The sequence below is a fragment of the Bacteroides sp. 3_1_23 genome (assembly GCF_000162555.1).
GTDB lineage: Bacteria > Bacteroidota > Bacteroidia > Bacteroidales > Bacteroidaceae > Bacteroides > Bacteroides ovatus.
This window is the reverse complement of the sequence record NZ_GG774950.1, coordinates 294383-343197: the sequence shown is the minus strand read 5'-3', so window position 1 is coordinate 343197 and position 48815 is coordinate 294383. Positions and strand designations below refer to the sequence as shown.

The window sequence follows — 48815 nt, the reverse complement described above, 5'->3', positions numbered from 1 at the left end:
GATAAATCATTCCAGAAAGTTTTATTTACGTCGAATTCATTCAACAAGAGTAATTATTCAATCTATTTGATTTTTAATATCTTAAAATGTTGCTAGTTTTTATGTCATAAAAGAAATTACATGGATAAATGAAAAGAGAGAGAGGAAAAATATTCATTTTTTCAGATTAGTCCATTTCTCATCTTAGACTACCACTACATTTATCCATTAACTTTTTATTTATTAAAAGTCTGCTCATAAGTTAGAATTTTGTACTTTATTTAATAGCCATAACAACACAAAGACAATACAGAGCAAAGATAATCATCTGTATTTCAAACAATTGATAAATGGCAGTTTAGTCTGGACAGGACCCGGAAAACCAACTTTGCACAGATGACTTCGCCGGACATTGGGCACACAATGCCAATCTTTCTGTAAAAGCTATCATGGGAGTGGCCGGATACAGCGAAATGGCTCGGATGCTCGGATTGAATGATGTAGCTGAAAAATATGCTGTTATAACTAAGAAAATGGCAGTGAAATGGGAAAAAATGGCGAATGAGGGTGATCATTACCGTTTGGCTTTTGACAGAAAGAACACTTGGAGTCAAAAATATAACATGGTTTGGGATAAGTTATGGAACCTGAATTTATTTCCTAACAATGTAATCGGAAAAGAAATAAACTATTACTTGACAAAGCAGAATCCTTACGGGCTTCCTCTGGACTCTCGTAAAGAATACACAAAATCCGACTGGATCATGTGGACGGCGGCTATGTCATCAGATAAGGAAACTTTCCAGAAATTCTCTGATCCTGTCTATAAATATATCAATGAAACAGTCTCTCGTGTACCTATCAGCGACTGGCACCATACAGACAGCGGTAGATGGGTAGGCTTCAGAGCCCGTTCGGTGATCGGAGGATACTGGATGAAGGTGTTAATGGATAAAGTTCAAAATAATCAATAAAATTACTATGACGTTAACTTAAAAATTGTACATATGAAGTTCTTAAAGAAAATGTTGTTGGTTGGGCTACTTCCTGGCTATTTGATATGCCAGGCACAAAATGTCCAAAACAAAGAAGATGTACCCTTGGATTTAGGATATCGTGTACTCCCTATGGGAGATTATAACGGTTCAGCCTACACAATCTCGGGTAAACAGTTACGCAATCTACCTGTTACAAATCTTTCGGCAGTATTAGCCGGACTGGTACCTGGTTATTTTGCCCGACAAGTGCAAGGTGGTGGATTAGTGAATGAACAGAATTCATTCTGGATAAGAGGACAAAGAAGTAATTCGCCCGATGTATTAGTATTGGTTGATGGACAGGAACGGGATTTTGCTGTTTTGTCATCACACGAAGTAGAATCAATTACCGTATTGAAAGATGCTGCAGCAACAGCCTTATATGGAATGCGTGCAGGCAGTGGAGCTATTCTGGTTACAACTCGTAAGGGAGCAAAGGGAAAACCGCAGGTTGAATTGACAGCTCAAATTATAGCTCAACAACCACTTAAAGAATTAAATTCATTAAACGCAGCCGATTATGCAAGACAGCACAACATAGCCCGTCATAATGACAATATGGATCCCCTGTATTCGAACTATGATATAATGAATTATGCTAAGAATGATCCTAATTCCATATTATATCCCAATGTAGATTGGGCTGATAAATATTTAAAGGATATCCGATGGAGCCAACGCTATAATCTTAATATCCAAGGAGGAACAGAAAAAAGTACATATTTCGTGAATGCAATGTATACTCGTAACAATGGCTACTTCAATACAGATGATTCACATGATTATAATACCAATCACTCTGCCGAACGGTTTAATATCCGTTCCAATATCGATTTTGCCGTAACTCGCACTACCCAACTGGATGTAAATCTGTATGGCTGGTATCAAAGTCAGAATGGCCCTGGCAGCGGAGCCGAAAATATCTATAAAAATCTAGTCACATTACCGCAAGGAATCTTCCCAGAATGGTACAATGACCAAGGATATACAGATCAATACGGCAATGTTATCAATGCAGAAGATGGGAAAATTGTAGCAGGAAATGCATTCCGTGAAAATCCATGGGCAATGCTAAATCGCTCCGGCTACTTCCAGGACAAACAATTGTATGGTTCTTTCCGCACAAAACTCTCACAGGATCTTTCCTTCATAACAGAGGGATTAAAAGCTTCTGTTGCTCTATCCATGGATTCACGCACAATTTCTTCTATCAGACGTACAATAACTTTCGCATATTACGAAAAGGATGCGACGAATGAGAATGTTCTCCGCCGGACCCGCGAAGATGACTCGATGATAAACAAGGTAGATAATACCAGTTCTTTCCGCCGGACCGGTATCGTGGCTCAATTAGATTATAACCGTACCTTTGGAAAACATGGAGTTTCGGCTTTAGCTTTCTATGAACAATATGAAAGCAATGATGAAATGGTATTGCCAACCCGATTCCAAAGCGCAAATGGTTGGTTCGGCTATAATTATGATAAAAGATATGGCATCGATGTTATCGGAGCTTATCAGGGATCTCACAAATTTGGTCCAGGACACAAATTCGGTTTCTTCCCTACAGTATCTGCCGGATGGACTGTTTCTAACGAATCTTTCTGGAAAGATGCAAAAAAAATAGTGCCCTACCTGAAGCTAAAAGCATCTTATGGACAAGTCGGCAACTCATCCGGCGTAGACGCCTTTTATTACAGGGGACGTATGTGGCCGCAAAACGAAGTCTATATCACAGGGGTAAACATGGGAACAAAGCTTGGAGGATACATTCAGGATATACTTCCAAATCCCGGATTGACTTGGGAGAAAGCTAGAATTCTGAATATCGGAATAGATACCCGACTATTTTCAGACCGGTTATCTGTTACGGCAGAATTTTTTAAAGACAACCGTCATGATATGTATGTAGTAAATAACAAAATCAGTTCTCTTGTCGGCAATGTAAAGGAATTTAAGCAGAATATAGGCAAAATCAATAGCCATGGAGTAGACTTATCTGCCATGTGGAATTCAAATATTGCAGACTGGAGCTATTTCATAGGTGGTACATTCTCTTATTCTACGAATGAACTGATTGCAAACGGTGAAGTAGATCAGCCATACGAATGGTTGAAGAATCAGGGACGGCCTTTAGGAGAAAATCGAGGATACATTGCAAAAGGCTTTTTCAATTCTTGGGAAGAAATAGCAGCCTCCCCTGTACAAACATTCTCTGATGTCCAACCAGGTGATGTACGTTATGAAGATATAAACAAAGACGGACAGATTGATGTAAACGATATGGTACCTATCGGTTACGGAGACATTCCCAGAATCATGTATGGTATTAACTTAGGAGTCGGCTACAAAGGATTTTCGATCACCGCATTATTTCAGGGAGCCGCAAAAGTCTCTCGTCAATATTCGGACATTGTGATGAATCCTTTCACAGATAACGGAACCATATTTGAGCATCAACTTGATTACTGGACACCCGAACACCAGAATGCAACATTCCCACGTTTAACAACACTGGACAATGCCAATCTTAATAACAGGCAGATAAGTACATTAAATGTGAAAGATGCTGATTTCTTAAGATTAAAAACACTGGAAGTTGCCTATGACTTTCCTACAAAAATGATACAGAAAATCCATCTTAAGGGATTGAGGCTTTTCCTTAGCGGAACGAATCTGATTACCTGGACAAAATATAAATGGGTTGATCCTGAAGCTCCTTCACTGGCAGCTCCTTTGACGAGAAACATGAGTATAGGTTGTTCCTTAAAATTCTGATAGCATGAAAAAATCGATAATTTATTTGGCAATAAGCGCAACACTAACATTTTCCGGTTGTGATTATCTGGATGATATGCCCTATGACTGGGCCCAGCCTGATGATATTTTTACGAATGAACAGAACTATCTGAAACCGATTAATCAGGTGTATGCATATATTCCCGAAGGCTTCAACCACGTAGGAAATGCCTTTTTAGATGCAGCCACCAATGATGGAATAAGTACAATCATAGATTCGGATATTCATAAGTTGTCTCGTGGGTATGTCACTTCTTCAAATCCGATTGAAGAATGTTGGAATAAGTCATACAAGGGAATTCAACAAGCCATTTTTGCCCGCAAGTATTTGCGTGAGGCTGACTTGGTGTTACAAAATAAGACAGAAGAAGACATCCAGGCATTTAAAGATACCTATTGTGCGGAAACTGAATGTTTACAAGCCTTATTTGAGTTTAACCTGTTAAGACACTACGGAGGCTTTCCTATTGTCGATCGTATTTACAAAGTCGACGATCCTGAACTGCAGACAAAGGCAAGAGACTCTTTCAAAGACTGCGTCAATCACATCGTACAGTTATGTGAGAGTGCTGCCGCTGTATTGAAAGTTGATCCGGAAGGTGGAAATGGTTCTTATGGCCGTATGACTAGAGGAATGGCACTTGCTATTAAAGCCAAGACATTACTCTATGCTGCAAGCCCACTCTACAACAGAACAGATAATAACGATCCACTACTAGGCTATACTGACGGCTCGGATGTGACGGAACGTTGGAAACTTGCAGCCAAAGCTTGTGCAGATGTAATCAATCTAAATGCAGACGGAACAATATCTCCGAATGGAAATAAAAAATATAATCTGATAGCTCTTACTGCTGCTAAAACGTACGACAAGATCTTTATCAATGCCAATCCTAATCCGGAATATATCCTATTCTATACAGCTGCTAAGGACAATGGTCTGGAAAACAGACATTATCCCCCTACAATCTCAAAAGATCAGGGAGGAGGTACAGTACCTTCACAGCAATTGATCGATGCATTTACCATGAAAGATGGAAGCGATTATACCCATTCTTCTGACGGTGCAAGCATGTATACTAACAGAGACCCGCGTTTGGCAGCAATTATCGGATATGACGGTTCGGTTTATGGAAAGAATACCATTTATACGCGAATTAGTGATAACACAACCATAGACGGACTCAACCAAGTGAAGAACCGTTCGACCAATACGGGATATTACTTAGCTAAATTCCTGGACAAAACACTGAACTTCGGACAGGCCAATGTGGGTACCGTTTTCCACTTATTCCCGATGATTCGCTTATCTGATATCCTACTTTCCTACGCAGAAGCCATGCACCACGCTTACGGTATGAGTGCGGATCCAGAAGGCTATGGTTTGACAGCAATAGAAGCCGTACAAAAAATACGTACCAGAGCCGGATTCGGAACAAATGATAAATTTCTTAATGGGGTGACAGATAACAACTTTATGGAAAAAGTGAAGCAAGAACGCCGTATCGAACTCTGTTTTGAAGAACATCGTTACTTCGATTTGCGACGTTGGATGGATGACAATCAACTTAAAGAACCTATTATCGGAATGAAAGTAGAAGAAAATGCTTCCGGGCTTCATTATACACGCATTACAGTAGATGAAGCACGCAATTTTAAAGATTACATGTATTATCATCCTATTCCTCTGAAAGTAATCAAGGAAAGCCCTTCCATCCAACAGAATCCAGGTTGGTAACGGGCATCAAAACTATTTAATAGATAGAAAACATGAAAAAGATAATAATATTATTCATATGCTTAACCAGCTCCATCTGGCATGTCTGTGCACAAACCAAAGTTAGCGGAATTGTTAAAGATGCCCAAGGAATGGAGATGATTGGCGCTACTGTCCTTCAGAAAGGGACTAATAATGGAATAGTGACTGGTTTGGATGGCAAATTTACTCTTACATTGTCCAACGAAGCAGAGCAAACACTTCTTATCTCAATGATCGGCTTTATAGAACAATCTATTGCCATAAAAAAGAATCATCCTTTTATCAATGTCACCTTGGAAGAAGACATTGCACAATTAGATGAAGTTGTTGTGGTGGGATATGGAACACAGAAAAAAGTATCTCTGACCGGTTCAATTTCTAATGTCGGAACTGAAGACTTGAAAAGCATGCCTGTATCAAGTGTCACAAACGCTTTAGGTGGCCGCATCCCGGGACTAGTAACCCGACAAGAGAGCGGACGTCCCGGCGGTGATCAGGCTACGATGTTTGTTCGTGGTCGTGCTTCATTGAACGACTCTAGCCCCTTAGTACTGATTGACGGGGTAGAACGACCTATGGCGCAAATCGACCCTGATGATATTGAAACTATCTCCGTGTTAAAGGATGCTTCTGCAACAGCCGTATACGGTGTACGAGGAGCCAATGGTGTGATATTGGTAACTACCCGGAGAGGTCGTGAAGGAGAAACTCAAATTTCTTTCTCATCTGAATTTGGTGTTACTTCCTTCAATCGCATATCCCAAACCCTAAATTCAGAATCCGTTTCAAGATTCATGCGTGAGGGTGCTATCAATGATGGCTTTGACCCTTCCGATACCGGTAATACTCGCGGCCTTTTCCTGTCAGAATATGACAACTATCTATATCGTACCCAGAAAAGTCCGTTTACACACCCGGACAATGACTTTGTAGATATGTTTACGAAAAATGGTCTCCAACAGAAATACAATGTAAACCTATCGGGCGGAAATAAAACAGTACGTTACTTCGTCTCTGTGGGATACTTCACTCAAACCGGTATGTTTGAGACAGACGTAGACAAAATTAAAGAGCATGAGACAATACAAACTCTTTTAGCAGCCTCGCCCGATGTAGCAAAAGGCTTATACAAAGAAGGTTATAATTCGGAATATAAGTACAGTAGGCTCACCACTCGTTCGAATATCGATATCAACCTAACTGAAGATTTCAAGGTATCCGTGAATCTTGCTTATCGTTTCGGAAGTCAGAACCGCCCCTATGGCTATGATGCTGACGGACAGGAAGCACTGCGTCTGTTCGGCATGTTCTACCGCAATTCTCCTCAAGCATTCCCAATCTTAAATGCGAATGGAACTTATGCCGCCGCCGATGGTATATGGAGACAGAATCCACTCGTGACATTATGCTATTCAGGATTTTTTCTTAATTTCAATAACAAACTTGAGACAGATTTTGCTTTTAAATATAACCTAAGAAAACTGTTAAAAGGATTAAGTATAGACGGAAAATTCTCTTACGATGCAGGCTGGAGCAATAACCGAAGCATACAGCAGCGTCCCAATATCTATCAATATAATCCTGTAAACGGGACTTATAAACAAGGACTTGAAATGGTGTTGCCAACAAAAGCCACCAATAAAACGGCAGCTACACATCGGAAGTATGCTGAAGCGGCAGTTCGTTATAAGCAATCCTTCTCCAGACATAATATATCTGGATTGGTACTTTATAATATGAGTTATACTTCCACTCCCGGTGGACGCTATTCTTATGTACCTCATATCTATCAGGCTTTAGTAGGACGTGTTAACTATGATTATGAGAATCGCTATCTATTCGAAGTTAACGCAGGCTATAACGGCTCAAACCGTTTCGCGGAAGGACACCGTTATCAGCTCTTTCCTGCAGCATCAGTGGGATGGGTACTGACTAACGAACCTTTCTTTAAAGAAAACCCTATCTTAAGTTTTACTAAACTACGCTTCTCTTATGGTGAAGTTGGTAATGACAAGCTGGGAGGTTTCTCTTACTATTATCGTTCAGGATACGATGAAGGACTAGGCTACACTTTTGGAGAGACACATAATCCTGCGATTAAAGGTCTGATTCAAGGAAAAAGCGCCAATGAAAATATCACATGGGAAGTTGCACGGAAATATAACTTAGGACTTGAGACCAAATGGCTGAAAGATAAAATATCTGCCAGTATCGACTTTTTTAAAGAACGTCGTAGTAATATCCTATGTGAACCGGAAAGATATTCTCAAGCAGCCGGTTCAAACGGATTGGCTCCCATAAACTATGGTGTCGTAACAAATCAGGGATATGATTTGGAAATAGGCTATCAAGATCAAAAAGGAGATTTCGGATATTCTATAAAAGGGATTTATGGATATGCACACAATGAAATTGTAGAGAAAAGTGAATCTGTAAAACCCTATGCTTATATGTCACAAACGGGAAATCCCATCGGGCAGTTTATCGGCTATATTTCCGACGGTTTCTTTAGCTCTTATGAAGACGTAGCAAGTTCTCCCGTTCAATTCGGACAAGTAAGCCGACCTGGAGATATTAAATATAAAGACTTGAATCATGATGGAGTGATCGATTCTAACGACCAAGCTCCTATCGGCTATAATCCGGTCCCTGAAATGACTTTCTCTCTTGCTGCCGGTTTGAACTGGAAAGGAATTGATTTTAGTATATTGCTTCAGGGAGCTGCCCGTTCATCCATCTATCTGCAACAGGATATTGCATGGGATAATTTCTGGGGTAATTATTACGAAGAGCATATCGGAAGATGGACACCGGAAACAGCAGCAACAGCAACGTACCCACGTTTCACTAAGGCAGCTACTGCCGCGCATCCTAATTATTATAAATCTGACTATTGGTTGAAAGACTCCAAATACTTGCGTCTGAAAAACATTCAGTTAGGTTACACTATACCTCGCAAACTATTGAAAAAATTCGGAGTACGTTCACTTAGAGTATATGCGAATGCCTACAATCTCTTTACATGGGATAACGTAAAGAAGGTAGATCCTGAATCATCGAACAATAGTAATGGACAATTCTATCCACAACAAAAAGTAATAAATTTTGGTATCAACCTGAATTTCTAATGTTTGAAATGAATAATTTATGAGAAAACTATTTATATCCTTTGTAACGGCTGTTCTGCTTGCCAGTTGTAGTGCAGATAGCCTGATGAAAGAAACCGAACTGGATCTTACGGATACAGAGAAAGTTTATTCGGACATCACATTGACCCGCAAAGTTGCATACGACTTGTATGCACGTATGCGCATGGGAAGAGACCGCCTTGGCAGTTTTGGTTTTTTGGCAAACATTGGTGGTTCACCTTGCATGCTTGACAACGCAACAGACGATGGAGCCGGAAATACAACCCGTGCCGGAGGGGCAGTTATTCCCGAACTCGAGAAATTTATCAAAGGGGGAATTGATGCTTCCAAAGGTTTGATTGGCGGTGACCATCCATGGACATTTTACTATAAAGCCATCCGTTCTGCAAACACATTCCTGAACAACGTAGATCGTTCACCATTGGAGGATGCAGAGAAGATTTCCCTGAAAAACCAAGTACGCTTTCTGCGTGCATTGTATCACCACGAACTGTTTCGTTTCTACGGAGCATTAGTAATCGGAGACAAAGAACTCGATCCGTTACTTTATGACGAAATCAAACGTGAATCGTTAGAAACCACAGTCCGTTGGATTGCTAATGAATTCAAAGAACTTGCAGAGCCGGGAGTATTGCCCGACAAATACGATGCAGCAGATTACGGAAGAGCTACCCGGGGAGCAGCCCTAGGCTATCTGGCACGCACATTACTTTATGCAGCAAGTCCCTTACACAATGCGTCCGGAGTAACTTGGAGAGAAGCGGCTGATGCTGCCTACGATATGATTGAATATGCTGACAATGGAGATTTCTATCGTTTATATGAAGATCCGACCACTCCCGAAAAGAGCTACACACGATTATTCAATACCCGTGCCAATGGTGAGGTAATCATGGGATTTCTCCGTGCACCGGCAAATGACCTTTACGGAATGATGCCTGCCTTTGACCCCTGGAACGTAAATAAAGAACTACTGACTTGTCCGAACCAATGGCTGGTAGACTGTTATGATATGCTCGACGGCTCACAGCCCATTCTCGGTTATGAATCAAATACGAAAGCCATCATCAACCCAAACTCCGGTTACAATGTAAATTCTCCTTATGCTAACAGGGATCCTCGTTTGGCGCAGAGTATTCTATGTGATGGTGCTACCTGGCCTTTAGTCAACGGTAAGCCAGCTGCAATAGACCTGTCAAAATCATATAGATGGGGAAGCGGATACTTCCTGACAAAGTTCCTGGATGACCGTATCGATCATCGAAAAGGTGGTACCACTTACATGGACTTTCCAATGATGAGATATGCAGAAATCCTGCTCGATTATGCAGAAGCCGAGAATGAGGCTGAAGATACGAATACAGCCAGAGAAAAAGCAATAGCCCAGCTTAACAGGATACGTCGTCGTGCCGGTATCACGACAGACTTACTGGCCGCAGATTATAATCAGGCAACCCTTCGGGAACGCATACGTAAAGAACGCCGTGTAGAACTTTGTTTTGAAGATCATCGATTCTTTGATATAAGAAGATGGCTGATAGCAAAAAATGTAATGAGATTACCGGCTGTCGGAATAAAGAAAATTAACGGTGAATATCAACGGGTAACTTTAGATACACGAAACTATAACGAGCGCATGAACTTGGCTCCAATACCACAGGATGAAGTTAATAACTGCCCGAATATCTACCAGAATCCAGGATACTAATCTAAATAGAATGTTTACTTAAAAAAATAAAGTCATGAAAACAAATAGTATAATTGCATTAATTCTGTCAATCAGTTTATTTGGATTATTCGGTTGTGCAGATAAATATGAAGTTGATTATGAAGCACCTGTCAAAATCGAATTTGCGGGTGTCGATCAGAATAATAGAGTATCACTAACGAAAGGGATTGCTGAATACACGGCAACCGTCAAAGTACAGGGAGAAATCATGAGTTTTGAAATTTATCAGGCAGACTCCAAAACCGGAATGCAGGGAAGTCTGATAGAAGAAACTGCCCAGTCATTTGCAGACGGAACGACTAATTACGAAACAACTTACAAGTTTACTTCTTTAAAAGAGAATGCCTGTATTACAGTAGTCGTTCTAGGTACCGACGGCCATACGTACCAACGTAACTTATTGGTAGAGATTACTCCTTCTGTTTTATTCTCCGATCCGGATTACGGAAAAGATGGAGAAATAGTAGAGACAGCTTCAGCTTATTATGGTTGTTATTATGCAACATGGCTTCTTGGACGCACCTATATGGCTGCTGATGCCATGAAATATACAAACGAAGTCGATTTCTCACTCGGAGATATTATCTTGCCTTCAGGAAGCGAAGCTGTACCAGCTCTTGTTTCACCTGCTAAAAGAAGTGATTATGGCTTGATGACAATTACTGGTTTACAACACACATTATTTGCTGAAACCTCTTTATCACAAGCAGAATTTAATGCAATCTCCCAGGTAGATGCAACTCCGATAGAAAATCTGGCAGATCCAACCTCCGAAGTCTTAGCTATTCAGGCAGATAAAGTTTACCTGTTCAAAACTGCCAATGGAAAGAAAGGATTGATTTGCATACAAAAAATAACAGCAAAAACTGGTACTATCGAAGTCTCACCGGATAATTGGGTAGAAAACACTAAATACTCATGGGTACAATTACTGACTAAAACCGTGGCGAAGTAAAGCTCCCATGCAAGATACTTTCTCCAATGATCGTATCATAGAATAATTAGAAGAATAGAGAAGTTTTCGGTTTCTACGAGCTTCTCTATTCCTGTTTTCCCAATAGAAGAAAGAAGAAATCTATCATTCTACCATTTTTTTTCCTTTATTGATTAGTATTTTTCCTTCCTTCTCTGATATCTTCCCTACTTTTGCGAAAAGTCATCATGAAAAACTGAAGTTAATTAAATCACAATAATTATGAATCTGAAAAAACATCTACCCTGGCTGGGAGCCCTGCTCCCCATTGCTAACACACAAGCAGAAACAAAACCTAATGTAGTAATTATTTATATCGATGATATGGGTATCGGTGACATAGGTTGTTATGGAGGTAAATTCGTTCCTACTCCCAATATTGACAAGTTGGCACAAGACGGACTATTATTCAACCAATATTACTCTTCTGCGCCGGTTAGCTCTCCATCCCGCTGTGGATTAACCACAGGTCTCTTTCCTCTTGAAGTGGGAATCAACACTTTCCTGAACGACAAAGCTGCTAATAAGAGATGCGAACAACGTAATTTCCTGGATGATAAGTTGCCTTCCATGGCGCGTGCCTTCCAAAATGCAGGTTACTCAACAGGACACATCGGAAAATGGCACATGGGAGGCGGACGTGACGTACATAACGCTCCTTCTATTAAAAATTACGGTTTTGACGAATACATATCAACCTATGAAAGTCCGGATCCGGAACCAGCAATCACTGCAACCAAGTGGATATGGTCGGATAAAGACAGTGTAAAACGTTGGAGACGTACCGAATACTTTGTAGATAAAAGTATTGAGTTTGTAAAAAAGCACAAAGACGAACCCTTCTTCCTAAACCTATGGCCGGATGATATGCATACCCCTTGGGTACCGGAATTCAAACAAAAGGAAAGAAAAAGCTGGGAAACACAAGAAGCATTTGCTCCTGTACTTGCAGAAATGGACAAACAACTCGGACGTTTCATCAAAACCCTGGATGAGCTGGGAGTGGGAGAAAATACAATCATTATTTTCACTAGCGACAATGGTCCTGCACCCAGCTTTAAATCTGTACGTTCCGCTTATTTGAGAGGAACTAAAAATAGTCTTTATGAAGGTGGTATTCGTATGCCTTTCATCATCAGATACCCCAAGAAAATTAAAGCCGGACAGGTAAATAACGAGTCTGTATTATGCGCAGTAGATTTATATCCGACTTTGTGTTCTATAGCCGGAATCAAAACAGAAAAAGGTTACAAAGGCGATGGGCAGAACTACTCAAAAGTTCTTCTCGGTAAATCGGAAGCCAAACGCAAGACCGATTTAATGTGGGACTTCGGACGAAACAAACATTTTGGCTTTCCAGGAAACCCTTATGACAGAAGCCCCCATTTAGCTATACGCAGTGGAAAATGGAAATTATTAGTGAACGGTGACGGAAGCGATGCGCAATTATATGATATGGAAAAGGATAAGTTCGAAAAGAATAATATCGCAAATGAGCATCCTGATTTGGTTGCCAAGTTGAGCAAGAAAGTATGTAAATGGTATGAGGAAAACAAAGACAAAGGAAAAGAGTAATACAGTGAAAAACAAATTATAAACCAACATTAAACTTATGAATTCTAAATTTTTACTATTACCAACCGCCTTGATGGTTGCTGGACATTCTGCAGCAGAGGCCAAAGGAAAAAAGTCCGATCAAAGACCCAATATCCTGGTAATTCTTGCAGATGACCTAGGCTATTCCGACCTGGGATGCTACGGTAGTGAAATCCACACACCTAATCTGGACAAACTGGCAAAACAAGGAGTACGTTTCAATCATTTCTATAACACCAGCCGGAGTTGTCCGACGCGTGCTTCCCTGTTGACAGGACTTTATCAACATCAGGCGGGAATCGGACGTATGACCTTCGATGACCACCTGCCGGGTTACCGGGGAACACTCTCACGCAATGCCGTTACCATCGCAGAGGTATTGAAAGAATCAGGATATGCTACCAGCATGGTAGGTAAATGGCACATCGCAGAAACTCCACTACGCAAAGACCAACGCGAATGGCTCGCACATCACGTATACCACGAAACCTATTCTGATCTTTGTCATTATCCGGTGAATCGCGGATTTGATAACCACTATGGTACTATCTACGGAGTAGTAGACTATTTTGACCCATTCAGTCTGGTAGAAGGTGAAGTACCCGTGAAAGAAGTACCCGACGGATATTACATCACACAGGCGCTTTCAGACCGTGCAGTGAAAGAAGTGAAAGAGTATGCCAAAGACGATAAACCATTCTTTATGTACCTGGCTTACACAGCACCACACTGGCCGTTGCATGCACTGCCGGAAGATATTGAAAAATATAAGGATACCTATAAAGTAGGCTGGGAAGCTATCCGTAACGCCCGTTACGAACGTCAGAAACAACTGGGTATATTCCCTAACATGGATAATTTCCTGTCTGATAGACAGTTCAAAGATAAATGGGAAGATAACCCACATGCTGAATGGGATGCTCGTGCCATGGCTGTTCATGCTGCCATGATCGACCGTATGGACCAGGGAATAGGACAAGTAATCGATGCTCTGGAAAAGACAGGACAACTTGAAAATACACTGATTTTATTCCTTTCCGACAATGGATGCAGCAATGAAGATTGTCAGAACTACTCTCCCGGAGAAAATGACCGTCCTGATATGACACGTAAAGGGGAGAAAATGGTTTATCCTCATAACAAAGAAGTGCTGCCTGGCCCGGAAACAACTTATGCTTCACTGGGAGCACGCTGGGCAAACGTAGCCAACACACCGTTCCGTTTTTGGAAAGCCAAATCTTATGAAGGAGGAATCTGTACTCCAATGATTGCCCACTGGCCAAAAGGTATCAAGAAGAATGTCGGCAAAACGACTCCCGAAATCGGACATGTGATGGACATCATGGCTACTTGTATCGATATGGCAGGCGCCACTTATCCTACCAAATATAAAGGAAATGACATCATCCCATTGGAGGGTAAAAGCCTGGTTCCTATCTTCAAGACCGGACATCGTGAAGGACATGACTACCTTGGATTTGAGCATTTCAATGAACGTGCATTCCTTTCTAAGGATGGTTGGAAGCTAGTTCGTCCGGGAGAAAACGCTAAATGGGAATTATACAACCTGAATGAGGACCGGAGCGAAATGCATAATCTGGCAGCACAATACCCTGAAAAAGTAGCTGAAATGACAAAGGCTTACGAAGCATGGGCTAAACGTTGCATGGTAGAACCTTACCCGGGACAGAAAAAGAAATAAAGCCTACTCAATTAATTAGAAAGAGTACTCGATTAATTATTTTATATTTGACTCCTGTCGGAAAATATCCAATGATATTGTACGACAGGAGTTTTTTTATATGCTTTTATCCCTTCTTTATCAAGCCTCACCTGAAATCGGAGGCTGACCTGTATATTCCTTAGGCAGTACACCATATTGCGCTTTAAAACATTTCGCAAAATAAGAAGAAGAAGTAAATCCTACCTGCGCTGCCACTTCAGAAATCCGGGTACCGCTCACAATCAGTTCAGCAGCTCTATTCATACGAAGTGTCTTCAAATAATCATTAGGAGACATTCCGGACAAAGCCTTTATCTTCCGATAGAAATTAGAACGGCTCATATTCATCTGTTCCGCCAAAGTATCTATCGAGAAGTTCTCATCCGCCAACTGTTCGGCTATTACTCCCTGTATCTTAGCTATAAACTCACAATCCTTTTGAGACATCGCAAAATCCGTTGTCGAAACAGCAACCGTATCTCCTGCCAAGCTCACCATCAATTTATGGAAAGACTGCCTCAACTTCAACAGATTCTCGATCTGCATACGGAGCTGTTTAACAGAGAATGGTTTCTCAACATATACATCCGCTCCACATTCAAGTCCTTCGACTTTAGACTCCAAAGTGGTTTTCGCCGTCAACAAAATAACCGGAATATGTGAATAAGAGATTTCAGACTTCACCTTGCTGCAAAGTTCCAGCCCATCCATCTCCGGCATCATTACGTCACTCACTATCACATCCACATTTTCCTTCGCAAGCACTTCAAGTGCTTCACGACCGTTGGAAGCCCTCAACACACGGAACCATTCCGCCAATGACTCACGAGTCAGATTCAGCAAATCAACATTATCCTCAACCAACAGAACTGTGAACTTCTTTCCTGAATACTCCGAAGAGACCGTTTCAGAAGCATCCGCATGCTCCGGGGATATTTCTACAATATCGCTCATTTTTTCCGTCTCCCACTCTTTGAACGGAAGAGACAGTATAAACGAAGAACCACCTCCAATATTATCTTCCAGACGCAAATCTCCCTGATGAGCTTCTGCCAAAGACTTCGCAAAAGCCAATCCGATGCCAGTGCCTACTGCTGTGGCCACCTTATCGTCAGGCAGTTGATAGAAAGCCTCAAATATCTTTTGTTTCTGTTCATTTGGTATTCCGGGACCATCATCGTTCACTTGTATCTCATATCCCCCATCAGTAACAAGCAGCCTCAAGTCAATATGCGCATGCGCATATTTGATGGCATTTCCCATCAGATTGACAAGAATCTTACTTAATTTGTCACTATCCACCGTAGACACCAGCTCTTGTTCAGGCACAGTCAGTTGCAAATCAATTCCTTTTAATTCAGCAGGGCTTGTAAACTGATTATAAACGTCACTGACAAGTTCTTTAATATCACTCTTTTTCAAATTCAGATGCAGCGTACCACTCTCCATTTTCTGAAAATCAAGCAATTCATTAGTAATCCCCAACAGATAATTTACATTCTTATCTATCACAGACAAATACTTGAGTTCTTTTCCTTCACGCTCTTTCTCTAATAATTTTTCCAAAGGAAGCCGTATCAAACTAAGCGGAGTACGTATCTCATGTACCAGATTGATGAAAAAGCTAATCTTCGACTTATAAACTTCCTGTTCCTTGGCAGTCTGGTATTTTTCCATCCGCCGTTTATATTTGCGTTTAACACGGAGGTTCCATCGCCAAGCCATCCAACCGATCCATCCCAACAGCATGAGGACATAAATGACGTAAGCAAAGGTACTACGCCACCAGGGAGGAGTAATCACCACTTTTAAAGTGGTAGTGTTCTCGTTCCACTGACGATCATTATTAGAGCCTCTGACTTCGAACAAATACTCACCAGGAGGCAAATTGGTGTAAGAAGCCATATTGTTATCGGTATTCAGAATCCATTCCTTGTCCACTCCGCGAAGTATGTAAGAATACCGGTTCTTCCCCGGATCTTCAAAACTAAGAGCGACAAAACGGATGGAGAAACTATTGTTCTCATAAGATAAAGTCACCTTATCAGCCATATAAAGCGGCTTATCCAACTGAAGCAGTTTCTTCACCTCCTGCTCATCGGTTTGATAAGGTAACCGGATATCGGTCACATAAACCGGAGGAATATATTTGTTATCTACAAACTGTTCCGGCTGGAATACATTAAAGCCATTGATCCCACCAAAATACAATTTTCCTTCGGATGATTTCAATGAAGATCGAGCTATAAACTGATTCCCTTGCAAGCCGTCATTAATCGTGAACTGGCGGAAATAATCTTTGGTAACAGGATTAATCTTAAAAATTCCGGCATTGCTGGATACCCAGAAATCACCTCCCTGATCTTGCTCAATCGCATAAATAACCTTGTTAAGTAATAAAGTATTATGCGGATCAAACTCAATGAATCTTTTCTCTTTAGCATCAAAAGAACACAGTCCTCCCCCATTCGTTCCAAACCACATGGTCCCTTTCGCATCTTCAAATAAAGTAATGACCGAATTACTGGTGATCGTAGTCGAATCTTCCCGTTCATGCTGATAATGTTTCCAATGAGCATTCATTGTATTGTAAGAAAACACACCACTATTGGAAGTCGCAATCCAGAGATGATTGTACATATCCTCATAGATATCAACAACAGAAACCATTGAACCGACACTTGTGATGGTCATAAAGTTATCTCGAGCAGCGTCATAACGACACAATCCCCAACTCGTTCCTACATAAATTTCTCCTTTCCGTCCTTTATAAATACACAACACATCGTTGCTACAAATCGTATTGGGGATTCCACGAGAATGAGTATAGGCTTTCACTGCCCCTGTGCGTAAATTGATAACCCGTATTCCGCCGGCATAAGTTCCAATCCATAAATAGTCACCATCCAGCATTAAAGAACGAATGTCATACTTTTGATTTTTAGCTCCTCCTATTGCATAAGGAGAAAGTTCCCGGGTAACAGCATTGAAAAAATACAAACCGCTTTGAGTTCCAATCCAGATATTCCCATCTTTATTCTCACAGAAAGGAGCAACAACCTCCCCCGCTCCCGGCACTCCGGACAGATAGGCAGGCGAATAATAATCAAAACGTTTAGTCTGCTTGGACATATAGTTGATTCCACCCAAATTGGTCAACACCCAAAGAGCCCCTTCGGCATCCCACATCATTCCATTGATAGTCTGATCGCTCAAACTTCTCGGATCGGCGGGATTATCCGCCCGCTGAAATGTGTTTGTATTTTGATCGAATAGATAAAGCCCGTTATCCGTTCCTACCAACAGCTCTTTATCCGTATACTTCAACAAACAATGAACAGCTCCGAAATTAAACGCCGAACCACTGTAATTGTCTATAGCTTCAGTTCGTTCATCCAAACGGCTCAATAGATTACTTCCCGCACCAATCCAAATATCTCCATCGATATTCTGAATACAGTTCACTTTATAACTATCGGAAGCATTTATATCTAATGAGATTTCATACGTCCGGAGAAACTTGCCGTTTTCGTCAAAGCACAAAAGTCCTTCCTGTAAGGAAGATATATAGACCCTCTTCCGATCAGCACTCTGACAGAGGTCCCATACAAAAGATGTCTGAACACTATTTTGAGTCAACACCTCTGTTTTCGGATCATAAATAAAAAATCCCTGTCCCAAAGTCGCAATCCAGATAAGACCATTTTCCGTCTTGATAATCTTTTTAATCTCACTGCTGATATACACATTATACTGTGTCGTTTTATCAAAGTAAGAGAAACGATCGGTATCCCGGTCATAAATATAAAGTCCGGAGTTTGTTCCAACCCAGAGATTCTTGTCCACCTCTATCAAGGCTTCTACAAAATTGTTTTCTAATGAGAACTTTTCGTTGAGAACATTCCGATACACTTTATTGCCCCGCCCGTCATAACGATTCAGTCCGTCACTGGTACCCAACCAGATAAAGCCATAACTATCTTGAAGGGCGCACCACACGGTATTATGAGACAATCCATCTTCTACCTGATATTTCTTGAACGAAAAATAAGGAGACGCGGATAGTGTTCCAGTCCAGAAGATCAGCAAGCATATTAGTATTTTAGTTAACTTCATTCTACGTGTTTTTTATTCAATTATCGGTTCAGCCAAGGTTCAGGATTCAACTTTTCTTTCTCCCTACGCAACTGGAAGTGCAATACCGTCCGTCCATTATCCGTACCGTCAGAAAAGACCTGACCGATGGATTGCTTCGTCTTCACCGTATCACCGGCTTTGACGGATGCAGAAGAAAGATTGCAATAAACAGAAATATAATTGCCATGACGAATGAGGACATTAAATAATCCGTTCAATTGGAACACAGCCGCCACCTTCCCATCAAAAATGGCACGCGCCTGTGCACCCGGTTTTCCCTGAATATCAATACCCTTGTTATCCAGTTTCACATTGCGCAACCCCTCTACGGCATATTGTCCGTAACGGCTGGTGATAATATAAGCGCCTGATATAGGCATTGGCAATTTCCCGCGATTCGCGGCAAAGTTACCTGATAATTCCCGATCCGCCTTACTCATGGTATAAGCCTCAAGAGGTTTCGATTTGGCGGCCGTTTCCGTTGCGGCGGATTTTCCCTCCTTGCTTTCCTCTTTCTTACGGGCAGCCGCTTCACGACGAGCTTCTTCCTGCGCACGCTTGCGGGCACGCTCTATTTCTTCTGCAATTAATTTATCGATGCGGGCATTCAGCTGATTGGCTTCCCTGCGTTTTTTATTTATCTCATTCTGCAATCCTTTCTGCTTCTTTTGCAGATTAGTCACTAGCGTGCGTTTCTCTTTTTCCTGCTCTTCCAACTTCACCTTTTCGCTCTCACGTTCTTGCAGCAGGTTCTCTTTGGCGGCTTTCACTTGCTGACGTTCCGCTTTCTTCTTGCGTATCTGCTCCTGTTTCTTTAGGATTTCTTCCCCTTGCAGACGTTGATAAGTGGCATATTCACGAACATATCGCATACGCCGATAAGTCTGCCCCAGATTCTTTGCCGAAAAAATAAACATGAGCTTCTCCTCTATCGACTTATTCTTATACAAGTACTGGACAGAAGCTTCATATTTCTTCTTTTTATCTTTCAAATCCTTCTCCAAGCCTCTCAACTGGCGCTCCAACGAAGCCAACTCACGCTGGATAGCCTCCACATCATTGTTGATAGCCATGATATAGCGTTTCCGCTCTTCAATCTGTCCGGTCAACACAGCCAGACTATTCAACTGGCTTCCCACATCTTTCTTTGTATCCTTCAATATAGATTCCGATTCGGCAATCTGTTTTTGCAGCGCACCGCGTTTACTTTCCAGCTCACGAATCAACTTGTTCGATTGAGCGAAAAGAGGAACTGCCAACCAAAGGCAACTGATTAGAATAACAAAGAAACGTTTCATCATAATAAAGCTACCAGCATTTTTACTAATTCTTCCAAGGGAATCTGGTTGTATTTGGACGTCAGTTCCGTCGGAGTTATCGAAAACTCTTGTGTGGAGAACTCATAAAGTTGGACTTTTGCCTTTTCTAATGAAGGAATTCCTATATCTTTTCCTGTCAGCTCTGTCTTTCCACCAGGAAGAGAGGCATCCATCAATATCTTTTCCAAACGGGAAAACTCCACATTCTTCGACAATACATTTTTCAATTCAGCTTTAGTGGCACGAACAAAGCGTTTATTCATCCTGTCTACCAATAAAACTTCGTCGGGAGTAACTTCTATACGTGCCACTTCTGTACGCAGAATAGGCATCAATAAGGAGATTTGTACCCGCTCATGAGTTTTCATCTTCATGGTTCCCCCTACAGACATGCTTCCCTTCTTGCCGGGAATAGTCAACTGAAGCTTGGAAGCCAGGTAACTGGATGTCGGAGCCTTTGTCGAAGTCTTAGTTTCCGAAGTTGCCAAGTGCTTCGAACTCTTACAGCCGGCCAACACCACTACCACCAACAACAGTAGATAAATGATTCTTTTCATTCCGCAATATATTTCTTCTTCTCTATTTTCTGTTTCAACGTTTTCGACTCGCTACCCATTTCCAGTGCCTTCTTCCAATATTTCAACGCACCTTCCGCATCGCCGGTCATAAAATAAATATCTCCGCAATGCTCCACAATCACATCGCTCTTCTCGCCGTCGTTCTTCATTGCATTGTCAATATAGATACGGGCTTCGGCATAGTTTCCCTTTTCAAAAAGAATCCATGCATAAGTATCGAGATAGGTCGAATTATTAGGTTCGGCTTTCACCGTTTTATAACTCATCTCCTCCGCCTTGTCCAAGTCACGACGTTCCACAGACAGATAATAAGCATAATTGTTCAATGCGCCAATATTGGAAGGATTGTACACCAAAGACGAATCGTAAGCAGCGTAAGCCTCCGCCATCTGTTTCTTGGTATGATAAATGTCTCCCATAATTGAATAGAAATCCGAAACGACTTCTTTTCTGGTATCGGCAGTTACATGTTCCAATGCTCTGCTGCAAACACTCAATACACTATCCGTCTGTTCTGCCTGATGATAAGCGATAGCCAGATAATAATAAAGTTCCAACGCATCCGGAGTAGCTTCAATGCCCGGTTCGCAGACCTTGATAATTTGCTTGTAATCTTCCTTTTTCACCGCCGCGCTAACCAGCATCAGACGGGCAGCCTTATTGGTAGGATCCAGATCAACCACCTGCTCCAATACCGGCACAGCCTCCTGTTCCATATTCTTCGACAACAGGTATTGAGAATAAAGCATCGGTATCTGCGGATCATCCATATCCTGCTTCATCATCCGGTCAAACAAGGCAATCACCTGAGTGCTATCTTTAGCGGACGACTGTTCATTTTCCGCAATCACCTGTCTCATGACACTGATTTTAGTATCAGAAGTCACCTTTTTGTTCAATAACAACGTATCCAGTTGCTGTTGATACAATTCTTTCTGCCCGGTCTGTTCATAGTAAGAAGCCATCGAGAAGAGAGCCATCGGATTATCAGGCTCTACAGCCAGTACCTTCTGGTATGCATCATAAGCTTCCTGCTTTTTCCCGTTCTGAAGATATACATCTCCCAGTATCACCTGATAACGCATATCCATCGGATATTCCTGTACCAGACTTTCTATTTCCTGAAATGCCTTCTTATCATCTTTCATCTGAAGATAAATACGGAATTTCTCCATAGAAAGCTGCTCATTCTTACCCAAGCGTTTCTCTAAACGATTCAATGTAGAAATGACATCATTATACTTCTCCTGGCGACTGTAAATATCAAGAAGGCTGAACAAAGGGTCCTGTTTCGACGGGAAACGGGTCACCATCTTCTCAAGCAAAGCCGCAGCCTTATCCAATTCATTTTGTTGCTGGTACAAACTGACCAATCCCTGACTATACCAATAGTTATCAGGCGCAAAAGCCACTGCCTGCTCCAAAGCAACCTGACCTTGCGGCACCTGGCGAAGGAACATATAATATTGCGATATTTCATAAAGCGCAGAAGAAGCAGTGGGGTTGATATCCAGACAATGCTGTAGCAATCCAAATGCCGCATCATACTCATTCTTTCCTTTCATCCGCATGGCTTCCAAGAAGAAGTAGTCATATTTACGCTGTTGTTCAGCAGAAAGCAATGTTTCCTTCATTAAAGAAGCTCCATCTGCTTTCGCTGTTGTTTTTGCTGTACGCACAGACCGGATTCCCCCACATGAAGTGAGCATCAATACCGTCACGAACAGCCATCCTATTTTTATCTTCATTCTATTTTCTCCATTAAGCATTCATCATACTCCGGTATGTCCGAAACCACCGGCTCCCCGTTCTGTTTCATCCAGCACCTCTACTTCCTGCCATGCAGGCTGTTCGTGCTTCGCTATCACCATCTGCGCGATACGTTCACCGTCTTCAATCACAAACGTTTCAGAGGAGAGATTGACTAAAATGATACAAACTTCCCCACGATAATCCGCATCAATCGTACCCGGAGAATTGAGCACCGTAATTCCTTTCTTGATCGCCAGTCCGCTACGTGGACGAACTTGTGCCTCAAATCCCTTCGGCAAGGCGATATATAGTCCTGTCGGCACCAGACAACGTTGCAACGGTTCCAATGTGATAGGTTCAGAAAGATTAGCACGGATATCCATTCCTGCAGACAATTCAGTGGCATAAGCCGGAAGCGGATGCTTCGATTTATTGATAACTTGAATATTCATAAATGCATGTTTACTATTTAACGGGCGAAAATACACATTTTGAACTGAAAAATAGTTAAGTTTGCAGTTAAATAATGTACCTGTAGCCAATTTGCGAATGGTAAACACTAAAATTATAGATAAAATGATGAATTGGAACCAATTAATATCAGCGAAACGTTTCGGAATGGAAGAATTCCATGAGGAACGACAGGAAAACCGATCCGAATTCCAACGGGACTATGACCGTCTTATTTTTTCGGCTCCTTTCCGCAGATTACAGAACAAAACGCAAGTATTCCCTCTACCGGGCAGCGTTTTTGTACACAACCGACTTACGCACAGTCTCGAAGTCGCCAGCGTTGGCCGTTCACTCGGGGACGATGTTGCCAAAGCACTTCTGGAACGTCATCCGGAACTTCAGGATTCTTTCCTGCCGGAGATCGGTTCTATCGTTTCGGCTGCTTGCCTGGCACACGATTTGGGTAATCCGCCTTTCGGTCATTCAGGCGAAAAGGCCATTTCCACTTTTTTCTCTGAAGGGAAAGGAGTTCGCCTGAAAGAGAAACAGCCCAACGGAGAGCAACTTTCTCCGATGGAATGGGAAGATTTAATACATTTTGAAGGAAATGCAAATGCCTTCCGAATACTTACACATCAGTTCGAGGGACGTCGCAAAGGCGGATTCGTTCTAACATACACCACTCTGGCTTCTATCGTAAAATACCCCTTTTCATCGAGCCTTGCAGGAACAAAATCCAAGTTTGGCTTTTTCGTCAGCGAAGAAGAAAGCTTCCGCAAAATTGCAACAGAATTAGGACTGATATTGCTCAACGAACATCCTTTAAAGTATGCACGCCACCCGTTAGTTTATTTGGTTGAAGCGGCAGACGACATTTGCTATCAGATGATGGATATTGAGGATGCATATAAACTGAAGATTCTCACCACAGAAGAGACTAAAGAGCTATTAATGGCCTATTTCAGCGAAGAGCGGCAGGAACATCTCCGAAAAACATTCCTGATTGTTAACGATGTCAACGAGCAAATCGCTTACCTGCGCTCTTCCGTCATCGGTTTATTGATCCGGGAGTGTACCCGTGTCTTTTTAGATCATGAACAAGAAATCCTGTCCGGCACGTTCGAAGGATCACTAATCAAGCGCATAGCCGAGCGTCCGGCAGCAGCCTATAAACACAGCGTCGAAGTATCTATCAATAAAATCTACCGTTCACGGGACGTACTGGATGTTGAACTGGCGGGATTCCGCATCATCAGCACCCTGCTCGAATTGATGATAGATGCCGTAACCTCACCCGAAAAGACTTATTCCAAACTCCTGATCGACCGGGTTTCCAGTCAATACAATATAAAAGCGCCCGTACTCTATGAAAGAATACAGGCGGTACTTGACTATATATCGGGAATGACCGACGTCTTTGCTCTTGATCTTTATCGTAAAATTAACGGGAACAGTTTGCCTGCGGTGTAACCACTTTAGGAGTAAACACCTCTTCCCCTTCACAAGAAGACAATCTCAACGCATCCGGATGGCTTTCAATAAACGTCTGGATGTGTCGAATCCGCTTATCTTCGAGAATTTCGTCTACAGCAATCAGAATACCGGTTTCTTCCACATCACCGAATTCATAATTGATAGCTGTTCCGAACATACGCATAGTAGGGCTTAGGCTCATATATGCATTTACCAACGGAGGAATATTATATCCCAGTTTACGAATTTCACAATTCAATATTTTATAGTCTTCCTTGAAGGAATGCTTGCAAAACAAAGCACTCAGCTCGTCTTCGGAAGTCTCAAGTTTCAGAGGCTCGATCGGAGTGACAAGTTTCTCTTTGTCATAAAAATGTTTCTTAAGGAAATGAAGAATCATATCACGGCCACGACGGTGATAGCTTGGATACATGGTCACTTTGCCAAAGAAATATTTCACATTCGGCATAACAACAGTCAACGCTCCCAATCCATCCCACAGATTATCTAAAGCGAACAATCCTTTACTTCCGGCACGGGTAGACTGATATTCAAGCGTAACGAACGAACGCCCCAACTCAATTGTCTGTGGCAAATATTCTTTAATAAAGGCATCAGAGAAATGAAACATATGGGAAGTAGCCAGAATCGGAGCACCTTTTTCATCAAAACGCACGTCCGTACCAAGCAAATACCGGTAACCACCCAGAATTTCTTCCGCTTCCGGATTCCATACGATCAACTGCTTGTAGGGGTGCTCCATCGTGTCGTATTCATCAATATCCATTGACAGACCTGTACCTCCACCAGCAGCACGGAAAGCTATTTCACGCAAACGACCAATTTCTCTCATCACATTAGGAGCATTCTGATGAGTAATAATATAAATCTGATTATTACTCTTATTCGTCATTCGTAAGCGTCTGTCTTCCGTCAATTCTGCTTTTAGCAGTTCTTTGCTTACCGGTTTAATAATCTCTTCCATATTCCTTGTTATAGTTGTTCTATCAGTTACAGTTTATAAACAATATCCTTTACGTATTCAGCCCACTGCGCAGGAGTTTTCGATTTATCAAAAGTCTGCCAGGGTATAGGTTTGCCAAAAGTGACAGTAAAAGTTTTGTGGCGATTCTTAAACATTTCATCCGCAAGATACAACATAGCAATGTTAAACTTAATGCCCAGTGCCTTGCAAACATTTGCCAGATTGTAAAAGAAGTCAGAATTCCTGCCCCCAAAATGCACGGGTATTACATCACGTTTTGCTTGTATGCTCTTTACTACAAATGTCTTTTTCCATTCCAGGTCGCGAATCACTCCATTCTGACGGCGCGAACACAGTCCGGCAGGAAACATAATCAGCTGATCGTCGGACTGGAATCCGGCTTCCACCATCTTCGGAAAGTCCTTTGCCTGCTTGCCGGTTTTATTAATAGGTATGCAAAGGGGAGCCAACCCGCGTAGATTCATCAATAGATCATTCACCAGGTATTTCACCTTCCCCTCATAGTGCTTTCCTAACACATAACCAAGCGCAACACCATCCTGTCCGCCTAACGGATGATTGGAAACAAAAGTGTACAGACCATCCTTTGGCAAATTCTCAATGCCTTTTACGTCCACTTTCGCATCCAAAAAGCCCATACATGCCTCCAGAAAGTCCACTCCCAGTTTATCCTTCGACTCATTCAGGAATACATTAATTTCATCCTGATGAACAATTTTCTTCAGATAAGAAATCACGAACTTAGGGATGTACTTGTAATGCTTCGGAGTCTTCGTCCGAAGTATCTTATCGACATCGATCAAAAATAAAGAGTCATCAGTCATTCTTTTCAAATAAAAATGATGGCACAAAATTAACGGTTCTTTTTTATTAATCGCAATAATTTGGTAGAAAATGCAGGATTTAAGTTCAGAACACAAAAAAACACCACCCAAAAACTATCAAAAATGACCTAAAAACTATCCGCGGATAGTTTTCGGATAAAAAAACGTCAGTTTTTCCCCTACCGGGTTTCAAAAATTCATGTAAACTTGCAACATCGAAAATAACAAACGAATATTCACCTTTAAAAAGCAACACATTATGAAAAGTTTAAGCTTCAGAAAAGACTTAGTAGGAGTACAAGATGAATTACTACGCTTCGCTTATAAACTGACAACTGACCGTGAAGAAGCAAACGATTTGTTGCAGGAGACATCATTAAAAGCATTAGATAATGAAGATAAATATACCCCTGATACAAATTTCAAAGGATGGATGTATACCATCATGCGCAATATATTCATAAACAACTACCGCAAGGTAGTCCGCGACCAGACATTCATCGACCAGACTGATAATCTTTATCATCTGAATTTGCCACAGGATGGAAGTTCTGAAAATACAGAAAGAGCATACGACCTGAAAGAGATGCACCGTGTAGTTAACAAACTCCCCAAAGAATACAGAGTTCCGTTTGCGATGCACGTTTCAGGATTCAAATACCGTGAAATTGCGGAAAAACTGAACCTCCCGTTGGGTACAGTGAAAAGCCGTATTTTCTTCACGCGCCAGAAATTACAGGAAGAGTTGAAAGACTTCCGCTAAACCTTAACTATATAAAACTTAGTGATTTTGAATCACATATTTCTTTAATGCAGATTTTTAGTTTTGATAATGATTAAAAGGCAGAAATACTCCGGTATATTCTGCCTTTTCTTTTATTGCGAAGATTAGTTGTCCGACACCCGGGTGTCAGATAAACCTCTATTGCATGAAAAAGAATCTCCCCCACCACATTATTTAAATTTTACCTATACAGACATTTTTTTCGTTCTGCGCCCACGGGCTCCCCACCAGTAAAGCATTCTCGGAGGCACATCATTTTCAAGCAAATAGACATTTAACATTCTGTTGAAAACTTCTCTGAAAGTTTTTTATGGAAAGTTGTGGGGAATTGTGGGGAATTTCATACTTTTACGGTCGCTTATTATAATAAGGTAATGATACGTTTTTTAGGAAATATTGAAGCCAGGGCGGACGCCAAAGGAAGGGTGTTCATACCCGCCACCTTCAGGAAGCAATTACAAGCCGCTTCCGAAGAGAGGCTTATTATGCGTAAAGACGTATTTCAAGACTGTTTAACCCTATACCCCGAGAGCGTGTGGAACGAGGAGTTGAACGAGCTACGTAGTAGACTTAACAAATGGAATAGCAAACACCAACTTATTTTCAGGCAATTCGTGAGCGACGTTGAAATAGTGACACCTGATAGCAACGGGCGCATATTAATTCCGAAACGGTATTTACAGATTTGCAGTATCCATGGGGATATTCGCTTTATCGGCATCGATAACAAGATAGAGATCTGGGCGAAAGAACGGGCAGAACAGCCTTTCATGTCACCCGAAGAGTTCGGTGCAGCATTAGAAGAAATTATGAACGATGATAATAGACAAGATGGAGAAAGATGAATTGACATATCACGTACCTGTATTGCTGAAAGAAAGCGTTGACGGTATGAATATCCAACCGGATGGAACGTATGTAGACGTTACATTCGGAGGAGCGGGACATTCGCGCGAGATCCTTTCACGGCTCGGAGAAGGCGGACGCCTGCTGGGATTCGACCAGGACGAGGATGCTGAACGGAACATTGTCAACGATACTCATTTCATCTTCGTGCGCAGTAACTTCCGCTATCTGCACAACTTCCTGCGTTATCACGACATCGAACAGGTAGACGCGATCCTGGCCGACCTCGGCGTATCTTCTCATCATTTCGATGATAGCGAACGTGGCTTCTCCTTCCGTTTTGACGGGGCACTGGATATGCGTATGAACAAGCGTGCCGGTATGACAGCAGCAGATATCGTGAATACTTATGATGAAGAACGTCTTGCAAACATCCTCTACCTGTACGGGGAACTAAAGAATAGCCGCAAACTGGCTTCTGTCATCGTTAAAGCCAGAAGCGGACAGAATATCCGGACCATCGGTGAGTTTTTGGAAATCATCAAACCGCTTTTCGGTCGTGAACGTGAAAAGAAAGAGCTGGCAAAGGTGTTCCAGGCACTGCGAATTGAAGTAAACCAAGAGATGGAAGCGTTGAAGGAGATGTTGCTGGCTGCTACGGAGGCATTAAAGCCGGGCGGCAGACTGGTGGTTATCACCTATCATTCGCTGGAAGACCGCATGGTGAAAAACATCATGAAGACAGGCAATGTAGAAGGAAAAGCGGAAACCGACTTCTTCGGCAATCTGCAAACGCCTTTCCGCCTTGTTAACAATAAGGTAATCGTCCCCGACGAGGCAGAAATAGAACGAAACCCGCGGTCGAGAAGTGCCAAATTACGAATTGCAGAAAAGAAATAAAAAGATATGGAAGAAGAAGTAGTAAACAAGAAAGCAGAAGAGGACAAGAAGAAAAAACGTACCTCACTGAAGAGTATTCTGGGTGGAGACATTCTGGCTACCGATTTTTTCCGCCGTCAAACGAAGTTGCTGGTACTTATCATGGTATTCATCATCTTCTACATTCACAATCGTTATGCCAGTCAACAACAACAGATCGAAATAGACCGGCTGAAACAAGAATTGATAGACATTAAATATGACGCGCTGACACGCAGCTCGGAACTGATGGAAAAGAGCCGCCAGTCGCGCATTGAAGATTATATATCGAGTAAAGAAAGCGATTTGCAGACATCGACAAATCCTCCCTACCTTATTAAATAGGTGAGAGTGGAGAGTTGATAAATGATAGTTAAGAGTTTTAAAGGACAAATGCTGTGGCAGTTAATAAAAAGAACATAATGACCCGTTACTTCTTCGTCATCCTGTTGATGGCGTTGATAGGAGTAGCTATTGTTGTAAAAGCAGGCATCACCATGTTTGCCGAACGACAATACTGGCAGGATGTGGCTGACCGTTTCGTAAAAGAGAATGTGACGGTAAAACCTAATCGTGGAAACATTATTTCTTCTGACGGTAAACTGATGGCCAGCTCTCTGCCCGAGTACAGAATATATATGGACTTTATGTCCGGTGAAAAGGATGAAAAACGCAGGCAGAAAGATCAGGCACGCCGGGATTCCATCCTCAATGCCAATATGGATTCAATCTGTATCGGACTTCACAAGATATTCCCGGACAAGAGTGCGGCTCAATTCAAGGCACACCTCAAGAAAGGACGCCAGGCAAAAAGCCGCAATTATCTGATTTATCCGAAACGTATCTCCTATATACAATATAAAGAGGTAAAGAGACTGCCTGTATTCTGCTTGAACCGGTATAAAGGCGGATTCAAGGAACAAGCTTACAATCAGCGTAAGAAACCGTTCGGTTCACTGGCTGCCCGTACACTGGGAGATGTGTATGCAGACACAGCCAAAGGAGCGAGAAATGGTATCGAACTTGCTTTCGACACCATCCTGAAAGGGCGGGACGGATTGACACACCGTCAGAAGGTGATGAACAAATACCTGAACATTGTCGATGTGCCACCAGTTGATGGTTGCGATCTGATTAGTACTATCGATGTAGGTATGCAGGATATTTGCGAGAAGGCGTTGGTGGATAAGCTGAAAGAGCTGAATGCGAGCGTGGGTGTGGTGGTATTGATGGAGGTAAGTACCGGAGAAGTGAAAGCCATCGTCAACATGATGCAAGGCAAAGACGGTGAGTACTACGAAATGCGCAACAATGCTATTAGTGATATGCTCGAGCCGGGGTCTACTTTCAAAACGGCCTCTATCATGGTAGCTCTTGAAGACGGAAAGATCACGCCGGACTATGTGGTAGATACCGGCAACGGCCAGATGCCGATGTATGGACGTGTCATGAAAGACCATAACTGGCATCGCGGAGGATATGGAAAGCTGACTGTTACGGAAATTCTAGGGGTTTCGTCCAATGTGGGTACCTCTTATATTATAGACCATTTCTACGGCAGCAACCCGCAGAAATTTGTAGACGGGTTGAAACGGATGAGCATCGACCAGCCGTTACACCTGCAGATTGCGGGAGAAGGAAAACCGAATATACGCGGCCCGAAAGAACGTTATTTTGCAAAGACAACATTGCCGTGGATGAGTATCGGCTACGAGACACAGGTTCCACCGATCAATATTCTCACATTCTATAATGGGATAGCCAACAACGGAGTCACCGTGCGTCCGAAGTTTGTCAAAGCTGCCATGAAGGACGGGGAAGTAGTGAAAGAATATCCGACAGAGGTAATCAATCCCAAGATTTGTTCGGATAAGACTTTGGCACAGATCCGTGAGATTCTCCGAAAAGTGGTTGGTGAAGGACTTGCCAAACCTGCGGGAAGCAAGCAGTTCCACGTTTCAGGAAAAACAGGAACGGCGCAGATTTCACAGGGAGCAGCCGGATACAAAACGGGAAGAACAAATTATCTGGTTAGTTTCTGCGGGTATTTCCCGTCAGAAGCACCTAAATATAGCATGATTGTCTCTATCCAGAAACCGGGATTACCGGCTTCGGGAGGTTTAATGGCAGGTAGTGTGTTCAGCAAGATTGCAGAAAGGGTGTATGCCAAAGACTTGCGGTTACCGCTGACCAATGCGATTGATACTAATTCCGTAGTCATTCCGAATGTAAAAGCCGGAGAGATGCGCGAAGCGCAACGAGTATTGGAAGAGCTGCAGATTAACGTACAAGGCAAAATCGCTGATTCGGGCAAAGAGGTTTGGGGAAATACCCATTCTGCCCCACAAGCTGTGGTTCTTGAGAGCCGGAGCAATATGCAGAATTTTGTACCGAGTGTGATAGGTATGGGAGCGAAAGACGCTGTGTACTTGTTGGAAAGCAAAGGATTGAAAGTCAATCTGGTCGGCGTAGGCAAAGTAAAAAGCCAGTCGATAGCCAACGGAACGATTGTTAAGAAGGGACAGACAGTGACGCTTACGCTTAATTAAAAATTAAAGATTAAAAATTGAATAGAGTGATGTTATTAAATGAGTTACTGAAAGCAATCCAACCGGTAGAGGTAGCCGGAGATTCAAACATAGAAATCACCGGTGTCAACATAGACTCCCGTCTAGTGGAAGCCGGACAGCTATTCATGGCAATGCGTGGCACACAAGCCGACGGCCATGCTTATATACCTGCTGCCATCGCAAAAGGAGCAATCGCCATCCTTTGCGAGGATATGCCGGAAGAACCTGTAGCGGGGATCACCTATGTACGAGTAAAAGACAGCGAAGATGCGGTAGGAAAGATTGCCACTACCTTCTACGGAGACCCGACTTCCAAGTTGGAACTGGTCGGCGTTACCGGGACGAACGGAAAAACAACGATCGCTACCTTATTATATAATACATTCCGTTATTTCGGCTATAAGGTGGGATTGATTTCTACCGTTTGCAATTACATCGATGATGAATCGATTCCGACAGAACATACTACTCCTGATCCAATCACGTTGAACTGTTTGTTGGGACGGATGGCAGATGAAGGATGCAAATATGTTTTCATGGAAGTCAGCTCCCACTCGATTGCACAGAAACGTATCAGTGGACTAAAGTTTGCAGGAGGGATCTTTACCAATCTGACCCGCGACCATCTCGACTATCATAAAACAGTAGAGAACTATCTGAAAGCGAAGAAGAAATTCTTTGACGATCTGCCGAAAAATGCATTCAGCCTGACCAATCTGGACGATAAAAACGGACTGGTAATGACGCAGAACACACGTTCGAAGGTCTATACTTATTCATTGAGAAGTCTTAGCGACTTTAAAGGACGGGTATTAGAGTCTCATTTCGAAGGGATGCTGCTCGACTTCAACAATCATGAACTGGCAGTTCAGTTTATCGGAAAGTTCAATGCTTCCAATTTATTGGCGGTATTCGGGGCGGCAGTTCTGTTAGGCAAGAAAGAGGAAGAGGTGCTTGTAGCTCTTAGCACACTTCATCCGGTAGCCGGACGCTTCGATGCGGTCCGCTCACCGCAGGGAATTACGGCGATTGTTGATTATGCACATACCCCGGATGCTCTCATTAATGTACTGAACGCTATTCATGGAGTGCTTGAAGGAAAAGGAAAAGTGATTACCGTGGTAGGCGCCGGCGGTAACCGCGACAAGGGCAAACGCCCCATCATGGCAAAGGAAGCTGCCAAAGCGAGTGACCGCGTCATCATCACTTCCGACAATCCGCGCTTTGAAGAGCCGCAAGACATCATCAATGACATGCTTGCCGGACTGGATGCGGAAGATATGAAGAAAACACTAAGCATTGCCGACCGTAAAGAAGCAATTCGCACGGCTTGTATGCTGGCAGAGAAAGGAGATGTAATTCTCGTTGCCGGAAAAGGACATGAGAATTACCAGGAGATAAAAGGAGTGAAACATCATTTTGATGACAAAGAAGTACTCAAAGAAATTTTTAAATAATGAATAGACTGTGCTAATATGCCGACCGGCTTCGTTATCTATCCGACAGCAACCGGCATAACAACACATCAATAAATTGGCAAATTATTTATGTTATACTATCTATTTGAATGGCTACATAAGCTCAATTTTCCAGGAGCGGGAATGTTCGGATATACTTCATTCCGTGCTTTGATGGCGGTTATCCTCGCATTACTTATTTCAAGTATCTGGGGAGATAAGTTCATCAACCTACTCAAAAGGAAACAAATCACAGAAACGCAGCGTGATGCTAAAACCGACCCGTTTGGCGTCAATAAAGTAGGCGTGCCGAGCATGGGAGGTGTCATCATCATTGTAGCCATCCTGATCCCTTGTTTATTGTTAGGTAAACTGCATAACATATACATGATACTGATGCTGATCACTACCGTATGGTTGGGATCGCTCGGATTCGCAGACGACTATATCAAAATCTTCAAAAGAGACAAAGAGGGTTTGCATGGCAAGTTCAAGATTATCGGTCAGGTCGGTTTAGGTTTAATTGTCGGAATGACCTTGTATTTAAGTCCGGACGTAGTGATCCGTGAGAATATCGAAGTTCATAATCCGGGACGGGAGATGGAAGTGATACACGGAACGAATGATCTGAAATCTACCCAGACAACGATTCCTTTTTTCAAGAGCAACAACCTTGATTATGCCGATCTGGTTTCGTTCATGGGAGAACATGCGCAAACAGCCGGATGGATATTGTTCGTCATTGTCACAATCATTGTGGTTACCGCCGTATCAAACGGCGCCAATCTGAATGACGGTATGGACGGAATGGCAGCCGGGAACTCGGCAATTATCGGTGCAACGTTGGGGGTACTGGCCTATGTATCATCGCATATCGAATTTGCAGGCTACCTGAACATCATGTATATTCCGGGCTCGGAAGAACTTGTAATCTATATCTGCGCCTTTATCGGTGCACTGATAGGTTTCTTATGGTACAACGCCTATCCGGCACAAGTATTTATGGGAGATACAGGCAGTCTTACTATTGGCGGTATTATCGCAGTGTTTGCCATCATCATCCACAAAGAGTTGCTGATACCGATTCTTTGCGGTGTATTCCTGGTAGAAAACCTGTCGGTAATCCTGCAACGGGCTTATTATAAGGCGGGAAAACGAAAAGGTGTGAAACAGCGATTGTTCAAGCGTACACCGATTCACGATCACTTCCGCACTTCGATGAGCCTGATTGAACCGGGATGCACGGTGAAATTCACCAAACCCGACCAACTGTTTCATGAATCAAAGATTACCGTCCGGTTCTGGATTGTAACGATTGTATTGGCAGCAATAACGATTATAACGCTTAAAATAAGATAACCGGCAAGGTGCCGGAGCCAAGTTTCCATACGGGAAACAAGTTTTATAGATAGAGAGTATTAACCCGATTATTAACTTTTAAAGATGTGCACAGCTAATAGATAAATCAATCAATTAGAAAATAAGGGCACATTATTGTAGATGAAAAGAATAGTAATTTTAGGAGCTGGCGAAAGCGGCGCAGGTGCAGCCGTACTCGCTAAAGTCAAAGGATTTGAGACGTTTGTTTCGGACATGTCCGCTATCAAGGACAAGTATAAGGAACTTCTCGACAGCCATCAGATTGCCTGGGAAGAAGGACACCATACCGAAGAACTCATTCTGAATGCCGAGGAGGTAATCAAAAGCCCCGGTATCCCGAATGATGCCCCGATCATCCTGAAACTGAAAGCTCAAGGCACACCGGTGATCTCCGAGATAGAGTTTGCCGGACGCTATACTGATGCCAAAATGATCTGTATTACAGGTTCTAACGGGAAGACCACAACGACTTCCCTGATCTACCATATTTTCAAAAGCGCAGGTCTGAACGTAGGTTTGGCAGGCAACATCGGCAAAAGCCTTGCTTTGCAGGTAGCCGAAGATTACCACGATTACTATATTATCGAACTTAGCTCTTTCCAGCTGGATAATATGTATAACTTCCGTGCGAACATCGCCGTATTGATGAACATCACTCCGGACCATCTTGATCGCTACGACCATTGTATGCAGAATTACATCGACGCTAAATTCCGCATCACCCAAAACCAAACACCGGACGATGCTTTCATCTTCTGGAACGATGACCCTATCATCAGACAGGAACTGGCAAAACATGGTCTGAAAGCTCACTTGTATCCTTTTGCCGCTGTAAAAGAGGATGGAGCGATTGCATACGTAGAAGATCACGAAGTGAAAATCACCGAACCGATTGCCTTCAACATGGAGCAAGAGGAACTGGCCCTGACAGGACAACACAACCTGTACAACTCTTTAGCCGCCGGTATCTCGGCAAACCTTGCCGGCATCGCCAAAGAAAACATCCGGAAAGCCCTCTCCGATTTCAAGGGAGTGGAACATCGGTTGGAAAAGGTGGCACGTGTGCGCGGAATTGATTTTATTAACGACTCTAAAGCCACGAATGTCAACTCCTGCTGGTATGCCCTGCAAAGCATGACTACCAAAACGGTATTGATTCTCGGTGGTAAAGATAAAGGAAACGACTATACTGAAATTGAAGACCTGGTACGCGAAAAGTGTTCAGCACTGGTATATCTGGGACTTCATAACGAAAAGCTTCACGAATTCTTCGACCGTTTCGGTCTGCCGGTAGCCGATGTGCAAACCGGCATGAAAGATGCCGTAGAAGCAGCCTATAAACTGGCAAAGAAAGGTGAAGCGGTATTATTAAGTCCTTGCTGCGCTTCTTTCGACCTCTTCAAGAGTTACGAAGACCGTGGCGACCAATTTAAAGAATGTGTCCGTGCCCTTTAATTTCTAATTATTAATTTTTAAATTCTGCAAGATTGGATTTATTAAAGAACATATTCAAAGGTGACAAGGTAATCTGGATTATCTTCCTCTGTCTCTGCCTCATCTCGATCATCGAGGTGTTTTCGGCAGCGTCGACGCTGACTTACAAAAGTGGCGACCATTGGGGGCCGATTACGCAACACTCCATCATCCTGATGGTGGGAGCTGTGGTAGTCGTATTTCTGCATAATGTTCCCTACAAATGGTTCCAGGTATTTCCGGTCTTTCTATATCCGGTATCTCTGGTTCTACTGGCATTTGTCACGCTGATGGGTATCATCACAGGCGACCGTGTCAACGGGGCAGCCCGCTGGATGACCTTTATGGGATTGCAATTCCAGCCATCGGAATTGGCAAAGATGGCGGTAATCATTGCCGTCTCATTCATCCTGTCCAAAAGGCAGGACGAATATGGGGCCAATCCGAATGCCTTTAAATATATCATGATCCTCACCGGACTGGTATTCCTGCTCATCGCACCGGAAAACCTTTCAACAGCAATGCTGCTGTTCGGAGTGGTATGTATGATGATGTTCATCGGACGGGTATCTTCCAAGAAACTGTTCGGGATGTTGGGGATATTGGGGCTTGTAGGCGGTGTTGCCGTAGGCATACTGATGGCTATTCCCGCCAAAACACTGCACAACACTCCGGGACTTCACCGTTTCGAAACGTGGCAGAATCGTGTTTCCGGTTTCTTTGAGAAAGAAGAAGTGCCGGCAGCCAAATTTGATATTGACAAAGACGCACAGATTGCACACGCGCGAATCGCTATTGCTACCAGCCATGTAGTAGGCAAAGGTCCGGGAAACTCGATACAACGCGACTTCCTTAGCCAGGCATTCTCCGATTTTATCTTCGCGATTGTGATTGAAGAAATGGGACTGGTAGGAGGAATATTTGTGGTGTTCCTCTATTTATGGTTGCTGATGCGAGCCGGACGAATCGCCCAAAAGTGCGAGCGAACCTTCCCCGCCTTTCTCGTCATGGGTATTGCGCTGTTGTTGGTATCACAGGCAATACTGAATATGATGGTTGCCGTCGGGTTATTCCCCGTCACCGGACAACCCCTGCCTCTGGTCAGCAAAGGAGGTACAAGTACGTTAATCAACTGCGCTTATATCGGAATGATATTAAGCGTAAGCCGATATACCGCTCACCTGGAAGAACAGAAAGCGCACGATGCACAGATCCAACTGCAAATAGAGGCGGATGCCGCAGCCAATTCGGAAGCACAGGCCGCAGCCGAACCGACAGCACAGATTCTGAACAGCGACGCCAAATTTGAAGATGAGCATGATAGCAGAAACAATGAACGGTAAATGTTGAGAAAGGACAGAAGAAAACAGAATGATGGAAAAAGAACTTAGAATTATCATCAGCGGTGGAGGAACAGGAGGACATATCTTTCCTGCCGTCTCTATCGCAAACGCTATAATAGAGCTACGCCCCGACGCAGAAATTCTCTTTGTAGGCGCTGAAGGACGTATGGAAATGCAACGGGTTCCCGATGCAGGCTACCGGATTATCGGACTTCCGATAGCCGGATTCGACCGCAAACATTTATGGAAAAATGTATCCGTATTGATTAAACTGATGCGCAGCCAATGGAAAGCGCGCAAAGTAATCAAAAACTTCCGCCCGCAAGTGGCGGTAGGTGTAGGCGGATATGCAAGCGGGCCAACACTAAAGACTGCCGGAATGATGGGAGTCCCCACATTAATCCAGGAGCAAAACTCGTATGCCGGAGTAACTAATAAACTCCTGGCACAGAAAGCTCGTAAGATTTGTGTAGCTTATGACGGAATGGAAAAGTTCTTCCCCGCCGACAAGATCATCATGACGGGTAATCCCGTCCGCCAGAACCTGACAAAGGATATGCCGTCAAAAGAAGAAGCGCTAGGTTCTTTCCACTTACAGTCCGGCAAAAAGACAATCCTGATTGTAGGTGGCAGCTTGGGTGCACGCACCATCAACAACACGCTGACAGCCAGTCTGACAACCATCAAGGAAAACACGGACGTGCAGTTTATCTGGCAAACGGGCAAATACTATTACCCGCAAGTAACAGAAGCCGTAAAAGCGGCAGGAGCACTTCCGAATTTATATGTAACGGATTTCATCAAAGATATGGCAGCCGCTTATGCAGCAGCCGATCTGGTTATCTCCCGTGCGGGAGCAGGTTCCATTTCTGAATTCTGCCTGCTACACAAACCTGTTATCTTAGTGCCCTCGCCCAACGTAGCAGAAGATCACCAGACGAAGAACGCCTTAGCGTTGGTGAACAAACAGGCAGCTATCTACGTCAAAGACAGTGAAGCGGAAACCACTTTGATGGACGTAGCCCTGTCCACTGTCAACGACGAGCAGAAACTGAAAGAACTAACAGAGAATATCGCCAAACTGGCTTTACCCGATTCAGCGAGAATCATCGCACAAGAGGTCATTAAGCTGGCGGAAGCAAAGAACAGATAAATGGACGATCGGATTACGCAGATTGAAGTAACGGCACAATGCCCGTATCAAACAACGTAATCTGCACTAAAATAAAAAGACAGAAGAAATGAATATAGAAACGATAAAATCAGTCTATTTCGTAGGTGCCGGCGGCATCGGTATGAGCGCACTTGTACGCTACTTCCTTTTCAAAGGAAAGGTAGTGGCAGGATATGACCGTACTCCTACTCCATTGACTGAAACGCTAATCTCCGAAGGCGCACAAATACATTATGAAGAAAACGTCGACCTGATTCCCGAAGCCTGCAAAGACAAGGAAAGTACGTTAGTCATATACACTCCGGCCGTTCCGCAGGAACACGAAGAACTCGTTTATTTCCGCAACAACGGATTCGAAATACAGAAACGCGCCCAAGTATTGGGAACGATTACCCATTCGAGCAAAGGTCTGTGCGTAGCAGGTACTCACGGGAAAACAACCACATCGACTATGACAGCTCATCTGTTCCACCAGTCGCACGTGGAATGTACCGCTTTTCTCGGAGGAATCTCAAAGAATTACGGCACCAACCTGCTGCTCTCTCAAGCAAGTCCTTACACTGTGATTGAAGCGGATGAATTCGACCGTTCTTTCCACTGGCTGTCACCCTATATGACCGTAATCACGTCTACCGACCCCGATCATCTGGACATCTACGGAACAGAGCAAGCCTACCTGGAAAGTTTCGAACATTACACCACGCTAATCCAACCGGGTGGCGCACTGATTATCCGCAAAGGCATCTCCCTGCAACCCAAAGTGCAGCCGGGCGTTCGTGTCTACACTTACTCACGTGACGAAGGCGACTTCCATGCAGAAAACATCCGCATCGGAAACGGAGAGATATTCATCGACTTTGTTGCTCCGGACACCCGTATCAACGACATCCAACTGGGAATTCCGGTAAGTATCAACATAGAAAATGGCGTAGCCGCCATGGCATTGGCACACCTCAACGGGGTGACCGATGAAGAGATAAAAAGAGGTATGGCAAGTTTCCGCGGAGTAGACCGCCGGTTCGACTTCAAACTCAAGAACGACCGGATTGTCTTTCTAAGTGACTACGCACACCATCCCTCTGAAATCAAACAGAGCGTGCTGTCTATGCGCGAACTTTACAAGGACAAGAAGATCACAGCCATCTTCCAGCCTCATCTCTATACCCGTACCCGCGACTTCTATCAGGACTTTGCCGATAGCCTGTCGCTACTCGACGAGGTGATTCTGGTAGACATCTACCCGGCACGTGAAGCACCAATCCCGGGCGTCACCAGCAAACTGATTTATGATAATCTCCGTCCGGGTATCGAAAAAAGTATGTGCAAAAAGGAAGAGATACTGAACATTCTGAAAGATAAAAACATTGAAGTATTAATTACTTTGGGAGCCGGAGACATCGACAACTATGTCCCCGAAATAAAGGAACTATTAGAAAAAAGATAAATGAATAATCATCCGGCAGCCTGTCCGAAACAGTGCAAGCTTTTTAATTTTTAATCTTTAATTTTTGATTATGATTAAAAGAATCCTTCTATCCATCGTCATGCTGGTGCTTATAGCCTACCTCACCGTAGCTATCACCGCATTCAACCGCAAGCCTGCCGACCAGACCTGCCGTGACATGGAATTGGTTATCAAGGATACCGCATACGCCGGCTTCATCACCAAAGAAGAGCTGAAAGGTATCCTTCAGCAGAAAGGGATCTACCCCATCGGGAAGAAAATGGAACGCATCTCCACCAAGTCACTGGAACGGGAACTAAGCAAACATCCGTTGATTGACGAAGCCGAATGCTACAAAACACCCAGCGGCAAAGTGTGCGTGGAAGTGACACAACGTATTCCTATCCTCCGGGTCATGAGCGCCAACGGCCAAAACTACTACCTTGACAACAAAGGAACTATCATGCCGCCGGAAGCAAAATGCGTCGCTCACCGGGTAATTGTCACCGGAAACGTAGAAAAGTCGTTTGCAATGAAGGATTTATATAAGTTTGGTGTATTTTTGCATAATAATAAATTCTGGGACGCCCAGATAGAGCAGATCCATGTGTTGCCCGACCAGAACATCGAATTGGTGCCGCGTGTGGGAGACCATCTGGTCTATCTCGGAAAACTGGAGAACTTTGAAGATAAACTGGTACGTTTGAAGGAGTTCTACAAAAAAGGACTCAACCGGGTAGGCTGGAACAAATATTCACGTATCAATCTCGAATTCAGCAACCAGATTATCTGTACAAAACGAGAGTAGTTGATAAGTGATAGATGATAAGTAAACAGTCTCTCTATATAGTAAATTGTAAATAGTAAAATAGTAAATAAAATAACCCTATGGCAACAACAGAATTTATCGCCGCTATTGAACTTGGTTCATCGAAGATAACCGGTGTGGCCGGAAAAAAGAACAGTGACGGAAGCATGCAGGTATTAGCGTATGCCCAGGAAGACTCTTCTACGTTCATTCGTAAAGGAGTGATCTTTAACCTGGACAAGACAGCGCAAAGCCTGACTTCAATCATCAACAGACTGGAAGGTGAGTTGAAAAACTCAATTGCCAAGGTATATGTAGGCATCGGCGGACAATCACTCCGCACCGTCCGCAATGTAGTAAGCCGCGACCTGGAGGAAGAAGCTATCATATCCGAAGAGCTTGTAAGCGCTATCGGTGATGAGAACATTGCCATCCCGGTGGTCGATATGGATATATTGGACGTAGCTCCACAAGAATATAAGGTAGGTAATAACCTGCAAGCCAATCCGGTAGGTCTGGTAGGAAGCCACATCGAAGGACGTTTCCTCAATATCGTTGCCCGTGCTTCCGTACGTAAGAACTTGGAGCACTGTTTCCAACAGGCTAAAATTGATATTGCCGACCAACTGATCGCTCCTTTAGTAACCGCAAATGCCGTACTGACAGAAAGCGAACGCCGTTCGGGTTGTGCACTGATCGACTTCGGAGCAGACACAACTACCATCTCTGTATATAAGAATAACATTCTCCGTTTCCTGACTGTATTGCCTTTGGGAGGCAACAGCATCACGCGTGACATCACCACCCTGCAAATGGAGGAGGAAGAAGCCGAACGCCTGAAAAAAGCCTACGGTGACGCCCTCTATGAAGAGGACCCCGAACAGGAAGAAGCAACCTGCAAACTGGATGATGACAACCGTATCATCAAAGTGGCGGATCTTAACAATATCATCGAAGCCCGTGCCGAGGAAATCGTTGCCAACGTATGGAGCCAGATACAACTATCGAGCTACGAGGACAAATTGCTGGCAGGAATCATCTTGACAGGAGGGGCCGCCAACCTGAAGAATCTGGACGAAACCTTGCGCAAACGCAGCAAGATAGAAAAGATACGGATGGCGAAACTCCCACGCAATATGGTTCATGCGCCCAACAACATACTGAAGAAAGACGGTTCGCAGAACACTTTGTTCGGGCTCCTGTTTGAAGGTAACCAGAACTGCTGCCTGACGGAAACTGCTCCGCAAGCTGCTCCTGCACCATCAGTCTCCAAACCGGAGCCGGAAGTGCATAAGACAGTGGATATGTTTGAGGACGATCAGGAACTGAAAGAACAGGCCCGCATCGCCCGTCTCAAGAAAGAAGAAGAAGAGCGGGAAGCCAAGCTAGCCGCCAAAGAAGCGGAAAAACTTCGCAAGCAAAAGGAAAAGGAAGAGAAAGAAAGACGGAAAAGAGAAGCAGGTCCGAGTTGGATTCAACGCAAGATCGATTCGTTGACGAAAGAAATCTTTTCCGACGACGATATGAAGTAACCTTCAGCAGCTTGTTAATCAATATTCATAATTCGTAATTCATAATTCAATCAAGATATGGACGAGATAGTACAATTCGATTTCCCGACAGATTCACCGAAGATCATCAAAGTGATTGGTGTAGGTGGTGGTGGTGGTAACGCTGTAAACCACATGTACCGGGAAGGCATCCATGATGTAACGTTCGTTCTTTGTAACACGGACAACCAGGCATTAGCCGAATCACCTGTCCCGGTGAAACTGCAACTGGGCCGTAGCATCACGCAAGGGCTCGGAGCCGGCAACCGTCCCGAACGGGCACGCGACGCCGCCGAAGAAAGTATAGAAGATATCAGAAACCAGCTGAACGACGGCACCAAGATGGTATTCATCACCGCCGGAATGGGAGGAGGAACCGGAACAGGAGCTGCACCGGTCATCGCCCGCATTGCGAAGGAAATGGATATTCTGACTGTCGGCATCGTCACCATCCCCTTTATCTTCGAAGGAGAAAAGAAAATTATCCAGGCACTGGACGGCGTAGAGCGTATCGCCCAGCATGTTGATGCCTTGCTGGTTATCAACAACGAACGCCTGCGCGAAATATACGCCGACCTTACTTTTATGAACGCCTTCGGCAAAGCCGATGATACTCTTTCCATTGCTGCCAAGAGCATTGCCGAGATTATTACCATGCGGGGTACAGTCAATCTTGACTTTGCCGATGTGAAAACCATCCTGAAAGATGGTGGAGTAGCAATCATGAGTACCGGATTCGGCGAAGGAGAAAATCGTGTGACGAAAGCAATCGACGATGCCCTGCATTCTCCGTTGCTCAACAACAATGATATCTTCAATGCCAAGAAAGTAATGTTGAACGTATCTTTCTGCCCGTCGTCGGAACTGATGATGGAGGAAATGAACGAGATACACGAGTTCATGAGCAAATTCCGCGAAGGGGTGGAAGTGATTTGGGGTGTTGCCATCGACAACTCACTAGAAACAAGAGTAAAAATCACCGTATTGGCAACCGGATTCGGTGTGGAAGACGTTCCCGGAATGGACAGCTTGCATGCTGCACGCAGCCAGGAAGAGGAAGAACGCCAACTGCAACTGGAAGAAGAAAAAGAAAAGAACAAGGAACGTATCCGCAAGGCATACGGCGAAAGTGCCAGCAATATCGGAAGCAAGAGCCTCCGCAAACGCCGCCACATCTATCTTTTCAATACGGAAGATCTGGACAACGACGACATCATCGCCATGGTAGAAGATTCTCCCACTTATATGCGTGATAAGACTACTCTTACCAAAATCCGGACGAAAGCCGCTCTGGAAGAGGAAGTAGCCACGGAAGAAGCTACAGATGACAACGGTGTGATTACGTTCTAAACAAAGAACTAAGAACGAAAATTATAAACTCGCAAAATCAGGCTTCAGATCTAATTTTTAATCTTTAATTTTTAATTATAATAGTATGGATTTATTCGATCAAGTCAGCGAAGACATTACAACCGCAATGAAGGCGAAAGACAAAGTAGCCCTTGAAACTTTGAGAAATATAAAGAAGTTCTTCCTGGAAGCTAAGACTGCCCCGGGAGCTAACGATATATTGACAGATGATGCTGCTCTGAAGATTATCCAGAAACTTGTGAAACAAGGAAAAGATTCTGCTGAAATCTATATCGGACAGGGTCGTCAGGATTTGGCTGACGTAGAATTAGGCCAGGTAGCCGTTATGGAGAAATACCTGCCGAAACAAATGACCGCTGAAGAACTGGAAGCTGCCTTAAAGGAAATTATTGCTGAAACAGGTGCAACAAGCGGTAAAGATATGGGTAAAGTAATGGGAGTTGCCTCCAAGAAGTTAGCAGGTCTTGCAGAAGGACGTGCCATTTCTGCAAAAGTGAAAGAGCTTTTGGGATAACTTCCGGAACTTTCACGATACCGTTGCAGATGTGTGCAAGATGTTTTATCTTACACACATCTGCAACTTTCTTTAAATACGGCATTCACCTCCTTCACCACTCTGAAACATCGATGAATAAAGGGATTTTGGGTGAAGGGCTTCCTTTCACATAGGTTTCACCCGATTCACCGCATTTTTTGCAAGATTGAAATAAACTGCCTTATGTTTTTCTCATAGTCAGATACCATCCCTTTCCTCTTCCTGGTTCAAGATAAGCATTCGTTCTGATTGTCCCATATATTGTGGGAAAGTATTCCTATATATTTAGGGAATTTGTTCCCACAAAATAAGGGAATACTTTCCCAATTAACTGGGAATCTTTTCCCACAACATATGGGACAAAGGAAATATATAATGAAAGCCAAGCGGAGGATAAGTTTAATCCATTTCCGTACTGAAAGAAAAGAGGTGAAAGCTATATTTGAAATAAAGATCATGTATGAGACGAACATTAATAATCTTCATCCCTCAAATTAAAATAATCTCCTATCAAAAGACACGAAATAAAAAAAATGATTACTTTTACAACGAAACTAAACCACGACAGACAAATGAAAAACAGCATTGGCATAATTATAATATCCATATTAGTACTATCAGGATGCAACAAACAATCCATGTCCGACAGTCTATTAAATGAAGTGGAAAAAGTCATTGCTGTTAATCCAGACAGTGCATCCAATCTACTAAAAAGCATATCATCTCCTGAAAAACTAGACGACAAAACTTTTGCACGCTGGTGTATGTTATCTGGTAAAATTACAGACGAAATTTTTAATAGCATCCTACCAACTTACCAATTAGAAAGAGCTTATGACTGGTATTCCTCGCATGGTAGTCCTGACGAACAAGTGCAAATCTTGATTTATTTAGGTCGATCCTTTTTTGCAGATGGAGATTATGATAAAGCAATGTCAATATATACTAATGCTTTGGATATTGCAGATAAGAATAAGCTCAATAATCTCACCGGATACATCTATAGCTATATAGGCGATTTGTATAAAGAGAGATTCATGTTCACAGAAGCAATTAAAAGATATGAGACTGCTGCCGAATGCTTCAAAAAAGAAAAGAATATAGATAGTTATGCTTGTGCATTAAGAGATATTGGACGTGAATATGCACAAATGGATTCATTATCACATGCTCTAAATATTCTAACTATAGCTGATTCTGTAGCTGCTAATACTAGTAATATTAACGTTACTGCATCAATAAGTAATGCCTTAGGAAATATCTATTCCATGCAGGACAAATACGATAAAGCTGAAAAGTTCTTTCTCAAAGCATTGGCTGGAAAAAATAAAATGCCTAATTATATTGCGTTGATAGACCTATACACTGCATCTGACTCTATAGATAAAGCTAAAAGATTATTATTTAGCATACCAAAAGATAATCCAGAATATACATGCAGCATTAAATTTTTATATTATCAAATCTACAATGCAGAGAAAAATTATATAGATGCTCTTACTAACTTAGAAGAATATGTTAACATGTTAGATTCTATTGTATATGCCGACAACCAATCCAGGATATTAAATATAGAGTCAAAATATAATCACCTAAAAAACAGTCAAGAAATAGATAAATTAAAGATTAAGCAACAAGGCTACATTATAGTTTCAGTTATCTGCATAGCCTCCTTATTATTGATAATAATAGGGTATCTCCTATATCGCAAAAAAGCGAAAGAAAAAATCCAAAGACAACAAGATGAATTAAATCAAATAAAAACAGATTTGCTCTATGTTTCTTTAGAATTGGAAAAGAAAAAAAGATTGCTAGATACATTTAAAGAAAAAAATGAAAACTATAATAAAATGCAAGAAGAAATAAGTCTTCTGACTGCTAATTACAAGGAATTACAAAATAAATCTCTAGAGAACTCACCTCTATTCAAAGAATTAACATACCAAGCCAACCAAAATAAACCAAGAAATGATAAGCCATTAATAACAGAAAAACAATGGAAACTCATCTCAGATGAAATAACACATATCTATCCAAGCCTCCATAAATACATATATAGTCTATGCCCAGATCTATCAGAACAAGACTTTCTATATTGCTGTCTTTACATGTATGGGTTCGACACTAACACTGAAGCAAAATTATTAAATATAACAGTCGACTCAGTAAGAAAAAAACGCCTCAGACTTAGAAGAAAACTAGATATAACATTAACAGATAATAATTCTACATTATATGAATATTTAATCGAAAATATGCACTAATAATCATGTTTTCTAAAGAAATAATCTACAGCATAAGATAATGTCCACGTAAAATTCCATAAATAACTGATTATCAGCACCTGTTTGTCCACGTTCAAAAATGCACTTTACTTGCTTCCCCCCTCATCTCTCCGTAAATTTGCAAAAAACAATTAAAGATATGAGGAAACTAAGTATTGTACTATTATTAATTAGTATTTCATTCATGACAATGAAAGCTAACAATCTATCAGAGCATAGAACTAAGAGTTTAGTTCTCAAAAGATGGGATTACCCACAAAAAACACCTATTTCTATTCCCTTAGAAGCCATTCTCGACGAAAACTCTATTGAAATTCATTTCCTTGAAAACGTAGACAAACAGATCATCATCCAAGTAAAAGATCAGCAGGAAAATATCATCCTCCAAGATGTGATATTAACTCCTAATGAGCAAAAGACTTATAAAATTGATTTAAAAGGCTACAAAGCCGGTCATTATAAGCTTCTTTATATAGAAGAAGACATGACTTTAGTTGGAGAGTTTGAAATTGAATAATCAACGATAAATAATAAAAACATCATACTTTATAAACCCTATAAAACTAATAATTATGGGAAACATTTTCAAATTCTTATTAGTGGTGTCTTGCATCACATTGTTATTATGCTCTTGCGAAAGTGAGATTGAAAATGAGATTCAGTCATCTACAGAAAAACTGAACTTATCAAGATTGGAATCGGACAGCCTTCAATTAGGAAGTTATGAATTGTCTAAAATGACAGATGAGCTAAAAGCGTTAAAGGAAAGGATGGATGAACTAAAGAAAACGAAGACACGATCAGTAGCTTCAAGTAACTATAGCCAATATTTTTCTGAAAACATGTGGGCTATTAGAGAGTTACCCTTCACACTTAGCACTGGAGGTGGATATTTATCATGCACTGGTTGGGGACAGAGAGTGACTTATGAGGGATATAATCCTGGCTCTTATGGTAAATTCTATGTCCAAATTCCCTCATCAATTACCGGCATACCCTATTTAATTTATTCAAACTACTCGAAAACTCGTCTAGCTGTAGGACATTACACTAGTAATCCAGAATCAAAAATATTACTTGCAATGAACAGTAATTCTACTACAGGAGCCATGGATTCTTGGGACATTATACCTGCTACTAATAATCCAGGAACTTATGTCCTCCAAAATGAATTATATATTGGTCAAGGAAGTAGTGGTTCATGGTGGGATGTATTCAATTATGTGGTAGATATACAAGCTAATAATGTTGGTTTCAGCCAATATACACAAAGAACCCAACAGGAATTTACTATCACTCCTGATGCTGTATTCACACTGAAAAGCCTAGAATTTATCAATTCATATTCCGCAACTGTGACCCAAAGGGACAATGTCTCTATCAAACGAGCCATAACAAACTCTTCATCCCAATTTATACGAGAAAACCTCGTATTTGAAAAGACTGTACAAGAGGACTCCTATTTTAAAGAAGAAAAGGGAATAGCATTTAAGGTTCCAGCCTCAGATACGCTATTTGCACGACCTACAGTTACATTAGGCGAAATAGATCTTGTTCCTAATGCAAGTATACCAACTGATACAAAATACCAGCCCAATGTACGCAGAGTATTAGAAAACACATTAAAACATATAGAACCTGTCAAAGTTTCGCCACGTACAAAACTTACAGTGACCTATTATTTTAAAGAATATGATGTATCAGTAGACTATGTAGCCACAATTGAATATAAAGAAGACGGTAAAGATGCTAGAATAGCCAAATTGCCTGGACGTTGGAGCGGAAGGATTCATGTAGATGAAATATCTGATGTTGATTTTGAAGAGACAAACTTGGATACTCAACAAAGTGTAAAAGGAAAAGTGAACATCAGAAATGCAAGCCAATCATCACCAATCATATTTTAAAAATATACCTATATGAGAAAATCTACTATATTTTCATTTATCATACTGTTTGCAATAGCATCATGTAACAATGAAGACGAAATAAGTTATGCTGATTCGCTAAACAATCAGGATGATTCAACATCAGAAATCATCTTGCAAGAACGTGACCCAAACCTACCAAAAGTTTGGTCTAAAAAAATAGCACCCAGACCCAATACTAGGGCATCATTTACCGATGCTACAGATTTTCTTGGAAATTCTTATGCCATAGAAAACGGAACATCAATTATCGGGGACTTTTCAAATGCTAGATTTCCAATTATTAATATGGAAAAGCTACTTGAAAGATATCCTTCATACAGAGTTGCTAAAGAGTTGAGGACAACCTCAACAGAAGCTATGTCATACGCTAGCTTTGAACGCTTAGAAACTACTTCATCGTTTACTAAAACAGTCAAATCAGGATTCTCACTAAATGTTGGTCCATTCAAATTTGGAAGAACGAAAACTGTAACCGATATTTTCAAGCATAATACCAATGATTCCAAACAAGCAGTACATGGAGAGCTTAGTGTTGAGGTCGTCAATACAATGATATCTCTACAAACCGCTCCTAGTGCATTGAAAAGAATTTCAGCAGATTATTTAGACGAATTATTTGTGGATGCCCTTTATAATTCATCAATGGTTGAATTAATGCAA

The 48815-nt window shown here is 42.4% G+C and carries 34 protein-coding genes and 1 pseudogene (1 of these 35 cut by a window edge); 28 read left to right on the top strand and 7 right to left on the bottom strand.

Annotation, left to right across the window (positions count from 1 at the left end):
* Window positions 1-344: 344 nt before the first annotated feature.
* The 8 genes and pseudogenes from HMPREF9010_RS11320 to HMPREF9010_RS11350 all read left to right on the top strand — a co-directional run.
* A pseudogene (locus HMPREF9010_RS11320) lies at window positions 345-953 on the top strand (glutaminase domain-containing protein); the annotation flags it as partial.
* Between the two features lie 33 nt (window positions 954-986).
* A complete protein-coding gene (locus HMPREF9010_RS11325) occupies window positions 987-3794 on the top strand; it encodes a SusC/RagA family TonB-linked outer membrane protein (protein WP_008649263.1) in 2808 nt (935 codons plus the stop codon).
* Between the two features lie 4 nt (window positions 3795-3798).
* Window positions 3799-5553: a RagB/SusD family nutrient uptake outer membrane protein gene (locus HMPREF9010_RS11330; protein ID WP_032852701.1), complete on the top strand. Its 1755-nt coding sequence runs from the start codon at window positions 3799-3801 to the stop codon at window positions 5551-5553.
* 32 nt (window positions 5554-5585) lie between these two features.
* Window positions 5586-8702 carry a SusC/RagA family TonB-linked outer membrane protein gene (locus tag HMPREF9010_RS11335; RefSeq protein WP_008649259.1) on the top strand — a complete coding sequence of 1039 codons (3117 nt, stop codon included), beginning with the start codon at window positions 5586-5588 and terminating at the stop codon, window positions 8700-8702.
* Between the two features lie 19 nt (window positions 8703-8721).
* Window positions 8722-10431 carry a RagB/SusD family nutrient uptake outer membrane protein gene (locus HMPREF9010_RS11340; RefSeq protein ID WP_004309533.1) on the top strand — a complete coding sequence of 570 codons (1710 nt, stop codon included), beginning with the start codon at window positions 8722-8724 and terminating at the stop codon, window positions 10429-10431.
* A gap of 34 nt (window positions 10432-10465) precedes the next feature.
* Window positions 10466-11407: a hypothetical protein gene (locus HMPREF9010_RS0124470; protein ID WP_004309532.1), complete on the top strand. Its 942-nt coding sequence runs from the start codon at window positions 10466-10468 to the stop codon at window positions 11405-11407.
* A 240-nt stretch (window positions 11408-11647) separates the two neighbouring features.
* Window positions 11648-13000 (top strand): sulfatase, encoded by a 1353-nt coding sequence (locus HMPREF9010_RS11345; protein WP_008649255.1) that lies wholly within the window; start codon window positions 11648-11650, stop codon window positions 12998-13000.
* Window positions 13001-13037: 37 nt separating this feature from the next.
* The gene (locus tag HMPREF9010_RS11350; RefSeq protein ID WP_008649253.1) at window positions 13038-14723 is read left to right on the top strand and encodes an arylsulfatase; all 1686 of its coding nucleotides are present in this window, start codon (window positions 13038-13040) and stop codon (window positions 14721-14723) included.
* Window positions 14724-14843: 120 nt separating this feature from the next.
* On the opposite strand, the gene HMPREF9010_RS11355 is transcribed toward HMPREF9010_RS11350, so the two are convergent.
* From HMPREF9010_RS11355 to dut, 5 genes are read right to left on the bottom strand one after another with little or no spacing between them, the layout of a single operon-like run.
* Window positions 14844-18860 (bottom strand): two-component regulator propeller domain-containing protein, encoded by a 4017-nt coding sequence (locus tag HMPREF9010_RS11355; protein ID WP_008649250.1) that lies wholly within the window; start codon window positions 18858-18860, stop codon window positions 14844-14846.
* A 20-nt stretch (window positions 18861-18880) separates the two neighbouring features.
* Window positions 18881-20182 (bottom strand): murein hydrolase activator EnvC family protein, encoded by a 1302-nt coding sequence (locus tag HMPREF9010_RS11360; RefSeq protein ID WP_008649248.1) that lies wholly within the window; start codon window positions 20180-20182, stop codon window positions 18881-18883.
* Window positions 20179-20757, bottom strand: a complete 579-nt coding sequence (locus tag HMPREF9010_RS11365) for a DUF4292 domain-containing protein (RefSeq protein ID WP_004298193.1) — start codon at window positions 20755-20757, stop codon at window positions 20179-20181. Before HMPREF9010_RS11365 ends, HMPREF9010_RS11360 begins: the two co-directional genes overlap by 4 nt.
* The gene (locus HMPREF9010_RS11370; protein WP_032852700.1) at window positions 20754-22526 is read right to left on the bottom strand and encodes a tetratricopeptide repeat protein; all 1773 of its coding nucleotides are present in this window, start codon (window positions 22524-22526) and stop codon (window positions 20754-20756) included. The genes HMPREF9010_RS11365 and HMPREF9010_RS11370 overlap by 4 nt, the downstream gene beginning before the upstream one ends.
* Window positions 22527-22550: 24 nt before the next feature.
* Window positions 22551-22982: a dUTP diphosphatase gene (gene dut / locus HMPREF9010_RS0124465; protein WP_004307331.1), complete on the bottom strand. Its 432-nt coding sequence runs from the start codon at window positions 22980-22982 to the stop codon at window positions 22551-22553.
* Between the two features lie 124 nt (window positions 22983-23106).
* On the opposite strand from dut, the gene HMPREF9010_RS11375 reads away from it, so the two are divergent.
* Window positions 23107-24453, top strand: coding sequence for a deoxyguanosinetriphosphate triphosphohydrolase (locus HMPREF9010_RS11375; protein ID WP_004307333.1), 1347 nt, complete (start codon window positions 23107-23109; stop codon window positions 24451-24453).
* Here the strand turns inward: HMPREF9010_RS11375 and HMPREF9010_RS11380 are convergent.
* The gene (locus HMPREF9010_RS11380; protein WP_004324397.1) at window positions 24425-25441 is read right to left on the bottom strand and encodes a GNAT family N-acetyltransferase; all 1017 of its coding nucleotides are present in this window, start codon (window positions 25439-25441) and stop codon (window positions 24425-24427) included. The two genes, HMPREF9010_RS11375 and HMPREF9010_RS11380, sit on opposite strands and share 29 nt — an antisense overlap.
* 26 nt (window positions 25442-25467) lie before the next feature.
* On the bottom strand, window positions 25468-26286 hold the full coding sequence (locus HMPREF9010_RS11385; RefSeq protein WP_008649244.1) for a 1-acyl-sn-glycerol-3-phosphate acyltransferase: 819 nt from the start codon (window positions 26284-26286) through the stop codon (window positions 25468-25470).
* A gap of 259 nt (window positions 26287-26545) precedes the next feature.
* Between HMPREF9010_RS11385 and HMPREF9010_RS11390 the strand changes: the two genes are divergently transcribed.
* The 19 genes from HMPREF9010_RS11390 to HMPREF9010_RS11480 all read left to right on the top strand — a co-directional run.
* Window positions 26546-27049, top strand: coding sequence for an RNA polymerase sigma factor (locus HMPREF9010_RS11390; RefSeq protein WP_004298201.1), 504 nt, complete (start codon window positions 26546-26548; stop codon window positions 27047-27049).
* A 395-nt stretch (window positions 27050-27444) separates the two neighbouring features.
* Window positions 27445-27915, top strand: coding sequence for a division/cell wall cluster transcriptional repressor MraZ (gene mraZ / locus HMPREF9010_RS11395; RefSeq protein WP_004307337.1), 471 nt, complete (start codon window positions 27445-27447; stop codon window positions 27913-27915).
* Window positions 27902-28816 carry a 16S rRNA (cytosine(1402)-N(4))-methyltransferase RsmH gene (gene rsmH, locus HMPREF9010_RS11400; RefSeq protein WP_004309512.1) on the top strand — a complete coding sequence of 305 codons (915 nt, stop codon included), beginning with the start codon at window positions 27902-27904 and terminating at the stop codon, window positions 28814-28816. Before mraZ ends, rsmH begins: the two co-directional genes overlap by 14 nt.
* A gap of 6 nt (window positions 28817-28822) precedes the next feature.
* On the top strand, window positions 28823-29179 hold the full coding sequence (locus HMPREF9010_RS11405; RefSeq protein WP_008649240.1) for an FtsL-like putative cell division protein: 357 nt from the start codon (window positions 28823-28825) through the stop codon (window positions 29177-29179).
* 77 nt (window positions 29180-29256) lie between these two features.
* Entirely contained in the window at window positions 29257-31383 is a 2127-nt protein-coding gene (locus tag HMPREF9010_RS11410; protein WP_004307341.1) for a penicillin-binding protein, read from the top strand.
* A 29-nt stretch (window positions 31384-31412) separates the two neighbouring features.
* Entirely contained in the window at window positions 31413-32861 is a 1449-nt protein-coding gene (locus tag HMPREF9010_RS11415) for a UDP-N-acetylmuramoyl-L-alanyl-D-glutamate--2,6-diaminopimelate ligase (RefSeq protein WP_004307343.1), read from the top strand.
* Window positions 32862-32951: 90 nt separating this feature from the next.
* Window positions 32952-34220: a phospho-N-acetylmuramoyl-pentapeptide-transferase gene (locus HMPREF9010_RS11420; RefSeq protein ID WP_004298207.1), complete on the top strand. Its 1269-nt coding sequence runs from the start codon at window positions 32952-32954 to the stop codon at window positions 34218-34220.
* A 141-nt stretch (window positions 34221-34361) separates the two neighbouring features.
* Window positions 34362-35696: a UDP-N-acetylmuramoyl-L-alanine--D-glutamate ligase gene (gene murD, locus HMPREF9010_RS11425; RefSeq protein ID WP_008649235.1), complete on the top strand. Its 1335-nt coding sequence runs from the start codon at window positions 34362-34364 to the stop codon at window positions 35694-35696.
* Window positions 35697-35728: 32 nt separating this feature from the next.
* Window positions 35729-37057 (top strand): FtsW/RodA/SpoVE family cell cycle protein, encoded by a 1329-nt coding sequence (locus tag HMPREF9010_RS11430; protein WP_004298209.1) that lies wholly within the window; start codon window positions 35729-35731, stop codon window positions 37055-37057.
* A 31-nt stretch (window positions 37058-37088) separates the two neighbouring features.
* Window positions 37089-38210, top strand: a complete 1122-nt coding sequence (gene murG, locus HMPREF9010_RS11435) for an undecaprenyldiphospho-muramoylpentapeptide beta-N-acetylglucosaminyltransferase (RefSeq protein ID WP_008649233.1) — start codon at window positions 37089-37091, stop codon at window positions 38208-38210.
* An 88-nt stretch (window positions 38211-38298) separates the two neighbouring features.
* A complete protein-coding gene (murC, locus tag HMPREF9010_RS11440; protein ID WP_008649232.1) occupies window positions 38299-39675 on the top strand; it encodes a UDP-N-acetylmuramate--L-alanine ligase in 1377 nt (458 codons plus the stop codon).
* A 70-nt stretch (window positions 39676-39745) separates the two neighbouring features.
* Entirely contained in the window at window positions 39746-40483 is a 738-nt protein-coding gene (locus tag HMPREF9010_RS11445) for a cell division protein FtsQ/DivIB (RefSeq protein ID WP_032852718.1), read from the top strand.
* Window positions 40484-40563: 80 nt separating this feature from the next.
* Complete coding sequence (ftsA, locus tag HMPREF9010_RS11450; RefSeq protein ID WP_008649228.1) at window positions 40564-42015, top strand: cell division protein FtsA; 1452 nt, start codon at window positions 40564-40566, stop codon at window positions 42013-42015.
* A 57-nt stretch (window positions 42016-42072) separates the two neighbouring features.
* On the top strand, window positions 42073-43383 hold the full coding sequence (gene ftsZ / locus HMPREF9010_RS11455) for a cell division protein FtsZ (RefSeq protein ID WP_004307359.1): 1311 nt from the start codon (window positions 42073-42075) through the stop codon (window positions 43381-43383).
* 85 nt (window positions 43384-43468) lie between these two features.
* Window positions 43469-43918: a GatB/YqeY domain-containing protein gene (locus tag HMPREF9010_RS11460; protein ID WP_008649226.1), complete on the top strand. Its 450-nt coding sequence runs from the start codon at window positions 43469-43471 to the stop codon at window positions 43916-43918.
* A 593-nt stretch (window positions 43919-44511) separates the two neighbouring features.
* Complete coding sequence (locus HMPREF9010_RS11465) at window positions 44512-46203, top strand: tetratricopeptide repeat protein (protein ID WP_008649219.1); 1692 nt, start codon at window positions 44512-44514, stop codon at window positions 46201-46203.
* Window positions 46204-46363: 160 nt separating this feature from the next.
* Window positions 46364-46741 carry a DUF3244 domain-containing protein gene (locus tag HMPREF9010_RS11470; RefSeq protein ID WP_032852698.1) on the top strand — a complete coding sequence of 126 codons (378 nt, stop codon included), beginning with the start codon at window positions 46364-46366 and terminating at the stop codon, window positions 46739-46741.
* 55 nt (window positions 46742-46796) lie between these two features.
* Entirely contained in the window at window positions 46797-48131 is a 1335-nt protein-coding gene (locus tag HMPREF9010_RS11475) for a hypothetical protein (protein WP_008649212.1), read from the top strand.
* Between the two features lie 12 nt (window positions 48132-48143).
* Window positions 48144-48815, top strand: partial view of an MAC/perforin domain-containing protein gene (locus HMPREF9010_RS11480; RefSeq protein ID WP_008649210.1) — the 5' end (the start) only. It continues 978 nt past the right edge of the window; only the first 672 of its 1650 coding nucleotides appear in the window; its start codon is at window positions 48144-48146; its stop codon lies off the right edge, out of view.

Coding starts and splice junctions, on each gene's coding strand:
- HMPREF9010_RS11325 (WP_008649263.1), top strand. CDS start 987: ATGAAGTTCTTAAAGAAAATGTTGTTGGTTGGGCTACTTCCTGGCTAT.
- HMPREF9010_RS11330 (WP_032852701.1), top strand. CDS start 3,799: ATGAAAAAATCGATAATTTATTTGGCAATAAGCGCAACACTAACATTT.
- HMPREF9010_RS11335 (WP_008649259.1), top strand. CDS start 5,586: ATGAAAAAGATAATAATATTATTCATATGCTTAACCAGCTCCATCTGG.
- HMPREF9010_RS11340 (WP_004309533.1), top strand. CDS start 8,722: ATGAGAAAACTATTTATATCCTTTGTAACGGCTGTTCTGCTTGCCAGT.
- HMPREF9010_RS0124470 (WP_004309532.1), top strand. CDS start 10,466: ATGAAAACAAATAGTATAATTGCATTAATTCTGTCAATCAGTTTATTT.
- HMPREF9010_RS11345 (WP_008649255.1), top strand. CDS start 11,648: ATGAATCTGAAAAAACATCTACCCTGGCTGGGAGCCCTGCTCCCCATT.
- HMPREF9010_RS11350 (WP_008649253.1), top strand. CDS start 13,038: ATGAATTCTAAATTTTTACTATTACCAACCGCCTTGATGGTTGCTGGA.
- HMPREF9010_RS11355 (WP_008649250.1), bottom strand. CDS start 18,860: ATGAAGTTAACTAAAATACTAATATGCTTGCTGATCTTCTGGACTGGA.
- HMPREF9010_RS11360 (WP_008649248.1), bottom strand. CDS start 20,182: ATGATGAAACGTTTCTTTGTTATTCTAATCAGTTGCCTTTGGTTGGCA.
- HMPREF9010_RS11365 (WP_004298193.1), bottom strand. CDS start 20,757: ATGAAAAGAATCATTTATCTACTGTTGTTGGTGGTAGTGGTGTTGGCC.
- HMPREF9010_RS11370 (WP_032852700.1), bottom strand. CDS start 22,526: ATGAAGATAAAAATAGGATGGCTGTTCGTGACGGTATTGATGCTCACT.
- dut (WP_004307331.1), bottom strand. CDS start 22,982: ATGAATATTCAAGTTATCAATAAATCGAAGCATCCGCTTCCGGCTTAT.
- HMPREF9010_RS11375 (WP_004307333.1), top strand. CDS start 23,107: ATGATGAATTGGAACCAATTAATATCAGCGAAACGTTTCGGAATGGAA.
- HMPREF9010_RS11380 (WP_004324397.1), bottom strand. CDS start 25,441: ATGGAAGAGATTATTAAACCGGTAAGCAAAGAACTGCTAAAAGCAGAA.
- HMPREF9010_RS11385 (WP_008649244.1), bottom strand. CDS start 26,286: ATGACTGATGACTCTTTATTTTTGATCGATGTCGATAAGATACTTCGG.
- HMPREF9010_RS11390 (WP_004298201.1), top strand. CDS start 26,546: ATGAAAAGTTTAAGCTTCAGAAAAGACTTAGTAGGAGTACAAGATGAA.
- mraZ (WP_004307337.1), top strand. CDS start 27,445: ATGATACGTTTTTTAGGAAATATTGAAGCCAGGGCGGACGCCAAAGGA.
- rsmH (WP_004309512.1), top strand. CDS start 27,902: ATGGAGAAAGATGAATTGACATATCACGTACCTGTATTGCTGAAAGAA.
- HMPREF9010_RS11405 (WP_008649240.1), top strand. CDS start 28,823: ATGGAAGAAGAAGTAGTAAACAAGAAAGCAGAAGAGGACAAGAAGAAA.
- HMPREF9010_RS11410 (WP_004307341.1), top strand. CDS start 29,257: ATGACCCGTTACTTCTTCGTCATCCTGTTGATGGCGTTGATAGGAGTA.
- HMPREF9010_RS11415 (WP_004307343.1), top strand. CDS start 31,413: ATGTTATTAAATGAGTTACTGAAAGCAATCCAACCGGTAGAGGTAGCC.
- HMPREF9010_RS11420 (WP_004298207.1), top strand. CDS start 32,952: ATGTTATACTATCTATTTGAATGGCTACATAAGCTCAATTTTCCAGGA.
- murD (WP_008649235.1), top strand. CDS start 34,362: ATGAAAAGAATAGTAATTTTAGGAGCTGGCGAAAGCGGCGCAGGTGCA.
- murG (WP_008649233.1), top strand. CDS start 37,089: ATGGAAAAAGAACTTAGAATTATCATCAGCGGTGGAGGAACAGGAGGA.
- murC (WP_008649232.1), top strand. CDS start 38,299: ATGAATATAGAAACGATAAAATCAGTCTATTTCGTAGGTGCCGGCGGC.
- HMPREF9010_RS11445 (WP_032852718.1), top strand. CDS start 39,746: ATGATTAAAAGAATCCTTCTATCCATCGTCATGCTGGTGCTTATAGCC.
- ftsA (WP_008649228.1), top strand. CDS start 40,564: ATGGCAACAACAGAATTTATCGCCGCTATTGAACTTGGTTCATCGAAG.
- ftsZ (WP_004307359.1), top strand. CDS start 42,073: ATGGACGAGATAGTACAATTCGATTTCCCGACAGATTCACCGAAGATC.
- HMPREF9010_RS11460 (WP_008649226.1), top strand. CDS start 43,469: ATGGATTTATTCGATCAAGTCAGCGAAGACATTACAACCGCAATGAAG.
- HMPREF9010_RS11465 (WP_008649219.1), top strand. CDS start 44,512: ATGAAAAACAGCATTGGCATAATTATAATATCCATATTAGTACTATCA.
- HMPREF9010_RS11470 (WP_032852698.1), top strand. CDS start 46,364: ATGAGGAAACTAAGTATTGTACTATTATTAATTAGTATTTCATTCATG.
- HMPREF9010_RS11475 (WP_008649212.1), top strand. CDS start 46,797: ATGGGAAACATTTTCAAATTCTTATTAGTGGTGTCTTGCATCACATTG.